The organism is Mariniflexile sp. TRM1-10, from assembly GCF_003425985.1.
Taxonomy (GTDB): domain Bacteria; phylum Bacteroidota; class Bacteroidia; order Flavobacteriales; family Flavobacteriaceae; genus Mariniflexile.
In genome coordinates this window covers 844,899-902,569 of record NZ_CP022985.1, presented here as the reverse complement: position 1 = coordinate 902,569, position 57,671 = coordinate 844,899, and the positions used below count along the sequence as shown (strand labels likewise).

Annotated in this window: 57 protein-coding genes, 1 tRNA gene and 1 pseudogene (1 of these 59 only partly in view); 23 read left to right on the top strand and 36 right to left on the bottom strand. The window is 34.2% G+C overall.

The annotated features are described in order from the left end of the window. The 3 genes from CJ739_RS04190 to CJ739_RS04180 all read right to left on the bottom strand — a co-directional run. A protein-coding gene (locus CJ739_RS04190; RefSeq protein WP_117172788.1) for an FAD-binding oxidoreductase crosses the window boundary here: on the bottom strand, positions 1-1,364 show its 5' portion. Its footprint begins 25 nt before the window's first position; the window shows 1,364 of its 1,389 coding nt (coding positions 1-1,364); it begins with the start codon at positions 1,362-1,364; the stop codon falls past the left edge of the window. A gap of 16 nt (positions 1,365-1,380) precedes the next feature. Then, the gene (locus CJ739_RS04185) at positions 1,381-1,755 is read right to left on the bottom strand and encodes a group I truncated hemoglobin (protein ID WP_117172787.1); all 375 of its coding nucleotides are present in this window, start codon (positions 1,753-1,755) and stop codon (positions 1,381-1,383) included. Positions 1,756-1,857: 102 nt separating this feature from the next. Continuing rightward, on the bottom strand, positions 1,858-2,964 hold the full coding sequence (locus tag CJ739_RS04180; RefSeq protein WP_117172786.1) for a nickel-binding protein: 1,107 nt from the start codon (positions 2,962-2,964) through the stop codon (positions 1,858-1,860). 295 nt (positions 2,965-3,259) lie between these two features. Between CJ739_RS04180 and CJ739_RS04175 the strand changes: the two genes are divergently transcribed. Both CJ739_RS04175 and CJ739_RS04170 read left to right on the top strand, forming a co-directional pair. Further along, complete coding sequence (locus tag CJ739_RS04175) at positions 3,260-4,288, top strand: M28 family peptidase (RefSeq protein WP_117172785.1); 1,029 nt, start codon at positions 3,260-3,262, stop codon at positions 4,286-4,288. Continuing rightward, positions 4,281-4,964 (top strand): SDR family NAD(P)-dependent oxidoreductase, encoded by a 684-nt coding sequence (locus CJ739_RS04170; RefSeq protein WP_117172784.1) that lies wholly within the window; start codon positions 4,281-4,283, stop codon positions 4,962-4,964. Before CJ739_RS04175 ends, CJ739_RS04170 begins: the two co-directional genes overlap by 8 nt. Positions 4,965-4,985: 21 nt before the next feature. On the opposite strand, the gene CJ739_RS04165 is transcribed toward CJ739_RS04170, so the two are convergent. Beyond that, positions 4,986-5,558, bottom strand: coding sequence for a hypothetical protein (locus tag CJ739_RS04165; RefSeq protein ID WP_117172783.1), 573 nt, complete (start codon positions 5,556-5,558; stop codon positions 4,986-4,988). Positions 5,559-5,774: 216 nt separating this feature from the next. Between CJ739_RS04165 and CJ739_RS04160 the strand changes: the two genes are divergently transcribed. Further along, positions 5,775-6,410, top strand: a complete 636-nt coding sequence (locus tag CJ739_RS04160; protein WP_117172782.1) for an HAD family hydrolase — start codon at positions 5,775-5,777, stop codon at positions 6,408-6,410. A 96-nt stretch (positions 6,411-6,506) separates the two neighbouring features. On the opposite strand, the gene CJ739_RS04155 is transcribed toward CJ739_RS04160, so the two are convergent. Continuing rightward, positions 6,507-7,307 carry a 3-keto-disaccharide hydrolase gene (locus tag CJ739_RS04155; protein WP_117172781.1) on the bottom strand — a complete coding sequence of 267 codons (801 nt, stop codon included), beginning with the start codon at positions 7,305-7,307 and terminating at the stop codon, positions 6,507-6,509. A 338-nt stretch (positions 7,308-7,645) separates the two neighbouring features. Between CJ739_RS04155 and CJ739_RS04150 the strand changes: the two genes are divergently transcribed. The 3 genes from CJ739_RS04150 to CJ739_RS04140 all read left to right on the top strand — a co-directional run bounded on the left by CJ739_RS04150 (position 7,646) and on the right by CJ739_RS04140 (position 10,983). Continuing rightward, positions 7,646-8,260 carry a SprT-like domain-containing protein gene (locus tag CJ739_RS04150; protein ID WP_117172780.1) on the top strand — a complete coding sequence of 205 codons (615 nt, stop codon included), beginning with the start codon at positions 7,646-7,648 and terminating at the stop codon, positions 8,258-8,260. 84 nt (positions 8,261-8,344) lie between these two features. After that, positions 8,345-9,427 carry a mannose-1-phosphate guanylyltransferase gene (locus CJ739_RS04145; protein ID WP_117172779.1) on the top strand — a complete coding sequence of 361 codons (1,083 nt, stop codon included), beginning with the start codon at positions 8,345-8,347 and terminating at the stop codon, positions 9,425-9,427. Positions 9,428-9,513: 86 nt separating this feature from the next. After that, the gene (locus CJ739_RS04140; RefSeq protein WP_117172778.1) at positions 9,514-10,983 is read left to right on the top strand and encodes a DUF389 domain-containing protein; all 1,470 of its coding nucleotides are present in this window, start codon (positions 9,514-9,516) and stop codon (positions 10,981-10,983) included. A gap of 5 nt (positions 10,984-10,988) precedes the next feature. Here the strand turns inward: CJ739_RS04140 and CJ739_RS04135 are convergent, their stop codons facing one another. Both CJ739_RS04135 and CJ739_RS04130 read right to left on the bottom strand, forming a co-directional pair. Next, on the bottom strand, positions 10,989-11,756 hold the full coding sequence (locus CJ739_RS04135; RefSeq protein ID WP_117172777.1) for an ABC transporter ATP-binding protein: 768 nt from the start codon (positions 11,754-11,756) through the stop codon (positions 10,989-10,991). Continuing rightward, a complete protein-coding gene (locus tag CJ739_RS04130) occupies positions 11,756-12,493 on the bottom strand; it encodes an MlaE family ABC transporter permease (protein ID WP_117172776.1) in 738 nt (245 codons plus the stop codon). Before CJ739_RS04130 ends, CJ739_RS04135 begins: the two co-directional genes overlap by 1 nt. 108 nt (positions 12,494-12,601) lie before the next feature. On the opposite strand from CJ739_RS04130, the gene pafA reads away from it, so the two are divergent. Beyond that, complete coding sequence (gene pafA, locus CJ739_RS04125; RefSeq protein ID WP_117172775.1) at positions 12,602-14,251, top strand: alkaline phosphatase PafA; 1,650 nt, start codon at positions 12,602-12,604, stop codon at positions 14,249-14,251. A gap of 1 nt (position 14,252) precedes the next feature. After that, complete coding sequence (locus CJ739_RS04120) at positions 14,253-15,062, top strand: DNA/RNA non-specific endonuclease (protein WP_117172774.1); 810 nt, start codon at positions 14,253-14,255, stop codon at positions 15,060-15,062. Between the two features lie 53 nt (positions 15,063-15,115). On the opposite strand, the gene CJ739_RS04115 is transcribed toward CJ739_RS04120, so the two are convergent. The 4 genes from CJ739_RS04115 to gcvP form a co-directional block, all read right to left on the bottom strand. Beyond that, positions 15,116-15,964, bottom strand: a complete 849-nt coding sequence (locus CJ739_RS04115; protein ID WP_117172773.1) for a glycosyltransferase family 2 protein — start codon at positions 15,962-15,964, stop codon at positions 15,116-15,118. A gap of 57 nt (positions 15,965-16,021) precedes the next feature. Next, positions 16,022-16,558 (bottom strand): methyltransferase, encoded by a 537-nt coding sequence (locus CJ739_RS04110; protein WP_117172772.1) that lies wholly within the window; start codon positions 16,556-16,558, stop codon positions 16,022-16,024. Positions 16,559-16,597: 39 nt separating this feature from the next. After that, positions 16,598-17,656, bottom strand: a complete 1,059-nt coding sequence (locus tag CJ739_RS04105; RefSeq protein WP_117178717.1) for a 3-oxoacyl-ACP synthase III family protein — start codon at positions 17,654-17,656, stop codon at positions 16,598-16,600. 102 nt (positions 17,657-17,758) lie between these two features. Next, positions 17,759-20,608 (bottom strand): aminomethyl-transferring glycine dehydrogenase, encoded by a 2,850-nt coding sequence (gene gcvP, locus CJ739_RS04100; RefSeq protein WP_117172771.1) that lies wholly within the window; start codon positions 20,606-20,608, stop codon positions 17,759-17,761. A gap of 120 nt (positions 20,609-20,728) precedes the next feature. Between gcvP and CJ739_RS04095 the strand changes: the two genes are divergently transcribed. Beyond that, on the top strand, positions 20,729-21,562 hold the full coding sequence (locus CJ739_RS04095) for a UbiA prenyltransferase family protein (protein WP_117172770.1): 834 nt from the start codon (positions 20,729-20,731) through the stop codon (positions 21,560-21,562). A 4-nt stretch (positions 21,563-21,566) separates the two neighbouring features. Here the strand turns inward: CJ739_RS04095 and CJ739_RS04090 are convergent, their stop codons facing one another. From CJ739_RS04090 to CJ739_RS04040, 11 genes and pseudogenes are all read right to left on the bottom strand, one after another. Further along, on the bottom strand, positions 21,567-21,833 hold the full coding sequence (locus CJ739_RS04090) for a hypothetical protein (protein WP_236951595.1): 267 nt from the start codon (positions 21,831-21,833) through the stop codon (positions 21,567-21,569). Between the two features lie 2 nt (positions 21,834-21,835). After that, the gene (locus tag CJ739_RS04085) at positions 21,836-22,390 is read right to left on the bottom strand and encodes a sigma-70 family RNA polymerase sigma factor (protein WP_117172768.1); all 555 of its coding nucleotides are present in this window, start codon (positions 22,388-22,390) and stop codon (positions 21,836-21,838) included. 645 nt (positions 22,391-23,035) lie between these two features. Next, positions 23,036-23,788: a class I SAM-dependent methyltransferase gene (locus CJ739_RS04075; RefSeq protein WP_117172766.1), complete on the bottom strand. Its 753-nt coding sequence runs from the start codon at positions 23,786-23,788 to the stop codon at positions 23,036-23,038. Continuing rightward, positions 23,779-24,546, bottom strand: a complete 768-nt coding sequence (locus CJ739_RS04070) for a DUF2071 domain-containing protein (RefSeq protein WP_236951655.1) — start codon at positions 24,544-24,546, stop codon at positions 23,779-23,781. The genes CJ739_RS04075 and CJ739_RS04070 overlap by 10 nt, the downstream gene beginning before the upstream one ends. 27 nt (positions 24,547-24,573) lie before the next feature. Continuing rightward, positions 24,574-24,894 (bottom strand): annotated as a pseudogene (locus tag CJ739_RS20745) (DoxX-like family protein); the annotation flags it as partial. A gap of 56 nt (positions 24,895-24,950) precedes the next feature. Beyond that, a complete protein-coding gene (locus tag CJ739_RS04065) occupies positions 24,951-25,454 on the bottom strand; it encodes a GbsR/MarR family transcriptional regulator (protein WP_117172765.1) in 504 nt (167 codons plus the stop codon). Between the two features lie 117 nt (positions 25,455-25,571). Continuing rightward, on the bottom strand, positions 25,572-27,605 hold the full coding sequence (locus CJ739_RS04060; protein WP_117172764.1) for a M3 family metallopeptidase: 2,034 nt from the start codon (positions 27,603-27,605) through the stop codon (positions 25,572-25,574). Positions 27,606-27,750: 145 nt separating this feature from the next. Continuing rightward, positions 27,751-28,233: a 5-(carboxyamino)imidazole ribonucleotide mutase gene (purE, locus tag CJ739_RS04055; protein ID WP_117172763.1), complete on the bottom strand. Its 483-nt coding sequence runs from the start codon at positions 28,231-28,233 to the stop codon at positions 27,751-27,753. Continuing rightward, a complete protein-coding gene (locus CJ739_RS04050; RefSeq protein WP_117172762.1) occupies positions 28,226-28,612 on the bottom strand; it encodes a type II toxin-antitoxin system death-on-curing family toxin in 387 nt (128 codons plus the stop codon). Before CJ739_RS04050 ends, purE begins: the two co-directional genes overlap by 8 nt. Beyond that, positions 28,609-28,788 (bottom strand): hypothetical protein, encoded by a 180-nt coding sequence (locus tag CJ739_RS04045; protein WP_117172761.1) that lies wholly within the window; start codon positions 28,786-28,788, stop codon positions 28,609-28,611. The genes CJ739_RS04050 and CJ739_RS04045 overlap by 4 nt, the downstream gene beginning before the upstream one ends. 133 nt (positions 28,789-28,921) lie before the next feature. Further along, a complete protein-coding gene (locus tag CJ739_RS04040) occupies positions 28,922-30,076 on the bottom strand; it encodes a 5-(carboxyamino)imidazole ribonucleotide synthase (RefSeq protein WP_117172760.1) in 1,155 nt (384 codons plus the stop codon). Between the two features lie 226 nt (positions 30,077-30,302). Here CJ739_RS04040 and CJ739_RS04035 point away from each other — a divergent pair, with 226 nt between their 5' ends. The 3 genes from CJ739_RS04035 to obgE all read left to right on the top strand — a co-directional run bounded on the left by CJ739_RS04035 (position 30,303) and on the right by obgE (position 32,691). After that, positions 30,303-31,412: an adenylate kinase gene (locus tag CJ739_RS04035; protein ID WP_117172759.1), complete on the top strand. Its 1,110-nt coding sequence runs from the start codon at positions 30,303-30,305 to the stop codon at positions 31,410-31,412. Between the two features lie 93 nt (positions 31,413-31,505). Next, positions 31,506-31,646: a PLDc N-terminal domain-containing protein gene (locus CJ739_RS20740; protein ID WP_117172758.1), complete on the top strand. Its 141-nt coding sequence runs from the start codon at positions 31,506-31,508 to the stop codon at positions 31,644-31,646. Between the two features lie 46 nt (positions 31,647-31,692). Continuing rightward, positions 31,693-32,691, top strand: coding sequence for a GTPase ObgE (gene obgE, locus CJ739_RS04025; protein ID WP_117172757.1), 999 nt, complete (start codon positions 31,693-31,695; stop codon positions 32,689-32,691). Between the two features lie 41 nt (positions 32,692-32,732). On the opposite strand, the gene apaG is transcribed toward obgE, so the two are convergent. Together apaG and CJ739_RS04015 are read right to left on the bottom strand one after the other, a co-directional pair. Continuing rightward, complete coding sequence (gene apaG / locus CJ739_RS04020; RefSeq protein ID WP_117172756.1) at positions 32,733-33,119, bottom strand: Co2+/Mg2+ efflux facilitator ApaG/CorD; 387 nt, start codon at positions 33,117-33,119, stop codon at positions 32,733-32,735. Positions 33,120-33,225: 106 nt separating this feature from the next. Beyond that, positions 33,226-34,485, bottom strand: a complete 1,260-nt coding sequence (locus CJ739_RS04015; protein WP_117172755.1) for a type IX secretion system plug protein — start codon at positions 34,483-34,485, stop codon at positions 33,226-33,228. A gap of 155 nt (positions 34,486-34,640) precedes the next feature. Here CJ739_RS04015 and CJ739_RS04010 point away from each other — a divergent pair, with 155 nt between their 5' ends. From CJ739_RS04010 to nqrF, 6 genes are all read left to right on the top strand, one after another. Beyond that, positions 34,641-35,996, top strand: coding sequence for a Na(+)-translocating NADH-quinone reductase subunit A (locus tag CJ739_RS04010; protein WP_117172754.1), 1,356 nt, complete (start codon positions 34,641-34,643; stop codon positions 35,994-35,996). Between the two features lie 70 nt (positions 35,997-36,066). After that, positions 36,067-37,293: an NADH:ubiquinone reductase (Na(+)-transporting) subunit B gene (locus tag CJ739_RS04005; RefSeq protein ID WP_117172753.1), complete on the top strand. Its 1,227-nt coding sequence runs from the start codon at positions 36,067-36,069 to the stop codon at positions 37,291-37,293. A 2-nt stretch (positions 37,294-37,295) separates the two neighbouring features. Then, entirely contained in the window at positions 37,296-38,045 is a 750-nt protein-coding gene (locus tag CJ739_RS04000) for a Na(+)-translocating NADH-quinone reductase subunit C (RefSeq protein ID WP_117172752.1), read from the top strand. Positions 38,046-38,048: 3 nt separating this feature from the next. Next, on the top strand, positions 38,049-38,693 hold the full coding sequence (locus CJ739_RS03995) for an NADH:ubiquinone reductase (Na(+)-transporting) subunit D (protein WP_117172751.1): 645 nt from the start codon (positions 38,049-38,051) through the stop codon (positions 38,691-38,693). Between the two features lie 101 nt (positions 38,694-38,794). After that, positions 38,795-39,511, top strand: a complete 717-nt coding sequence (gene nqrE, locus CJ739_RS03990; protein WP_117172750.1) for an NADH:ubiquinone reductase (Na(+)-transporting) subunit E — start codon at positions 38,795-38,797, stop codon at positions 39,509-39,511. A gap of 1 nt (position 39,512) precedes the next feature. Beyond that, complete coding sequence (gene nqrF / locus CJ739_RS03985; protein ID WP_117178713.1) at positions 39,513-40,820, top strand: NADH:ubiquinone reductase (Na(+)-transporting) subunit F; 1,308 nt, start codon at positions 39,513-39,515, stop codon at positions 40,818-40,820. 65 nt (positions 40,821-40,885) lie between these two features. Here nqrF and CJ739_RS03980 read toward each other — a convergent pair whose 3' ends face one another. After that, a complete protein-coding gene (locus CJ739_RS03980; RefSeq protein WP_117172749.1) occupies positions 40,886-41,335 on the bottom strand; it encodes a Na(+)-translocating NADH-quinone reductase subunit F in 450 nt (149 codons plus the stop codon). Between the two features lie 301 nt (positions 41,336-41,636). After that, positions 41,637-43,076, bottom strand: a complete 1,440-nt coding sequence (locus CJ739_RS03975; RefSeq protein ID WP_117172748.1) for an SLC13 family permease — start codon at positions 43,074-43,076, stop codon at positions 41,637-41,639. Positions 43,077-43,193: 117 nt separating this feature from the next. On the opposite strand from CJ739_RS03975, the gene CJ739_RS03970 reads away from it, so the two are divergent. Both CJ739_RS03970 and CJ739_RS03965 read left to right on the top strand, forming a co-directional pair. Beyond that, positions 43,194-43,571, top strand: coding sequence for a DUF8840 domain-containing protein (locus CJ739_RS03970; protein WP_117172747.1), 378 nt, complete (start codon positions 43,194-43,196; stop codon positions 43,569-43,571). Between the two features lie 10 nt (positions 43,572-43,581). Next, complete coding sequence (locus CJ739_RS03965; RefSeq protein ID WP_117172746.1) at positions 43,582-44,556, top strand: FAD:protein FMN transferase; 975 nt, start codon at positions 43,582-43,584, stop codon at positions 44,554-44,556. A 142-nt stretch (positions 44,557-44,698) separates the two neighbouring features. Here the strand turns inward: CJ739_RS03965 and CJ739_RS03960 are convergent, their stop codons facing one another. From CJ739_RS03960 to gpmI, 7 genes are all read right to left on the bottom strand, one after another. Next, entirely contained in the window at positions 44,699-47,158 is a 2,460-nt protein-coding gene (locus tag CJ739_RS03960; protein ID WP_117172745.1) for a TonB-dependent receptor, read from the bottom strand. 91 nt (positions 47,159-47,249) lie between these two features. Further along, on the bottom strand, positions 47,250-48,044 hold the full coding sequence (locus CJ739_RS03955) for a class I SAM-dependent methyltransferase (RefSeq protein ID WP_117172744.1): 795 nt from the start codon (positions 48,042-48,044) through the stop codon (positions 47,250-47,252). A 46-nt stretch (positions 48,045-48,090) separates the two neighbouring features. After that, positions 48,091-48,468 (bottom strand): GxxExxY protein, encoded by a 378-nt coding sequence (locus tag CJ739_RS03950; RefSeq protein WP_335645419.1) that lies wholly within the window; start codon positions 48,466-48,468, stop codon positions 48,091-48,093. Between the two features lie 151 nt (positions 48,469-48,619). Further along, positions 48,620-48,730, bottom strand: a complete 111-nt coding sequence (locus tag CJ739_RS20735; protein WP_117172742.1) for a GxxExxY protein — start codon at positions 48,728-48,730, stop codon at positions 48,620-48,622. A gap of 70 nt (positions 48,731-48,800) precedes the next feature. After that, positions 48,801-49,619, bottom strand: coding sequence for a type I methionyl aminopeptidase (gene map, locus CJ739_RS03940; protein ID WP_117172741.1), 819 nt, complete (start codon positions 49,617-49,619; stop codon positions 48,801-48,803). A gap of 77 nt (positions 49,620-49,696) precedes the next feature. Continuing rightward, positions 49,697-50,101: a BT0820 family HAD-type phosphatase gene (locus tag CJ739_RS03935; RefSeq protein WP_117172740.1), complete on the bottom strand. Its 405-nt coding sequence runs from the start codon at positions 50,099-50,101 to the stop codon at positions 49,697-49,699. A gap of 61 nt (positions 50,102-50,162) precedes the next feature. Continuing rightward, positions 50,163-51,680, bottom strand: a complete 1,518-nt coding sequence (gene gpmI, locus CJ739_RS03930) for a 2,3-bisphosphoglycerate-independent phosphoglycerate mutase (RefSeq protein ID WP_117178711.1) — start codon at positions 51,678-51,680, stop codon at positions 50,163-50,165. Between the two features lie 251 nt (positions 51,681-51,931). Between gpmI and CJ739_RS03925 the strand changes: the two genes are divergently transcribed. Then, a complete protein-coding gene (locus tag CJ739_RS03925) occupies positions 51,932-52,321 on the top strand; it encodes an ankyrin repeat domain-containing protein (protein ID WP_117172739.1) in 390 nt (129 codons plus the stop codon). A gap of 80 nt (positions 52,322-52,401) precedes the next feature. On the opposite strand, the gene CJ739_RS03920 is transcribed toward CJ739_RS03925, so the two are convergent. Beyond that, positions 52,402-53,196, bottom strand: coding sequence for a M48 family metalloprotease (locus tag CJ739_RS03920; RefSeq protein ID WP_117172738.1), 795 nt, complete (start codon positions 53,194-53,196; stop codon positions 52,402-52,404). 214 nt (positions 53,197-53,410) lie between these two features. Continuing rightward, positions 53,411-53,851 carry a GNAT family N-acetyltransferase gene (locus CJ739_RS03915; RefSeq protein ID WP_117172737.1) on the bottom strand — a complete coding sequence of 147 codons (441 nt, stop codon included), beginning with the start codon at positions 53,849-53,851 and terminating at the stop codon, positions 53,411-53,413. A 336-nt stretch (positions 53,852-54,187) separates the two neighbouring features. On the opposite strand from CJ739_RS03915, the gene CJ739_RS03910 reads away from it, so the two are divergent. Together CJ739_RS03910 and CJ739_RS03905 are read left to right on the top strand one after the other, a co-directional pair. Beyond that, positions 54,188-54,613: a GNAT family N-acetyltransferase gene (locus tag CJ739_RS03910; RefSeq protein WP_117172736.1), complete on the top strand. Its 426-nt coding sequence runs from the start codon at positions 54,188-54,190 to the stop codon at positions 54,611-54,613. A 49-nt stretch (positions 54,614-54,662) separates the two neighbouring features. Further along, positions 54,663-54,735 (top strand) — tRNA-Gly (locus tag CJ739_RS03905). Positions 54,736-55,129: 394 nt separating this feature from the next. On the opposite strand, the gene CJ739_RS03900 is transcribed toward CJ739_RS03905, so the two are convergent. Beyond that, positions 55,130-57,622: a right-handed parallel beta-helix repeat-containing protein gene (locus tag CJ739_RS03900; protein WP_117172735.1), complete on the bottom strand. Its 2,493-nt coding sequence runs from the start codon at positions 57,620-57,622 to the stop codon at positions 55,130-55,132. Between the last annotated feature and the right edge of the window lie 49 nt (positions 57,623-57,671).

Here is a 57,671-nt window from a genome sequence, read left to right as displayed (position 1 = left end):
ACATTAAACAAATTGTTAGTGTCATACTTTCTTTTAATTTTTGAAAGTCGCTCATAATTGTGTCTATAGCTAGCTTTTATACGCTCTTGCCCTTCATCCATCATAAAGTTTGAATAGGCACCGCCAGATGAGTAGGGATGCAATGCTTCCCAATACTCTTTACACCAATTAGTGATTTTATCTGCATCTTTTGGTTCTGGTGATACACCTACAATAACGCCTGCATATTTTGCATCCCGATATGCCCAAGGGGTTTCTTCTGCGCCAATACGACTTGCTGCTCCACTAATGGGGTATAAATGCATTTGTGATAGCGGTGTTGGAATGCTAGATCCAAATTTTAAATGCTGTGCACTAACTTCTGGACCTAATTCATTAAAAAAATCGGCACGCCAGTACCATTGCAACCCAGGAGGCATTAAGCCATCGAAGAGGGTTTGTATAGAAGGGTAAGGCATTTCTCCTACATGTTCAAAAACAGGATTTAAATCCATGGCAGGTTTTATTAGTTTGTTGAATGCTTCCTGACTACCAGTATAACACCATACAATACCACAATATTGATTTCCGTGTAAAAAATCGGGAAATGGAGAGCCAGGAATAATCATGGTGGCTATAAATCCATTTAACTCGTCTGGAGCGTTATTAATGAATTCATGGTACCATGCCATAATTTCTTCAGTCCGTTCTATAGGCCATAAAGTGGGACCGCCAATAACATTTTTAACTTTATGGGCTTGAAATTTAAAAGAAGTAACAATACCAAAATTTCCGCCTCCACCACGAATTGCCCAAAATAAATCGGCATTTTGGTTTTTATTAACCGTAACAAAAGAGCCATCGGCTAGAACCATATCAGCTTCTAAAAGGTTATCTATTGTTAGTCCGTATTTTCGTGATAAATGGCCAATACCACCACCAAGGGTTAATCCGCCCACACCTGTAGTGGAAATTATGCCAGCAGGAACTGCTAAGCCAAAAGGGTGTGTTGCATGATCTACTTCGCCCCAAAGGTTTCCGCCGCCAACCCTTACGGTATTGTCTGATGTGTCTATGCGAATAAATTTTATTCCCGATAAATCTATTACCAATCCATCGTCACATAAACCCAATCCGCCGCCATTATGGCCACCGCCTCTTACGGCAATTAATAGATTGTTTTCCCGACCAAAGTTTACAGAAGCCATAACGTCGGCTACATCTACGCACATCACAAACATGCCTGGGTGTTTATTTATCATGCCATTGTAAACCTTTCGTGTTTCATCATAGTTAACATCTTTGGGCATGATAATCTTTCCTCTCAATTTTGATGAAAAGGCTTCAATAAGTGAAGGGTCTAAATTCTTAACTTGATTTTTCATTTTAGGTTGGTTTATTTTATTTAGAAATTATCATGCCCTTTAAAGACCATAAAACGGAAAGAACATCTTTTTTTGAGTCTTCATCAATACCGTTTTTATCTAAAGCAGCAAAAATATCATCTACCACATGCATATATTCAGTAGGGCTAATATTCATACCTGTATGAGCGGTTACCATATCTTTCCCTTTATATGTTGCTGGTCCACCACTGCCTGCACTAAAAAAATCGATGGTGTGTTGTTTTATGATGGCTAAATGTTCGGGTCTATCTTTAAAAGGAAGAAACCGGGCATTAACTTCAGGGTTGTTCATGTGGTTTTCAACGGTATCGTCAACGATGTTGGATATTCCATTTCTACCTCCTAAGCGTTCAAAAAGTGTTTTAGTCATAATATTAAGTATTGGTTATCTACCAAAATTAAGAAGACTACAAAGCGAAGACCTCTAGATTTAATTCAAAAAATGATAATTTTGAATCAATGTGTTAAATATTTAAACCACATGTTGCTGAAGGTATTGCGAAGGTAGCATTCCAAATTTATTTTTGAAGCAAGTAGAAAAATAAGCAGGACTATTAAATCCGGTTTCAAAAGCAATTTCTGAGATGTTTCCTTGTTGATCGTGCAGTGCTTTAAGTGCTTTTTGTAGCTTATAATCCACAATAAAGTTGTTTGGTGATTTTCCTGTAAGGCTTTTTAGTTTTCTATTAAGTTGCGATTTGCTATAACCCAATGTTGTACTAAAATCGTTAACATTAAAATCTGGTTTATTCCAAATAGTTGCTACAAAATCCATCAAATCCGTTAAGAATTTTTCTTCATTTTTATTTATCGATCTTATATGTTCTTTATTAATGAATTGATTTCTATTCTCACTTTCGTAGAGTGATTTTATTTCAGAAGTAATAACTATTTGGTCATTAACAATTTCACACAACCGTGTAGCTAATGTTATGGTTTCTTCAAAAAAGGAATCTTTATTGGTAACAGGAACTCCAGAGCTAATCCCCATGTTTAGTGTTCTCATTGAAGTGTCGTATTTTGTGGTTATGTATTTGAAATTATACTGAATTTTTAAAGCACATAAAATAGCATCAGAAACCGATACAAAAGAAACCAAATAGCTGCTATTATTTTGTTTTACAATACATCCTTTAAATTGTTTAAATGACTTTGTAACGCTGTTGTGGAATTTCTGTGTGAACAAACTAAACTGATTTCCTTCTAGTCTGTGCAAATAATCGCTGGTTTCAATAAGCATAATAACCCTAAATGCAGGGTCGTTAATAATGTTTAACTCAGTGTTTTGTGATTTTTCAGGATCTTCAATACGTCCTAAAAAAGACTCTACGATCGTTTTGTTTACTTCTATAATTCTATGAGGCACTTCACCATGAGCATTATTGTGCATGTCTTCAATGGCCTTCTCATTTGGTGCTTCAATTAAACAAAATGCGGTTCTTCTATCTTCATCACACCAATATGTCATGCCTTTACATCCATATAAATGTTGCACTTTTAAATCTTCTTGATGCATTAGAGCGACATGTTCGGCGGTGATTTCTTCCGGTATGTCATGGCGATCCATGTATATTGGCATAGTGTGTGTTTTTAATACAAGTTAGTGATATTTAGGGTAATAAGCTAATTTTGATGCATTTTGCAATGAAACACCCATGAGGGTTGCATTCACATATATGAAGATAATTATTCAGGACGTTCCATCTGACCGGATTAAAACAATAAACAATATTCAATTTTTTATCCTAAGGTTTTTTATCTTTAAACTCTAGTACAATCTTATGCAACATCCATTACTACAAATTTTCTTATATAATAGAATGATTCATATATGGATGTTACATCTGACCAATTAAAACAATAAATATAAACAGATGAAAAATGTAATTTTCTTTTTAGTATTAATAATCGTTGTCGGTTGTAAATCACCAATAGTCACCGTCAACAGTGAGGATTCAAATAAAAACGTCATTCCAAAATCTTCAAAAGGAGATATTGCTATGGCACCTTCTTCAAAAGCCATAAATAATTATTTAGCAACAAGTGAAGAACTTGAGGAAATAGTCACTTATTTGGCATCCGATGACTTAAAAGGAAGAGATACAGGTTCTGAAGGCATTGAAAAAGCGGCAGTTTATATAGAGACCATTCTTCAGGAAAACAATATAAAACCCTATTTTAAAACCTATAGAGACAGCTTTAATTTAAAAGGGGCGCATGCCTATAATATTGTTGGTTTTATTGAAGGCAACGATACAGCTCTTAAAAACGAGATTGTTATTATTGGTGCGCATTACGACCACATTGGTTCAGTAAAAAAAGTGAATAATGATAGTATTGCTAATGGAGCTAACGATAATGCCGCGGGAACCAGTGGGGTTTTGGAAATTGCGGAATATTTTGCAACTACAAAAAGCAATAAACGAAGCATCATGATTGCTTTATTTTCTGCGGAAGAAAAAGGACTTAAAGGTTCGGAGCATTTGGCTGAAAAGTTGAAAGCTGAAAATATTGATTTGTACACCATGCTGAATTTTGAAATGATTGGTGTGCCATTTAAAGATAGGCCTTATGATGCTTTTGTAACAGGGTATGAGCTGTCTAATATGTCTGCTAAAATAAACGCATACACCAATTCCAATCTCACTGGGTTTTCTGAAGTATCAAAAAAGTACGATTTGTTTAAGCATTCCGATAATTATGCGTTTTATCAAGCGTTTAAATTGCCTTGTCAAACCATTTCTAGTTGTGATTTATCAAACTATGATTATTACCACCATGTAGATGACGAAGCCGATAAATTGGATTATAACCACATGGCGGGTTTAATAAATAAGATGATTCCAGCGATCGAAACCATATGCAATACACCAACCAAAGAAATAAGAATGAACAATGAGTAAAAACGTTATTATAACAGGAACAAGCAGGGGCATAGGTTTTGAGTTGGTACAACTTTTTGCAAAAGCAGGATATAACGTATTGGCGCTTTCGCGGAACAAGCAACCCATTGAAATCCTTAAATTGAAAAATGTAACATCTTTGTCGTTCGATTTAAGCAATAAAGACGCTTATAAAATAATAGAAAGCTTTGTTAAAGCGAATTGGCAACAGGTGGATGTTTTAATAAACAATGCAGGAATTCTTATCAATAAACCCTTTTCAGAATTATCTATGGATGATTTTGAAGCTGTTTATAAAACCAATGTGTTTGGGGTTGCCGAATTAACGCGCATCCTATTGCCTTTTACAAAAAAAGAAAGTCATGTAGTAACCATCAGTTCGATGGGTGGTGTACAGGGTAGTATGAAGTTTCCAGGGTTGGCTGCATACAGTTCAAGTAAAGGAGCCGTAATAACCTTAACAGAGTTATTAGCCGAAGAATATAAAGAAACGGGGCCAAGTTTTAACGTATTGGCTCTAGGTGCGGTACAAACCGAAATGCTAGAAGAAGCATTTCCAGGTTATAAAGCATCAACTTCAGCGTTAGAAATGGCACACTATATTTTTGATTTTTCGCTTAATGGGAATAAATATTATAATGGGAAGCTATTGCAGGTTTCTAATTCTACGCCTTAAGCTATTGTTATTGGTTATTTCTCAATCTAATGGAAAAGAAAACCCGATAGCAAGGGCACCAGAAAATTGTTCTACCGAGGGGTGCTCATAATAGGTTATGGCAATTTCAACGTCATGATTTTTACCTAAAGCCAATCCTAAAGCATAAGGTATGTGCATCAATAGACCCTTATCTTTTTTGTAAATACCGGGAGTGTATGTTTCAAACGACCCCATAGAAGCACCAATACCTATTTCAAGATAAGGAGCAACCCAAGGAATAGGGGCACATATACGTACTTTGCCACCTATTAGAAAAGCTTTAGATGTTACTTTGTATCCAGAAAGACTAGGTTCACTGTTATTTTCATTAGGAGATGTAGTTATAAATCCAGCATATGGTCTTACCCCAAGCCATTTTTTGAAAGCAAATATGTATTCAGCTTGAGCATAAAAACCAGTACCTATTATATTATAGTCTTCATAAGGTGCACTCATGCCGTAACCTATGGACGCTTGAATAAACTCCCCTTTTTTTGGTTGGGAATTTGTAATATTGGAAAAGAATATAGTTGTGATTGCAATGATAAATATACCACGAAAAGTAGAAGGCATAGCTGTAATTTTTAAGATGGTAATATTATGAATTTTTAGTCAATAATTGTATGTCAAATCTTTATTTGTAAATAGTTTTTTGATTTAAGTTGCTTGTCTGAATACTTTTAATATTTTTTAACTAATAATTAGTCTTTAAATGGAGTCTTTTTGGTATAATTGAAAAAAAACTATTCAATAAAAATCGTTACAAGTTTCTAATTCTATTCCCAATTTATGAGCAAATACAAGTGCATAATTTTCGATTGCGATGGCGTTTTGGTAGATAGTGAACCTATAAGCATTCAAGTATTGGTAGATATGGCAAATAGCTACGGTGCTAATATAGATTTAGCTTATGGCATAAAACACTTTAAAGGCAGTTTTTTTGATGCCTGTAAAAACAAAATAGCCCAATTAACCAACACGCCAATACCCAGTTCGTTTCAAGAAGATTACAGAAAACAAAGTTTTGAAGCTTTTAAAAAAAATATGCAACCCATTAAAGGTGTGCAATCCGTGCTGAATAATTTAAGTGTCCCTTTTTGTGTAGCCTCCAGTGGACCCGAAGACAAAATAAGGCTTAATTTAGGGTTGGCGGGTTTGTTGCCCTATTTTGAAAACAAAATTTTTAGTTGTTACGCTATTAATAAATGGAAACCAGACCCAGCCGTGTTTTTATGGGCCGCCGAAACTATGGGGTTTAAACCAAGTGACTGTTTGGTTATTGAAGACAGTTTATCTGGGGTATGGGCGGCTAAAAATGGTGGTTTTGATGTGTTTGGTTTTACAGCATACGATTATAACAATGAGTTGGAAAAAGAGGCTACCAAAACTTTTAGTAGTATGGATTTACTATTGGAGTTGATTTAGAATTTTGAGCTATAGTTGATGGTTAAACTAAAGCTAAGAAACATTTTAACACGTAAAAATTAGTCTCTTGTTTAGTTGTATGTAAATTGCTTATTGTCACTTCTCTAACACTTTAATTTTGATATTTTTAAACCATATGGGTTGTCCTTCCGCTTGTAAGGCAATGTGTCCATAGCTAACATGCTTACTGGCTCCGGCAGCAATTAATCGTTTGGCATCGTTATCTGTGTCATCAAGTTGCGGATGGGTAAATCGAATGACTTCTTCGCCATTTATTCTGTAAATTATCTCTTCATGCCCGTTAACTTCTGCTTCAAAGGTTACCCATGTATCTACTGGGAAGAGTTTTGAATTTGAATTAATAATATGTTCTTTATTGAGTTTTCCATCAATTTCAATATGCATGCCCGGTGTAACCGCGTTACCGGTTTGTGTTCCAGCAGTTGCGCCTTCTGCAAGAAATTGTCCTTCGAGGCTAACAGGAAAGGCTTGGTCAATACGCATACTTTGAGGTGATTGTGCATGGAGCATGATGCCACTATTTAAATTTGTCCACTGAGGTGCATCGGGCATTCCAGTACCAAGGATTTTGTAATCAACTCTAACTATATAATGTGAATAAGCTATGTTTGTGAAGATATGACCAAACTGCATATCAAATTTTTCATAGCCGTCATAGGAAACTTTAAGCATGCCATTCTCCACATAAAAGGTATTGTGTATGTTTTCATTTATTGGCTTACCGTTAATTTTAACAGTCCAGCCATCTAAGTTTTTACCATTGAAAAGAGGAATCCAGTCCGAGTCTTCAATAGTTTCTATTTGGGAATAAGAGGAAGAGAAAAAAAGTATAAATGAAAACAAGAAAAAGTGTTGGAATAGCGAGTTGATATGCATACGATTTAATTTTTTGCGGATTACTATGTGGAAAATAAAATTTTCAAATGTTTTCGTCTTTCCTTTAATTTTGGGTTCGTTTGAATGGCTTTAATTAAAGAGCTAACTAAGAACTCATTTAAAGTTTTTCAATTTGCTAAAAAATTGCTGATTTCAGCTCTGTTTTTGCCTTTTCTTCCTTCCGTAGCGCTGCTATGCAACTCAAAAAAGCCTTCAACAGAGCTGAAACCCCCTAATTTTCGCTTAATTTCAAAAACTTTAAATGAGTTCTAAGTTATTTATTTTTTCTCACAAAATCAATTCTTTTTACTTTAAAGAATTCCTGTATTTTTGTAGCAATGCAAAACAAACTACAAGACTATATTTCTTCCAATGCTATGCCACAAGTTTTAAAACTTTTAGAGCACGAACATTTGGTAGTAAAAATAAAGAATGAGCGTAAAACCCGCCATGGCGATTATATGCGTTTGCCCAACGGCAAGCATCAAATTACTATAAATTCAAACTTAAATGAATACCGGTTTTTAATTACCTTAATTCACGAAATAGCACATTTTGAAGCTTATAAAACCTATGGGCGTTTTATAAAACCACATGGCATAGAGTGGAAAAAAACGTTTCAACACTTAATGTTGCCGTTTTTAAATCCTGAAATTTTTCCAACAGCCTTATTGCCGCTTTTGGCGAAACATTTCAAAAACCCTAAAGCATCCAGCGATAGTGATGCTATATTAGCATTGGCACTAAAGCAATTTGACGAACCTAATAATAAAACCTTTATTTTTGAAGTACCTTTAGGGCAAACCTTTAAATTATACAATGGAAAAGTATTTAAAATGGGTGTGAAGCGAACCAAACGGTTTGAATGTATTGAGGTGAAAACAGGAAGACTATACCTTTTTAACCCCAATGCCGAAGTAGAACTAATTCCTGCGAAGGCAGGAATCTTATAAATTAAAACTGGAATTTTAAAAATTTAAAATACTAGTTGGAAAAATAAAACTAAACAGATGGTCTGTTTAAAAAAATATTAAAAAATGAAAAACAAAAATTATTACGCCATATTAATGGCAGGCGGTGTGGGCTCACGCTTTTGGCCAGTAAGCACCGAAGCATTCCCTAAGCAGTTTCACGATATGTTAGGAACGGGCGATACCTTAATTCAAAAAACGTTTTATAGGTTAGCAAATTTAATTCCGAAGGAAAATATCTTTATACTAACCAATGAGCGTTATAACGATCTGGTTTTAGAACAATTACCGGAAGTTACACAACGCCAAGTAGTGTTAGAACCCGCCATGCGAAATACCGCACCGTGTATTTTGTATGCATCATTAAAAATTCAAAAAGAAAATCCCGATGCTGTTATGATTGTGGCACCAAGTGACCATTGGATTGAAGACGAAGCTACATTTTCGAAAAATGTACAACAAGCTTTCGATTTTTGTTCAAAAAACAATGCGTTAATGACGCTTGGTATTCAACCAACTTTTCCAAATACCGGCTATGGGTATATTGAGTTTGATAAAATATCCGCGGAAGCGATAAAATCGGTCAATCAATTTAGAGAAAAACCCGATTACGAAACCGCCAAACAATTTATTGCACAAGGCAACTTTTTGTGGAATGCAGGCATTTTTATGTGGAGTGTAAAAAGTGTTATTGAGGCTTTTAAAAATAACCAACCTCAATTATATGCCCTTTTTGAAGGAGGAATGGGTACTTATAATACCGAGTTGGAAACACATTTTATAAAGGATAACTACCCAAATGCCGATAATGTTTCGGTAGATTATGCCATCATGGAAAAGTCTAATAATGTGTTTGTAATTGCTGCGGAATTTGACTGGAACGATTTAGGGACTTGGGGTAGCTTATATGATAAATTAGATAAAGATAGTGCGGGCAATGCCGTAGTGCATGCCAAAACCTTAGCAGAAGATGCTTCGGGCAACATGATTAGAACCAAAAAAGATAAAATTGTTGTGGTTGATGGGCTGCAAGATTATATAATTGTAGATAAAGATGAGGTGTTGCTTATTTATCCAAAAACCAAAGAGCAGGACATTAAACAAGTGCTTCAAAAGGTGAAAGATGAATTTGGTGAACACTATGGGTAGTGTAGTGTTTGTTTTACAATGACAGTATTCAGTTAAAACAGATAAATTTATCTATATTCGTGTAATAGTGGCTAACATTTAAAATAATGGAAGAAAACAACTCTGATAAATCAAAGAAAGTTGAGCAGACTAAAGAAGCTGTAAAACAAGACGCCATAGGTTTGTTGGCTAGCATTAAACGTTTTTTTAGTGAATTATTAGACTTTCGTGAAGATACCGACCGTGACGCTACCATACAAGCCATAAAAAATGATATTCCATTTAAAGGTGCCACAGCTTGGATTTTGGTATGCTCTATTTTTGTAGCGTCAGTTGGTCTTAATGCAAATTCTACAGCGGTTGTTATTGGTGCCATGTTAATTTCCCCATTAATGGGGCCTATTTTAGGTATTGGCTTATCAGTGTCTATTAATGATATTGATACACTAAGAAAATCATTAATCAATTTTGGTGTCATGATTTTTTTAAGTGTGTTAACAGCATTTTTATTTTTTTGGCTATTTCCGTTAAGCGAAGAATCTTCAGAATTATTAGCAAGAACAAAACCCGATATTCGAGATGTTTTAATTGCTTTTTTTGGTGGATTGGCCTTAATAATAGCACGTACAAAAAGAGGAACCATTGCCTCTGTAATTTTTGGTGTAGCTATAGCAACCGCCTTAATGCCACCTTTATGTACGGTAGGGTACGGACTTTCGGTAGCTTTAGAAGACGATTTCGCTAAAGGTATGAAGTTTGCTCTTGGCGCTTTATATTTGTTTACAATTAACACCATTTTTATTGCTTTGGCTACGTTTTTAGTAGTTAAAGTTTTAAAATTCCCCATGCTTAAATATGTTAATTCTGCCAAAAGAAGACGTACTGGTAGAATAGCAACTTTTTTAGCCATCATAGTTATGATACCTGCTTTGTGGACCTTTGTAAAGGTGTTAAGTGAAAGCAGGTTTGAAAGAGATGCTAGAAATTTTATAAACAAAGAGTTAAGTGCATTACCACATGCAGACTATATTATAAAAAACGCCTCTTATAAATATTCCGATAGTGATAAGTTAATATCTTCAATTGAACTGAATACATTTGGATTGGATGAAATACCAGAAAGCACCATAGCATTGCTTGAAGATAGGTTGAAAAAATATGATGCTCTAAAAAATGTAAATCTAATTTTCAACCAAAACAGAAACAAGAATCTTGACAATTTGAAATATATGGAGCAAATTAGATATCGAGATTCTATAGACATGCTATCACAATCACAAAAAATTGTATTTCTTGAAGGGAAACTAAAAAGTTTGGCAAAACTGGAAGCGCAACAAATTCCGTTTGATAAGTTAACAAAAGAGGTTAAAATTAACTATGAAAATGTATCTAGATTATCATATTCTACAGTTATAACCTCAAACTTTTCAAAAATAGATACATTATCTGTTTTTACGGTAAAGTGGAATGAAGGCTCTATTAAGGAAGCCAATATTTTAAAGCAACAAAATCAATTAGAACGTTGGTTAAAACAGCGGTTTGATTTGGATAGTTTGGTTATTAAACGGGAAAAATAGAGACGTTATTGCCTCTCTTCAATGTACATTTGTCTCACTTTTTTCATTAACTCAGACGAGTAAACAAAGTCGGTTACCACTTCGTTATCCGTTTTAAAAATGGTTTTTTTAGAACCTTCCCAAGCTTTTAAACCATTTTTTAAAAACACTATTTTTTCACCAATTTCCATTACCGAGTTCATGTCATGTGAGTTTATTACAGTGGTAATATCATATTCTTCGGTAATCTCTTTTATAAGATTATCTATTACAATAGCAGTTTTTGGATCTAAGCCAGAATTTGGCTCGTCACAAAACAAATATTTTGGTTTGTTAACAATAGCTCTGGCAATGGCAACACGTTTTTGCATACCGCCCGAAGCTTCACTAGGCTTCTTTTTATGAGCGTCAGCTAAATTAACGCGGTTTAAAACAAAATTAACGCGGTCTTCCATTTCACTTTTACTTTGTTTTGTAAACATACGCAGTGGAAACATCACGTTTTCGGCAATCGTCATCGAATCAAATAAGGCACTTCCTTGAAATACCATGCCAATTTCGCCTCGTAAATTACGTTTTTCATCTTCGGTTAGTTCAGAAAAAACTTTACCATCATAAGCAATACAGCCTTCTTCATAATCAAATAATCCTAACAAACATTTTAAAAATACGGTTTTACCCGAGCCACTTTGTCCAATAACAAGGTTGGTTTTTCCCTTTTCAAAAGTAGTACTAATGCCTTTTAAGACTTCAACACCACTAAATGACTTATGTAAATCTTTAACTTCTATCATTAACTTAAAAGCATTTGAGTTAGGAAATAATTTAAAAGTATGATAACAACGCTGGTCCACACAAACGATGTGGTACTTGCTTTCCCTACTTCAAGAGCGCCGCCTTTCATATAATACCCATGAAAGGCAGGAATCGTTGCCAAAACAAAAGCAAAAACAAAGGTTTTTATAAATGCATAGGTAATATGAAAAGGAATAAAATCTGTTTGAATGCCATAAATATAATCTTCTAACGAGCTAAAACCTCCATAAACACAGGCAGCCATACCACCAAGAATGCCTAAAAACATGCCAATAGCAATGGCAAAAGGGTACAGCATTAGAGCAATGGCTTTAGGGAATATTAAATAGTTTAACGAGTTTATGCCCATAACTTCAAGAGCGTCAATTTGCTCGGTAACCCGCATGGTGCCAATACTGGAAGTTATAAACGAGCCCACTTTTCCTGCCATAATAATAGAGGTAAAGGTGGGGGCAAATTCTAAAACTACCGATTGCCTAGTGGCAAACCCCACCAAATATTTAGGGATTAGCGGATTGCTTATGTTTAGTGCCGTTTGAATGGTAATAACGCCACCAACGAAAAACGATATAAAAGCAATGATGCCTAAAGAGCCAATAATTAAATCGTCAATATCTTTAAATATCAACTTTTTCATCACAGACCACTTGGTGGGTTTGCGAAACATTTCGGCAATCATTATAAAATAAGCACCAATATTATGTAGATAGGTCATAATCAATTTTAATAGTGCTAAAGTAAAAAAAAGTTACAGGTATTTAACTTTAATTTTAAATTAAGATATATTAAAATGTTTAATTTTGAATCATAATTATACAGAACCATGATAAAAAATATCGTTTCCTTTCTTTTTTTGTCCATTTTCGTTTTTTCCAGCAAAGCACAAAGTCAAGTTGTTTCGAGCAAACAAAATGATAACCCAAAGTTAGTGGTAGGTATTGTAGTAGATCAAATGCGATACGATTACTTAACACGCTTTTATAATAAATATGGTGAAGGCGGTTTTAAGCGCATGATGAATGAAGGGTATAACTGTAAGAACAATCATTTTAATTACATTCCTACTTATACGGGACCTGGGCATGCATCGGTTTATACAGGGACAACACCAAAGTATCATGGTATTATTGGGAATAATTGGTATGACAAAGAACTTAAAAAAAGCGTGTACTGTGCTGGTGATGAAACAGTGCAGTCCGTTGGAACAACAGATGAAGTGGGGCAAATGTCGCCTCATAGAATGAAAACAACCACTTTTTCAGATGAAAACAGATTGTTTACCCAAATGCGAGGAAAAACTATTGGTGTTGCTTTAAAGGATAGAGGCGCTATTTTACCGGCAGGTCATACTGCCAATGCAGCGTATTGGTTTCATGGAAAAGACGAAGGCAACTGGATTTCGAGTACATTTTATGTAAATGAATTGCCAAAGTGGGTTTTGAATTTTAACAAAAAGAAATCAGTCGCTTCGTATTTTAAAGAATGGAATACCTATTATGATATGTCTACTTATACCGAAAGTGGTTCTGATTTGAACAACTTTGAAGGTGGTTTTAAAGGCAAAGAAACAGCAACGTTTCCATATGATTTGGAAGCTTTAAAAACCCAAAATGGTAATTACGAAATCTTGAAAATTTCAGCTTATGGTAATGATATCACTACTGATTTTGCACTTGCAGCCATTGATGGTGAGCAACTTGGTAAAGATAATTATACGGATATTTTAGCATTAAGTTACTCGACTCCAGATTATGTTGGGCATAATTTTGGCGTAAATTCTAAAGAAGTACAAGATACTTACATCCGTTTAGATAAAAATTTAGAACGCTTATTTAATTATTTAGATGCCAATGTTGGAAAAAACCAATATACGGTGTTTTTAACTGCCGATCACGCAGCTGTTGATGTGCCTGCATATTTGCAAACGGTAAAGATACCTGCGGGCTACATCGATTCTAAAGCGCAAAAGAACAAATTTATTGAGTTTGTTGAAGCTGAATTTGGAACTGCCGATTTAATTGAAAACGTAAGCAACAACCAAGTGTTTTTAAACAGATCGAAACTAAAAGAGCTCGATTTAGATTTAGATGATGTTCAAAATGCTATAGTAAATGAAATTATTAATTATGAGTACATAGATAAAGCCTACACAGCAACGACAATGAGTTCAACAGAGTTTAATTCTGGTATTGAAGCCTTATTGCAAAGGGGTTTTAACCAAAAAAAATCTGGCGATGTTATTTTTGTTTACGACCCTGCATTTATTTCTTATAGTAAAACAGGTTCAACACACGGTTCGGGTTTAAATTACGACACACATGTACCACTTTTATTCTTCGGAAAAGGGATTAAGCACGGCGACACTTTTCAAAAAACCAAAATAACTGATATCGCCCCAACCATGTCGGCACTTTTAGGAATTAGTTTTCCTAATGGGGCTATCGGTCAACCCCTAGAATTTGTTTTAGAATAGTTTGAACAGTAAAACAAAATACACACTATTAGCCATAATATTTGTCTTGGGTGTTTATGGCTATGAGCATTTTTTAAAGATTGAAGAAATAGCCGAAGTCATAAATAATGGTAAAGAAGTAAAATCGAATACCAACGAATATTTTTTACCAATAAGCACAACAGGGCAAATAATACACCACGAAGGGTATTCGCTTTCTTATAGCGAACCCTACGAACAAGCTGAGTGGGTAGCTTACGAGTTAAAGAAATCTCATCTATCGAATACCAATTTCAAACGCCCTTATTTTGAAGTTGATAAAGCGGTTAAAACAGGAGCAGCCAGTTGGAAAAACTATAGAAACTCAGGGTACGACCGCGGGCATTTATGTCCAGCAGGCGATAGAAAATATAGCAAACAAGCTCATGATGAAACGTTTTTAACAAGTAATATTACACCACAAGAACATGCATTTAATTCCGGAATTTGGAATACTTTAGAACAAAAAGTACGCTATTGGGCAAGTAAATACGATGGTGTTTTTGTAGTTACAGGAGGTGTTTTGAAAGGAAATATGAAAACTATTGGAAGTGAAAAGGTAGCAGTCCCCAATCAATTTTACAAAGTGTTGATTGATGTTGGTTCTGGGAAAGTTAAAATGATAGCATTTTTAATGCCCCATGAAAATTCCAATAAACCACTGTATGATTTTGTAGTTTCGGTAGATTCTATTGAAAAACTTACTGGAATTGATTTCTTTCCACAGTTAGAAGATGCTTTGGAAGACAGACTTGAATCGTCAAGTAGTTATAAAGACTGGAGTTTTAATTAGGATTGATGGTTGTTGGTTGATGGTTGTTGGTTTGGGATATCATAACAAAAGCTTTATTTCAGTTTGTTCAACATGCCTTTCCAACGTAAATCTCGAATAAATTTTCCTTCTTCTTCAGTCACTAAAAAGTCAATCTTATGTTTTTTAGCTTTAAAATAACCAACTAAATAATCTTTAAACAGACCCAGACTACTTTTTTTATAAGCCAATTTAATAGCGGAAATTAAGGTAATTACTAATCCATAACGCATTTTGTACATGGCTTCGCCTTGCAAATATTTTGAGGCTTTGTTGTAGCTAATTCCAGTGGGTTTTAAGTGTTTTACCTGTAAAGAGGCATCGGTTAAGATGTCCCAGCCATAAAACTTAGCAAGTAATTCATCAACCGTGTCCCAGCCCATAGAAGGTTTTAACTTGCCTATTTCTAAAAAACAGTCTTTTTTATAGGATTTTAAAGCACCCCGAATGTGATCTTTGTTCGTTAAGTTTTCTAAAATCCAATCACTATTTTTTTTAATATAGCAAAACCCCGAAGCCATACCCAATTTTTCATTGTTTTTAAAATGACTAGCAAGTTGTTCTAAATAATTGTTAGGAAAAATTAAATCGGCATCAAACTTACAAATCACATCATAGTTGGCATCTAAAGTTTCAAACCCTTTATAAAATGCATTTATAATTTTGGAACCTGGTACATGTGCATCAAAAGATGTTGTATTAACTAAAGAAATCCAGGAATGTTGTTTAGCAAATTTTGACACAATTTCCTGCGTTGCATCCGACGAATGGTCATTGACGACTACCACTTTTTTGGGTAAAAGAGTTTGATTGCTAAGTGACTCCAAGGTCATGCCAATAAAATCTTGTTCGTTATGTGCCGGAATGATGATGTAGAAATTCAAAACTTAAAGTATGAAATTCAAAGTTACACTTATTTATGACTAATTGGAATTTGGAATTTAAGAATTGGGGTTTTTAATTCTTTCAGCACAAACAATGTAATATCTTGGAGTAAACCAACGTAAAACGGGGCGAATTCCAAGTTTTTTGGTTGGGTTTGTCCATTTCTGTCTATCAATAATTTTCCATCCTGTTTTTTCTAGTAACCAATCGAATTGCCAATCTTCAAATTCGTGATAATGCCTGTCTAGCATATCGGTTTTGCTTCTGTAAGCTGAAGAAAACCATAATTTTAAGGGAACACTGGCTATTAGTTTGTCGGTTTTTATAGATTGAAGTACAGTAAAAGGTGATAATAAATGTTCGAAAATTTCGAATGCTGTTATTACGGTAGCATTTGAATTTTCAATAGCTGAGGTATCAAAATCTAAATCTTCTCCTGTTGTGTTTTCAACCTTAAAACCATGTTGTTTCATAATGTTTGAAAACGGATTTTCAACACCCAAATCTAAAATAGGTTCTGAAGTTGAAATATGCTTTTTTAAAAATTGAATGGTATGCTTAAACCGTTTATTAGGAAATGTTTTTTCGTACATTAAAATTAAATTTCTTCATTTCCGCGAAAGCGAAAATCTTTAATATTTATAAACAATGGCATTAATATGCATGCCTGCACCAACGCTTGCAAATATAACAACATCACCTTCGTTAAGGTTGTGGTTTTTTAATTTATGGTTTCTTACCAAATCTAAAAGTGTGGGGATTGTTGCTACCGAACTGTTTCCTAAGGTTTGGATACTCATAGGCATGATGTTTTCCGGTATTTCGGTTTTGTAAAGTCGGTAAAAGCGTTTTAAAATAGCTTCATCCATTTTCTCATTGGCTTGGTGGATAAAAATCTTTTTAACATCTTCAATGGCTGTACCACTGCTGTCTAAACACGTTTTCATGGCTTGTGGTACATGAAGAAGTGCAAATTCATAAATTTTACGTCCGTCCATTTTTATGTAGCGGGTATCTTTACAAAGGTTTTGATTGTTGGAGTTTCCAAAGTACAAATAGTAGGCTTCATCATAAGTAAAACTTACTGTTTCATGGGCTAAAATACCACCAGCTTCTTCGGTTGCTTCAATAATAGTGGCGCCTGCTCCATCAGAAAAAATCATAGCATCTCTGTCATGTTTATCGATCACTCTTGAAAGGGTTTCGGTACCGATAACCAAACAGCGTTTCGCCATGCCTGATTGAATAAATGCTTTTGCTTGAATAACGCCTTCAATCCAACCTGGGCATCCAAAAAGGATATCGTAAGCGACACATTTAGGGTTTTTAATACGTAAATTATGTTTTATTCTTACGGCTAATGACGGAAGAATATCGCTTTGAATGGTATTATGTTTAACGTCTCCAAAATTATGGGCAACAATAATGTAGTCGATGGTTTCGGGATCTATTTTAGCATCCGTGATGGCTTTTTCGGCTGCAAAAAAACCGATGTCGGAAGAATTTAAATGGGAGTTTGCGTAACGCCTTTCAGCAATGCCTGTAATGGCTTGAAATTTTTCAATAATAACATCATTAGGATGGTTAATTACTGAACCATCGGTATTTAAAAATGCATGTTCGTGGAAAGCATCGTTTTTTTCAATGGTATCTGGGATGTAGCTTCCAGTACCGGTAATTTTAATATTCATAAAAAGAAAATTTGCCTTTTTTAGTTTACTCATACAAGGTACGAGGTTTTAATAAAAGGCAAATTTATTTTTGTGTTTTTTTACGATGTTCAACGACTACTTTTAGGCGTCGGCGTATGCTTCAATTGGTGCGCAAGAACATATTAAATTTCTGTCTCCATAAGCATCATCAACACGTCTTACGCTTGGCCAGAATTTGTTGTCTCTAACAAAGTCTAACGGAAACGCGGCTTCTTCACGTGTGTATGGAAAATACCATTCGTTTGAAGTTATCATTTCTAAAGTGTGAGGCGCATTTTTCAAAACATTATTGTCATCATCTTTAGAAGCTTGATCAATTTCCTTTTTGATGGAAATCATGGCATCACAAAAGCGGTCAATTTCAGCTTTACTTTCACTTTCAGTAGGCTCAATCATTAAGGTTCCTGCAACAGGGAACGACACGGTTGGTGCATGAAAACCATAATCCATTAAGCGTTTTGCGATATCGGTTACTTCAATGCCATTCGCTTTAAATGGGCGACAATCAACAATCATTTCATGTGCTGCACGACCACGTTCACCAGAATATAAGGTGTCGAAACTTCCTTGTAAGCGGTGTTTGATATAATTGGCATTTAAAATAGCTATTTTGGTCGATTCTGTTAAACCTTCTGCACCAAGCATTTTTATATAACCATAAGAAATTAAGCAAGCCAACGCAGAACCATAAGGCGCTGCAGAAATAGCGGTAATGGCTTTTTTACCACCAACTTTTTTAACAGGATTTCCAGGTAAAAATGGCACGAGCTGTTTGGCCACACAAATAGGTCCCACACCGGGGCCACCACCACCGTGGGGAATAGCAAATGTTTTGTGTAAGTTTAAGTGGCAAACATCAGCCCCTATATTTCCAGGATTTGTTAAGCCTACTTGAGCATTCATATTAGCACCATCCATATATACTTGTCCGCCGTTATCATGGATGATTTTGGTGATTTCCTTAATGGCCGATTCGTAAACACCGTGTGTTGATGGGTATGTAACCATTAAACACGATAAATGATCTTTGTGTAAAATGGCTTTTTCACGTAAATCTTCAACATCAATATTACCTTCGGTAGTTGATTTCGTTACAACCACTTTCATGCCTGCCATAACAGCACTTGCAGGGTTGGTACCGTGAGCAGAAGAAGGTATTAAACAAATATTCCTGTGCCCTTCATTACGGGATTCATGATACGCTTTTATAACCATTAAGCCTGCATATTCACCTTGAGCACCAGAATTTGGTTGTAAAGATGTAGCGGCAAAACCAGTAATTTCGGTTAATTGGTCTTCCAATTCTTTTAAAACGGTTAAATAGCCCAATGCTTGTTTTTTAGGAACAAACGGGTGGATATTTGCCCACTTGAAAATGCTAAGTGGCAACATTTCTGATGCCGCATTTAGTTTCATGGTACAAGAACCTAACGAAATCATGGAGTGGTTTAAAGCTAAGTCCTTCCGTTCTAACATTTTTATGTAACGCATCAATTCGGTTTCAGAATGATACTTGTTGAACACATCAAGGGTTAAAAAATCGGAGGTTCTTTTTAAGTTTTCGGAAATGTTGTTGCCTTCAGAAATAGTTGTGATAATGATGGTCGCTTTTTCCGCAGCTTCAGCAAAAACAGAAATTAAATAGTTTAAATCCCTAACCGAAGTCGTTTCGTTTATAGAGATAGTAACTGTTTCTTTATCCGGATAAAATAAGTTTACCTTTTTCTCTTTGGCAATCTTTTTTATTTTTTTTGAATCTGTTTTTATTTGAAGTGTGTCAAAAAAATCAGTATTTATTTGATTGTACCCTAATGTTTTTAAAGCTTCAGCAAGCGTAGATGCTGTATTATGTACTTTGTTGGCTATAAATTTCAAGCCTTTAGGGCCATGATATACGGCATACATACTAGCCATAACTGCTAATAAAACTTGAGCAGTACAGATGTTTGAAGTTGCTTTATCACGTTTAATATGTTGCTCGCGAGTTTGTAACGCCATACGTAAGGCTCTATTGCCGTCTGTATCTTTGGTAACGCCAATAATTCTACCGGGAATATCCCGTTTATAAGCTTCTTTTGTTGCAAAATAAGCAGCATGTGGGCCGCCATATCCCATGGGAATTCCAAAACGTTGGGTAGTACCAACCACGACATCGGCTCCAAATTTCCCAGGAGCTTCTAGCTTAACCAAGCTTAAAATATCGGCAGCTACGGCCACTTTTATTTGTGCGCCATTCGCTTTGTTAATAAATGTCTTAATATCGGTCACTTGACCGTCTTTTCCTGGGTATTGCAAAATAGCACCGAAAAATTCAGAAGAAAAACCAAATGTATCTTCATTGCCAACAACCAATTCAATACCAATAGGAGTTGCTCTGGTTTGAAGTAAAGACAAGGTTTGAGGGAGTATGTTTTCAGAAACAAAAAACTTGTTAACGTTGTTTTTCTTTTGGTCGCGTTCGCGAACGGCAAACAATAAACTCATGGCTTCTGCTGCGGCTGTACTTTCGTCAAGAAGCGATGCATTGGCAATTTCCATACCAGTAAGATCCATTACCATCGTTTGGTAATTTAAAAGCGCTTCCAAACGTCCTTGGGCAATTTCGGCTTGATAAGGTGTGTAAGCGGTATACCAACCCGGGTTTTCAAGAATATTTCTTTGAATTACGGCAGGCAAAACGGTTGGATGGTACCCTAAGCCAATATAGGTTTTGTAAGCTTTATTTAGTTTCGATAATTCGTGAATATGAAGTAAATATTCATATTCTGTCATAGGCTCATCTAAATTCAAGCCGTTTTTTAAACGAATATCGTCTGGAATGGTTTCGTAAATTAACTGATCTAAAGAGTCTACACCAATAGTTTTTAGCATAAGTTTTTGGTCGTCTTCTCTAGGTCCAATATGACGCAATGCAAAAGCGTTTGTATTCATTAAATTGAAATTGTTTATATAATTCGCAAAAATACGTAATAATATATGTGTTTTGTTGCATAAAATGGAAAGTTTTTAACCATTTGAAAGTGTTGTTAACAGTTTGCTTATTTTTGTTGTATGAAAATGCTAAAACGACTTTTTGATTTTTACATAAATAGTAGCATTCACGTGGCTTTATCGGTGTTTTCGTTAACATGGATCACACTTTTGGAATACGGTATTTCATATGATGAAGCGCTGTTGTCTTTTGTGTTTTTTGCTTCAATTTCAGGTTACAATTTTGTAAAGTATTTTGGAATAGCAAAATTTCATCATAGGAGTTTGGCAAATTGGCTGAAAACCATTCAGATATTTTCACTTTTATGCTTCATTTCCATGTGTTATTATGTATTACAATTACGTGTAAACGCCATGTTTTTTATTGTAGGTTTAGGGTTGGTGACTTTCTTTTATGCCATTCCGTTTTTACCAAAACATTTATTTTTAGACAGTAAAAATAATTTAAGAAATGTTGGAGGGCTCAAAGTATACCTGATTGCCTTGGTTTGGGCAGGTGTTACAGTGTTTCTTCCGATAATAAATAACGATTATACAATAAATGCAGATGTTGTGATTACAGGTATTCAACGTTTTGTTTTTATTATTGTCTTAATGTTGCCTTTTGAAATTAGGGATTTAATGTATGATAGTTTGAAATTGGCGACCATTCCACAGAAAATAGGGGTCAAGCAAACTAAAATTATAGGAGTTGTATTGTTAGGATTGTTTTTGTTTTTGGAGTTTTTTAAAGCTGGAACCACAACCAAAAGTTTGTTGGTTTCTATGCTAATAAGTGTTGTAATAAGTTTGTTTTTATTGTATTCTAAAAAGGAACAAGGAACATATTATAGTTCGTTTTGGGTAGAAGGTTTGCCTGTTTTGTGGCTTTTCTTGATGCTTTTGTTTAAATAAGTTCTTAGTTAATGAGTGTTTCTTTAATGGCTTTATCCAGTTCTTGCTTCATCTTTTCTTTGCACTTTTTATCTAAACATTTGATATCCGATTTTCTCACCATTTTTGTGAGTTTCGCATTATTTTTGGAGTATTTTCTGCAAGCTCTACAATAAATTAAATGGATGTTCAGTTTTATTTTTTCCCACAAAGTCGCATTTTTATATTGTGTTTTATCACACACATGATTTGCTTCATCACAAGGAATCACAATTTTAATTTTATCACTCATAATTAAAACCAGTTTTCTTTTAAACATTCTGCCATAGCGGTACGGGCTCTGTGGATAATCACCCAAAGGTTAGACGCCGTAATATTTAGTTCATTACAAATAACTTCAGTTTCATAGCCTTCAATGGTTTTCATTCTAAATACCTGGGCTTGCTTCTCGGGCAACTTGCTTAAACAGTTAAAAATAGCATCGCCAAGTTCGTTGTTTTGCATGGTGTCTTCAGCAGTTTTGTCAAACGGATCTGCTACACGTTCTTCCAACCAATCGCCTTCGGTTTCACTGTCGGCATTATATGTTATGCGTACTTCGGCTTTTCCTTTATTCGAATTTACTTTACGATAACGGTCAATGATTTTTCGCTTTAAAATAGAAATCAACCACGTACGTTCGGTGGCTTCACCTTTAAAATTTTTCATCGATTTTAAGGCTGCCAAAAAAGTATCTTGTACCAAATCTTGCGCCACCTCTCTATCACTAACACGCGAAATGGTGTAGTTGTATAGGTAATCGGAATATAAATCGATCCACTTATTGGGATTAATTTCATGGTTAGACATGGTGAAGCATTTTTTTCAATTTCAAAAATAGGGTAAAAAATTGAATAATTTTGGTTCTTTGTTAATTCATCCCATTAAGCATAAAATCGGCTAACTTTGGCGTTGCCTTTTTCGGCGTTACCACAAGGGTCGCGCTTTTCGTTACAAGTCCTCGCTCGTACCTCGCTGTGGGCTTTTCACTGCAATCGCTAACGCAAATATCCGTTTCTAATAGAATTTAGCGCAATTTGCTTGTAAGATATATAGTTAAAAATATAATACTAAAATATGCCCAAAATATTGAGAATAAAATATGTATAAATGTTTCAAACTTTTTACCTTTCCAAAGTTGTTTTGAGTATACAAAAAACTGAAAAAATAACCTAATACTCCAAAATATACCCAAACCTAAAGATATACTTTTACCAAGATTAGTTTCTACAATATCTTTTGCAGATGTTAAGCAGAGCACACCCATTAAAAACACTGTAAATGCAATAAAAAATGTATGTGTAGTCATCATTTGCCTGTTTATTAAGCTTAATGTTTTTAAACTAGTTTTCCACTTAAAATATCTTGAAAAAAACACATGAATTAGTGCTAGTATTATTAAAAGGGTTCCAATTATTTTCAAATGAATATACATGAGATAAAGTAAAATTTAGATTATGGTAAACAGTTAAATACTGACATAAATGGTGTAAATTTTGCTTCATTAAATGTCGAGAATCCAGCGCTTTTAAATGCTTTTTTCCAAGTATTTTTAGAAAAGAAATGTGTAAAGCCAATTGAGAATGCCAAAAAATTTGGAAAATCGCGTAAATGTTCTACCATGATTACTCTTCCATTGGGTTTACAAAGTCTGTGACATTCTTTTAGAAACTGTATTCTCTCTTGATTATTTCTTATTTCATGAGCTGCAGAAAGCAAAAAAATAACATCAACCGATTTATCTTTTAAAGGAATGACGTCAGACTTTATTTTTTTAGTTTCAGGGTAGACCAAGCTTACTTTTCTAGCTCTTATAATTGCAGGCTCTGTATGTCTTTCTTCATTATAAAAGTCAAATACTTTTAAATCTGATTTTATGAAATGGCTTTTAATTATAAAACTTGTTTCATCAAACCCAGCATTAATATTGATGAATTTATTTATATTTGAATCTTTAATATTTAGTTTTTTTAACCAATTAAAATTATAATACCCAGAAAAATCATATACATAAGCAGATACAATTAATGGCATTATTAAACCATAAATAAAAGCTGTAATAATTAACCAAAACAGAGTATTTGACCAATTATACATCAGGTAGCTAATAGTTATTAAGACTAAAGCGGTGATGCCATAAATATAAAAGTGTCTGTTAAAACTTAATATATTCAATACCCCTTGAAACTTTTTTCTTTTTATTTCCATAATTCTTTTTTTCCTTTTTTCCAGTAATATGGAATGTTTTTAATAATAAATGCATTTGCTAAAACTACGTTTTTTAGTTTTAAAGATTTTAAGAATGCTATATCGTAGTCTATTACTTTTACAGGCATTGGTTTCCAATTTTTCCTAACGCCTTCAATTATCAATACTTCTTTGTTTTCTTTATTATAAGTAAAGGTAAAAGGTAACGGACCAGCGAACCTTCTTGCTTCTTTCCAGTTTTCAAATGGTGAGTTTTTGGGTAAATTAATAATTTCAATTTCTGCATTATTAATTTCAATTTTAAAGTTTGAATCGATAGAAACTATTTCATTCACATCATTCTTTATAGTCTGATTTATATCGGTAGTTGTATAATCATAATGAGTAAATATGTTGCCCATAAAAGCCATTTTCCTTTTATCTGTCTCAGATTTTATAATGTATAAACCGCGTAAACGCTTTCCTTTTAAGGTTGTGTAACGAACAAAAATGCGATAACCAATTAAAAAAAAGTCATTGCCCATAAATTCAGGAAGCCCTTTTGGACGTAACTTTTTTGTTTTAACCATTGCAATCGCTAAAAAAGCATACTTGTCTTTAAAAGTATCTAACTCTAGACATTCTGGAATCAAACTTTGTAATTGTTCTTTTGGGACTGCAAACGTTAAGACTAGAGAGCTTTCAAAGAAAGCCTCAACGGCAAACGGATGGTTTTTAAGAGTAGGAAGCGCATATTGTTGTTGGTTTTTTTTTAAAATAAATTGATTATAATACACAATAAAAGCAAATAGAGATGCAAATAATAAGTTTAATCTACCCCAAAGTAATAGTTCTTGTGCCATTATAAACTCAAGAATATTCATAGAAATAACTAAGATTATTTGAGCAATTGTATTTGGTCTTTTTTTATAACCCGTTATAATCCATATTGCCATTGCGATTTCAGCTAATCCAATTAGTTTAGTTATTAAACCAGAATGCGTATTACCTAAAATCCTTGAAACAATTTCTTCGTGCCTAGGAACTAAGTTTAATACCTTGCAAAAGAGCCCATTTATAATCCAAACAGAAGTTATGAGAAAAGTTAATACTTTGTGCTTATTCATTGTTTTTTAATTTTATATACTTTCAGAAATTATTGAAAGTATAGTTTAAATTTTTTTTAGGTGAATAATTTTAATAAAGATTTTGTGATCCAATTTTGTTGTTGGTTTACAAGTTTGTTAATTATAGCATCGGCTGTTTCTGTTAAATCGTGTAATGCTTTGGTTTGCTTAATTAACTCTTTAGTTTTTTCTGTACCATCATCTTTAATAGAAGACACATCGTTTAAAACTTTAATCACGGGTTTAATTTCTCTACGACTGCGTTCCTTTGCAACGATTCTCGCCAATTCTTGCACGTCTTTTTCCGTGTAAAAATATTCTTTGCGCTCACCAGGGATAAGTTCTTTGGTAACAATACCCCAATCCATTAACTGACGTAGATTCATACTGGTATTTCCACGGGAAATTTGAAGTTCTTCCATGATTTCTTCCATGGATAATGGTTTGGTTGAGATAAAAAGCAATGCTTGGATCTGTGCCATGGCTTTGTTAATACCCCAAAGGGAACCTAAACTTCCCCAAGTGCTTATAAATTTTATTTTTGCTTCCTTGTAATCCATAGTACAAATATATGATAATTTTTAAACTTTCAATAATTATTGAAAGTTTATTTTATAAGGATAAAAATAACCGAAGCAAAAAGCTTCGGTTTCTAACTATCTAAAATTCTAACAAATCTAAATCAATCCCGCTCGTCTCAGTAACGCTTCAGGCTGTGGTTCTTTTCCGCGAAAGCGTTTGTAAAGTATCATAGGGTCTTCTGTTCCTCCTTGAGATAATACATTGCTTTTGAATTTATTGGCAACGTCTTTGTTAAAAACACCTACTTCTTTAAAGTATTCAAAAGCATCGGCATCTAAAACTTCTGCCCATTTGTAGCTATAATATCCTGATGAATACCCGCCTTGAAAAATATGGGAAAAAGACGTACTCATACAGTTTTCGGCAACTTCTGGATATAATGTGGTGTTTTTAAACGCTTCAACTTCGTGTGCTTTTATATTTGTAATGTTTGTTGGATTGTTACCATGCCAACTCATATCTAATAAACCAAAACTAATTTGACGCAAAGTTTGCATGCCTTGTTGAAAAGTGGCCGACTCTTTTATTTTTTCAACCAAATCCATGGGGATAATCTCACCGGTTTCATAATGCTTGGCGAATAACGATAAGGCATCTTTTTCATAACACCAGTTTTCCATAATCTGACTAGGCAACTCTACAAAGTCCCAAAACACACTGGTGCCAGATAGACTAGGATAGGTGGTGTTGGCAAGCATGCCGTGTAAAGCGTGCCCAAACTCGTGAAATAAAGTGGTTACTTCGTTAAAAGTTAATAGTGATGGTTTGCTTTTGGTTGGTTTTGTGAAATTGCAAACAATGGATATGTGCGGTCTGTCATTTTTTTCGTTTTTAATAGATTGTGGCTTAAAGGAAGTCATCCACGCACCATTACGTTTTCCTGCTCTAGGGAAGAAATCGGCGTAAAAAATGGATACTAAGTCACCTTTATTGTCGGTTACTTTGTAAGTTAAAACATCTTCATGATATTTATCGATGTCTTTGATTTCTTCAAAATTTAAATCGAATAATTTATTTGCAATAGTAAAAGCACCATCAATAACATTCTCAAGCTTGAAATAGGGTTTCAACAGTTCATCATCTAAATCAAAGAGCTTTTGCTTTAATTTTTCTGAATAATAAGGGCCATCCCATTTTTCAAGTTGCTCGATACCGTGTAATTCTTTGGCGAAACTTTGAAGGGTGTTAAATTCTTTTTCTGCAGCTGGTTTGGCTTTTTCAAGTAGTTCATTTAAAAAGCTCTCAACTTTTTCGGGTGTTTTTGCCATGCGTTCTTCCAAAACAAAATGTGCATGGGTTTTGTAGCCTAATAAATTGGCGCGTTCAAACCTAAGTCTTGCAATTTTTAAAACAATGTCTTGATTGTCTAAAGTATCGTTATTGAATCCTTTGCTTCCTGCAGCAAGTGTTATTTTTTTACGAAGTTCTCTGTTATCTGCATAGGTAACAAATGGAATATAACTTGGATAATCTAAAGTAAACATCCAACCTTCCTTTTCTTTGCTTTCTGCTAACTGTTTTGCGGCCTCAATAGTGCCTTCAGGTAATCCGGATAATTCAGATTCATCGGTAATTAGCATGTCGAACTTGTTGGTTTCGGCTAATACGTTTTCTCCAAACTTCAACTTTAACTTGCTCAATTCTTTGTCTATTTCGCGAAGTTTTTCTTTTTTATCTTCAGGTAAATTAGCACCATTTCTTGAAAAACTCTTGTATTTTTTGTCAAGTAATGTATGTTGTTCTGTGGTTAAATTTAAATTATCTTTAGAATCGTAAACCGATTTTATACGTTTGAAAAGAGCTTCGTTTAAGGTGATGTCATTACTGAATTCGGATAAAAGTGGCGATACGTCCAGCGCTATTTTTTGAATGGTATCGTTGGTTTCGGCGGAATTCAAATTAAAAAAGATGTTCGAAATTCTATCTAATTGTTCACCTGAAAACTCTAAAGCTTCAATAGTGTTTTTAAAGGTTGGAGTTTCTATATTATTGGCAATAGCATCAATTTCGATTTTGGCGTCTTCAATACATTGCTCAAATGCAGGAAGAAAATGATCATTTTTAATTTTTGAAAATGGTGCTGAATTATAAGGCGTTTCAAATGGTTTTAGTAAGATGTTCTTTATCATTTTAAATGTAATAAATTAAAAAACAAAATATTATTATGCATACATAATAATATTTTCATATTTTTGTGTCACAATTTGAAGAGTGACTAACTCATAAAATTATTCTTAATAGCTAGAAAACCTTGGGTTCCCCTCAAGGTTTTTTTTATTTTAAATCTTTAGCCGATTCGTAAACCTTTTGTTTCAAAGATTCTTTATAGTCTATTATTTTGTTTAAAACAGCAGGGTCGTTTGAGCCTATAATTTGAGCGGCTAATATCCCAGCGTTTTTTGCACCGTTTAATGCCACCGTTGCTACGGGAACACCACCTGGCATTTGTAGAATGGATAATACAGAATCCCACCCATCAATAGAATTGCTGCTTTTTACAGGTACTCCAATAACAGGTAGTGGCGATAAAGACGCAATCATGCCTGGTAAATGTGCTGCACCTCCAGCGCCAGCTATAATAACTGCAAAACCTTTGGTGTGCGCCTGTTTACCATAATCGAATAGTTTTTCTGGGGTGCGGTGAGCCGAAACAATGTCAACTTCAACTTCAATATTAAAATCTTTTAAAATATCAATAGCGTCTTGCATTACTGGCAAATCGCTTTTGCTTCCCATAATAACTCCTACTTTATTCATTTTCTATTGTTTTTATATGTTTTAAAATCCAGTTTTTTATGGATTCAAAATTCATGTTGCCTTTGGATGCTTCAATTACAAAATTGTATTTTTCATCTTGGGTTGCATCCAAATTAAACCCTTCTTCATTTAATAAAATTCTCATGAATGCATAAGCCATTCTTTTATTTCCGTCAATGAATGGATGATTTATTATAATACTTTCAAAAATTGCAGATGCTTTGTCTATAACTGAAGGGTATAAGTCTTTATCATCAAAAGTTTGAAACGGTCTATTTAAAGCAGATAGGAGTAGTGCCTCGTCTCTTAGTCCACTGGAACCTCCAGAAGCTTCAGAAATAATTATATTTAGCTCAATAGCTAACTTTTTGGAAATCATTGCGCTAACTTTTTAAATAAAGTTTTTTCTTCTTTTAATAAGTTTAATAAAATGCTTTTGCGCTTTTCGTCTTTAGAAGTTAATTCTTGTATTATAGAAAATATTTCATCAAGATTGTCTTCAGGTATGTTGTCAATCAAATTTTTAATTCTTTTTTTCTTTTCTATAATTGTCATAATATCAGTGTTTTATTCAAAAATACAAAAAGTTGTCGTTAAATTCATTAAAACAAATCTAAAGGAACCTGGTCGAAACCTAAATTCTAAAACTTAATATATAAAACCCCTTGACTGCACTAGGGGGATATAATTATTCACTTATTACTTTAATGGTTTTCTTAACTTCTTCGGCAATACGTCGCGCTTCGTTTAAATCTTCATTCACAATGGTTACATGTCCCATTTTTCTGAAAGGCCTGGTTTGTTTTTTGCCGTAAATATGTGGTGTAACTCCTTCTAAATTCATAATGGCTTCCATATTTTCATAAACAACATTGCCACTAAAACCTTCGGCGCCCACCAAATTTACCATGACACCGCCTACTTTGCTATCGGTTCTTCCTAAAGGCAAATTTAAAATAGCTCTTAAATGTTGTTCAAATTGAGACGTGTAGCTTGCTTCAATAGTTTGATGACCAGAATTATGTGGTCTTGGCGCCACTTCGTTTATTAAAATATCATCATTTTGCGTTTGAAACATTTCAACAGCCAATAATCCGACGTGATTGTAAGCTTTTGAAGTTTTTAAGGCGACTTCTACCGCTTTTTTTGCAACAGCCTCCGGGATTCTTGCAGGGCAAATAACGTATTCTACTTGGTTGGCTTCTGGGTGAAATTCCATTTCAACAACTGGAAATGTTTTGGTTTCCCCCGATGCGTTACGAGCTACAATAACAGCCAATTCGTTTTTAAAAGGCACTAAGTTTTCTGCAATACATTCTACATTAGGCAATCCTTCTAAATCTTGAATCGTTTTTACGATTTTAACCCCAGTACCATCGTATCCAAATTGCGCACATTTCCAAACTAAAGGAAGTGATAAACCACCATTATTAATAGCTTCTTTAATTTCAGATGTATAAGCAAATCGTGAAAACGGTGCTGTTGGTAAATTATGATCTACGTAAAATAGTTTTTGAGTTGCTTTATTTTGAATGGTACGCAATGTTTTTGAAGATGGATATACCTTTTTGCCTTCTTTTTCAAGTGCTTCTAACGCATCAACATTCACGTTTTCTATTTCAATTGTAAGCACATCAACCTGTTTTCCAAAATTATAAACCGCTTCAAAATCCATTAAATCGCCTAAATGAAATTCGTTGCTGGCAATTTTACAAGGAGCCTCATTACTCGCATCTAAAACACAGGTGTAAATATCAAATTTTCGAGTGTCGTTAAGTAACATTTTACCTAATTGACCACCACCAAGAATACCAAGTTTAAAATTTGAAGAAAAGTAATTCATGCGTTTGTTTCTATTGTTTTTTATAGGTCACATGAGTTTGCCATAAAATTATTTTAACAACTATTAAAATAATTATTATGGCTCGGTTCATGTGCTTTTAATGCTAAAATCGTTTAATGCAATGCAAAAATACACTTAAATATCAATTTGTGCCTAAATCGTAATTCAAAAAATCGTTATTACTTAATCTATTGATTATCTTTGCAGCTTCCAAAAATGACTAACTGTGATAAAGCTACACGACAAATATTTTAAACCATTTATTTCCGCTAAGGAAATAGATGCGGCTATGGAGTGTATGGCAAACGAAATAGCAAACGATGTTGGAGACGAAATTCCTGTGTTTGTTGGTATTTTAAATGGCTCGTTTATGGTGGTGAGCGATTTTGTAAAAAAGTACCCGAAACCATGTGAGGTAACGTTTATTAAATTGGCATCGTATGAAGGCGTTAAATCTACCGAAGATATTCAGCGTTTAATAGGGTTGACACAAGATTTAACAGGGCGCACAGTTGTTGTTTTAGAAGATATTATTGATACTGGAAATACGTTGGCAGAAGTGCACCGTATTTTTAAAAATGAACAGGTGAAATCGTTAAAAATAGCCACCTTGTTTTACAAGCCCGAAGCTTATAAAAAAGATTATAAACTACATTATATAGGTATAGAAATTCCAAACAAATTTATAGTAGGCTATGGCTTAGACTATGATGGGTTAGGAAGAAATATACCAGAAGTCTATCAAATAAAAGAAACACAATTCATGACAAATTTAGTACTATTTGGACCTCCAGGCGCTGGAAAAGGCACGCAAGCAGAATTTTTAAAAACAAAATATAATTTAGTGCACATCTCTACAGGCGATGTTTTTAGATTCAATATTAAAAACGAAACTGCTTTAGGTATGTTGGCTAAATCGTATATGGATAAAGGCGAGTTGGTTCCAGACCAGGTAACGATTGATATGTTAAATGCGGAAGTTGAAAAAAATGCTTCAGCTAATGGTTTTATATTTGATGGATTTCCACGTACTAATGCACAAGCTGAAGCTTTAGATAAATTATTGGAGAGCAAAGATTCTTCAATAAGCGCTATGGTTGCTTTAGAAGTTGATGATGAAATTTTAGTAGAACGCCTTATTGGTAGAGGAAAGACTAGTGGTCGAGCTGATGATGCAGACGAATCTATTATAAGAAATCGCATTAAAGAGTATTACGATAAAACAGCTATTTTAAAAGATTACTATTCGGCTCAAAATAAATATTTTGGTGTTGATGGTGTAGGTAGCATAGACGAAATTACCTTGCGTTTAAGTGATATTATTGATAATTTGTAGTTTATTCATGAACACATTAGGGGATTTTAGTTTTTCTTTAGATTATGGCAAACCATTTTAATAGCAATATTTTATTACCTATAATAAGTTTTAATTAGTGTTCTAAAGAATGATTTTAAGAATAATGATAAGTTAATTTGGGTTTCAGTTACATTGTTTTTTTTTTTTTTTGAACCAATTCTCTATTTTATTATTGGAAGACCTAAGCGCTTAAAAAATAAAGTTAAAGTGTAAGAGTAAATAACTTTTAACTTTTAACTCATAACTTTTAACTTAAATAATGACCGAAGGAAATTTTGTTGATTACGTAAAAATGTTTGTTAGCTCTGGAAACGGAGGTAAAGGATCGTCACATTTACATCGTGAAAAATTTATAGAAAAAGGAGGACCCGATGGGGGCGATGGTGGTCGTGGTGGTCATGTTATTCTTCGAGGCAATTCAAATCTATGGACGCTTCTTCATCTAAAGTTTAAAAAACACATCCGTGCAGGTCATGGTGAGCACGGTGGGAGCAGCCGTAGTTTTGGTGCTGATGGTGTAGACGAATACGTTGATGTGCCTTTAGGAACCGTGGTTCGCGATACCGAAACCAACGATATTATTTTTGAAATCACCGAACATGGTGAAGAAAAAATTATAGCCGAAGGTGGTAAAGGAGGTTTAGGTAACTGGCATTTTAGAACGGCTACTAACCAAACACCTCGTTATGCACAACCAGGTATCCCGCACGAAGAAAAGCATATTACTTTGGAGTTGAAAGTACTTGCCGATGTTGGTTTGGTAGGTTTTCCAAATGCGGGAAAATCAACTTTATTATCTGTGGTGACATCCGCAAAACCAAAAATTGCCGATTACGAGTTTACAACGCTGAAGCCCAACTTAGGAATTGTGAAATATCGTGATTTTCAAACTTTCGTGATGGCAGATATTCCCGGAATTATTGAAGGTGCTGCTGAAGGTCGCGGACTAGGGCATTACTTTTTGCGTCATATTGAGCGTAATTCCATTTTGTTGTTTTTAATTCCCGCCGATGCGCCAGATATTAAAAAGCAATATGATATCTTATTAGACGAACTGCGTCGCTACAACCCAGAAATGCTTGATAAAGATCGTCTCATTGCCATTTCAAAATGTGATATGTTGGATAATGAATTAAAAGCAGAATTGAAAGAGCTATTGGATAACGAGTTGCCAATTCCATATCTGTTTATTTCGTCGGTGGCTCAACAAGGCATCACCGAGTTAAAAGATAAGCTCTGGAAAATGTTAAATAATTAATTTTGTTATTTAATTAGTTGACTCTAATAGTAATTACAAAACTAATTGATAGCAAAAGGAGCGCTTAGCTTAAAGGTAGGTATGGTTACTTTAAAGTTTTTGGTAGTGGTAAAGTTTACCATGCTATAGTACCCTTTCATAGCACCAAATGGAGAGGTTAGTAAACAACCCGAGGTGTAGGTGTGTGAATCACCTGGTTTTAAAACAGGTTTTTTGCCAATAACGCCTTCGCCAGAAACAATTTCAACATTATTTAATGCGTCTAGAATTTCCCAATGACGTGCATTAAGTTGAACAGAGTCTTTACTTTGATTTTCAATAGTTACGATATAGCCAAAAGCATATTGTATTTTATAATTTTTATAAAATGAGCCTTCGTAGGTGGTTTCCACCGAAATTTTTATCCCTCTTGTAACTTGTTGAACCATGTTAACTATTGGTTTACAATGTGTTTATACTGCTAAAATACTAAATTTTAAGTGGTAATTATTGATTTTTACTGTGTTTGATTGAAATATTAGTTAAACGGTATGTTTAATTCGAGATATTAACCGAACTGCCTTCGCCTATGCCTATTATTTTGTCGTAACGCGCTCCTAAATCTCTGTAATATACAATCACTTTATAGTTGTTTTCGGTTTGATAAAAATTGCCACTTATCGCGCCTTCATTTAAACTGCCATTGCTGTCTACTGTTACAAATTTATAATTGTAAAACCCTTGTTTTAAAAGTATGGCGTTTCTTAAAACATTATGGCGTTCATCATATATTAATTTAGTGCTTTCGTCAATGACATAATTGTTAAAGTTTCCGTACACATGCACGTTTTTGTTTTTAAACGCTTCGGTTGGCACTAGTGAAAAATGTATCCAGACATAATCGGCTTCAATACTAGGGTTTTCAGCATCTAAAACGGTTATTACATAATTGCCGTTAATATCGGGGTTGTAAGTATAAGGCTTGCTGGCACGTTCAACATTTGTAAATAAATAGTTGTGATACAGTTCTTGTAAATCGATGGCTCTAATACCCGTGTTGGCTGCCCTAACATCTTTGTTTTCAAAAAACAAATATTCATTGCCTCCCCAAAAACTGGTTTCGGTATCGTACTTATATATAAGTTGATTTCCAAGGGTATATTGTGGCTTTAAATTACTAATGGCAGTATTTAAATTGTTGTTTTGAACAATAACTGTTTTTACAGTTTGTGAAGGATTATTTAACTGCATATTATTTGAAGTAATAATAATTTCGACTCGTTGTTTCTCTTCTATAAATTGAACATCACGAGCCCGTTTTATATTTACGCCAATAGCTGTTAAGTCTTCGTAAATCATAAATTTTCTTGAAAATACAATCTCATCATTACTGTTGAAAATGCTTAACAAATAATTTCCCGATATTTTTAAACGTCTAGTTTGCTCGTTAGGAATGGTTAATTGGTAATGCGAATATATTTGATAGGTATTAAGTGAGTTTTCGTAATTTCTAATGCGTTGGTTGTCGAAGCCATCCATATATTCCGATTTTATTAAAACCGAAGGAGTCCAATCGTAGTTGTAGTGTTCAATTTTATAGTAATAATCATCTTCATTTCCGTTAAGCGCATCAAATTCTAGAATAACATATTCACCAAGTTTTAAAATAGGTAATTGTGTTTCGGGTGTATTCCCTTTGAAATTGATGGTTTTAATATAGTTTGGTGGGTTAACTTCCTTAACTTGACAAAAGGAAGCTATGGGAACAAGTAATGGAAATAAAAGAAGGATATATTTATATGTTAATAAAGACATTTTAATAGTAGTTTTTTGTAAATATACACAAATTTTATGCCTAATAAATATATTCAATTTGAATCAAAAAAAATCTAAGTATTTATTATGTAAACTGTATTTTTAATTTGTATTTTTGCACCGATTTTTAGACAAATAATTTCAATATAAATAATATGTCAAACGACATTCGCATTAAAAAAGGTCTAGACATTAAACTTAAAGGTGAAGCTGAAAAAACCTTGGAAAAGGCTATTTTAAGCAACTTTTATACTTTAAGGCCTGAAGATTTCCATGGCGTTATCCCTAAGTTAATTTCTAAAGTTGGAACTAAAGTAAAAGCAGGTGAGCCTGTATTTTACGATAAGTCTAACGAAAATGTTAAGTTTGTTTCTCCAGTTTCTGGCGAAATTATTGAAATTGCCCGTGGTGAAAAACGCAGAATACTATCAATTAAATTACAAGCAGACAAAGAGCAGACCTATCAAGATAATGGGGTGTTTAATGTAGATGCCGCTAAGCCAAATGAGGTGAAAGCACATTTATTAGCTACTGGTTGTTGGCCTTTTGTAAAACAGCGACCGTATGATGTGATTGCAAATCCGGATAAATCGCCTAAGGCTATTTTTATTTCGGGTTATGCTAGCGCACCTTTAGCTGCCGATTTGGATTTTACACTTAAAGGAAAAGAAGCAGCATTGCAAGCAGCTATAACGGCATTGGGTAAACTTACCGAGGGGAAAGTACATGTGTCGGTTGGTGCTAAATCTACTTCACCATTAGCAGGTTTGTCTGGTATTACATTACATAAAGTATCGGGACCGCATCCTTCAGGGAATGTTGGTACATTGATTAATAGAGTGGATCCTGTAAATAAAGGCGAAGTTGTTTGGACAGTTGCTGCGCAAGATTTGGTTGTTATAGGCGAATTGCTTTTAACAGGTAGATTCAATTCAGAACGTATAGTGGCATTGGCGGGTTCTTCTATAGAAAGACCAAGATATTTTACGACCAAAATTGGTAGTGAAGTTGCAACTATGATTTATGATAAAGGGATTCCACAAAAAGCACATGTACGTGTTATTTCTGGGAATGTGTTAAGCGGAAAACATATTAAGCCAGATGGCTATTTGGATTATTACAGTAACGTCATTACGGTAATACCTGAAGGCGATGATTATGAGCTTTTTGGATGGAACAAACCTGTATTTGATAAAGTATCTACAACAAGAGCGTTTACTTTTTCATGGTTGAACCCAAATAAAAAGTACGATTTAGATACAAATACTAATGGTGAACACCGTGCGTTTGTAGTAACGGGTAGTTATGAAGAAGTATTTCCTTTAGATATTTATCCCATGCAAATTTTAAAAGCTTGTATGTATAATGATTTAGATGAAATGGAAGCTTTGGGTATGTACGAAGTGGCACCTGAAGATTTTGCGTTAACCGAATTTGTATGTGTTTCTAAACAACCACATCAAGAGATTATTAGAAAAGGACTAGATGTAATGCTTAAAGAAATTGGGTAATTATTCATTGAATGCAATGAAAAATGTATAAAATTATTCATTGAATGCAATGAAATGAAAAATATATAAGATGAATTTAAAGACACGATTACATATTTTAAAAAGAAAGTTTAGAGGGTCAAAAATGGCACCAGCGTTTAATGCGCTTCATACTTTTTTATACTTACCAAATGAGACCACACATAACGGGACTCATATAAAAGCAGCCGACGATTTAAAACGTACCATGAATACCGTTATTATGGCGATGGTACCATGTTTGATTTTCGGAATGTTTAATGCAGGATACCAACATAATTTAGCAGTCGGTGATATTCAAGCGGTCGCAGGAGGTTTTTTTAGTGCGGAATTCTGGACTTTAGATAATTTCTTAATCGGATTTTGGAAAGTGCTACCATTAGTTATAGTGTCTTATGGTGTAGGTTTAGGAATAGAATTCTTATTCGCCATCATTAAAAAACACGAAGTAGAAGAAGGTTACTTGGTAACAGGTATGTTAGTACCACTTATTGTACCTATTGATATTCCACTTTGGATGTTGGCTGTTGCCGTAGTGTTTGGTGTGGTCATAGGAAAAGAGGTTTTTGGTGGAACCGGAATGAATATTTTAAATCCAGCACTTACTATTAGGGCTTTTTTATTCTTCGCATATCCAACTTGGATGTCTGGAGATAAAGTATGGGTTGAAGGAGCTGTAGAAAGAACAAATGAAATTGCAGCAGGTGCCAACCTAGATGCTATTTCTGGAGAAACTATTTTAGGTAGTTTTGCACAAGGGAAAGAGGTTGTTTTTTCAACTTGGGATATGTTCTTAGGCTTTATTCCTGGTTCAGTAGGAGAAACATCAACATTACTAATATTATTAGGTGGGCTATTCTTAATATTCACTAAAATAGGAAGCTGGAGAATTATGTTGTCATCAGCTCTTGGCGCTATAGTAATGGGGCTTATATTCAATCAAATTGTTGATGCTGGTGTTATTACAGAAACCAGTAAGTTTTACAGTTTAATGAGCACACCATTTTGGGAGCACTTATTACTTGGAGGATTTGCATTTGGTACCGTATTTATGGCTACCGACCCTGTAACAGCGTCGCAAACCAATAAAGGAAAATGGATTTATGGGTTTTTAATAGGATTTATATCTATCCTAATTCGTGTATTTAATCCAGCCTATCCAGAAGGAGTGATGTTAGCTATCTTATTAATGAATGTATTTGCGCCAACAATCGATCATTATGTGGTTCAAGGTAATGTGAAGAAAAGAATGAAACGTTTAAAAATAAAAACGGCTTAACGATGGAAAATAGAACAGACAAAAATTCATATACCATTATATTTGCTATAGGCATGGTACTTATTGTTGGTGCTTTGTTAGCATTTACGGCAGCGTCATTAAAACCAAAAATCACTGAAAACCAACGTATAGAAAAGCAACAAAATATTCTATATGCTATGGGTGTGAATGATAATACAGAAGGAAGCGCTGTTTTTGTGTCAACAGGTGACGCCGCTGAACTATTTGAAAAATATATTAAAAAGCAATTGGTTATTGAAGGATCTAATGTTTCTGAAGATAAAGAAGCTTATTTAATAGATATTAAAAAAGAAAAAGCTAAAGCCAAATCGGGAGGTGTTAGAAGGCTGCCTTTATTTGTTGGTGAAAAAGACGGAAACACCTTTTATGTTATCCCAATTTATGGAAAAGGACTTTGGGATGCCATTTGGGGTTATGTGTCTTTAGATGAAAACATGGTTATTCAAGGAGCTTATTTTGATCACAAAGGCGAAACACCAGGTTTAGGAGCCAATATTAAAGAACGTTTTTTTATGGACGACTTTATTGGTGAACATTTGCTAACCGATGAAGGTGATTTTGCTGGGGTCGTTGTTGCAAAAGGCAATGCCGATCCAAAGAATGAAAATAAAACAGATAATGAGGTAGATGCTATTGCAGGAGCAACCATTACAGGTGATGGCGTTACAGCAATGATAAAAAGCGATTTAAAGCTTTACAAACCTTATTTTGATAATTTAAAAAACAATTAAGTTATGGCACTTTTATCAAAAAAAGATTCAAAGTTAATCACCGATCCATTAGCTGATAATAACCCAATTACTATTCAAGTATTAGGTATTTGTTCGGCATTAGCTATTACGGCGCAATTAAAAGCATCTATAGTAATGGCAGTATCGGTAATGGCTGTATTAGCTATAGGTAACGTGGTTATCTCGTTAATGCGAAACATTATTCCTTCAAAAATTAGAATTATAGTACAACTTGTTGTTGTAGCTGCTCTAGTAATTATAGTGGATCAAATTTTAAAAGCATATTCTTATGAGCTAAGCAAAACACTATCTGTGTTCGTAGGACTAATTATTACAAACTGTATCATCATGGGACGTTTTGAAGCTTTTGCATTAGCAAATGGTCCTTGGCGTTCGTTTTTAGATGGTATTGGCAATGCTGCTGGATATGGTTTAATACTTGTAATTGTTGGCTTTTTTAGAGAGTTATTGGGGTCGGGTACGTTATTAGGTTTTAAAGTTTTAGGAGATCCTATCGAGAAAACGGGCTTATATGCTATTGGATATGAAAACAATGGATTTATGCTATTGTCACCAATGGCTTTAATGGTTGTTGGAATTATTATCTGGGTACAACGTAGTAGAAATAAAGCATTAATAGAAGACTAAAATTAAAGTAGAAAGTGCCTTAAGTACTTAAAGTTAAAAGTTAAGAATACGGATAAATAACTTTAGGCATTTTTAAACTTTATGAACTTATAACTTATAAAATGGAACATTTAGAATTATTTTTAAAATCAATATTTATAGATAACATGGTGTTTGCAACATTCTTAGGGATGTGTTCTTACCTTGCTGTATCTAAAAAAGTAAATACCGCAGTAGGTTTAGGTGCAGCCGTTATTTTCGTTTTGGCCATTACAGTGCCATTAAACTGGTTGTTAGATCAATATTTGTTACAACCAGGTGCTTTAAAATGGTTAGGAGCAGAATATGCAGATTATGATTTAAGTTTCTTATCGTTTATCATGTTTATTGCTACCATTGCAACAATGGTACAATTGGTAGAGATAGTGGTAGAGAAATTTTCACCATCATTATATAACTCTCTTGGTATCTTTTTACCACTTATTGCCGTAAACTGCGCTATTTTAGGAGGGTCTTTATTTATGCAATCACGTGAAATCCCAACTTTAGGATTGGCTACTGTTTATGGTGTTGGCTCTGGTATTGGTTGGTTTTTAGCCATTCTTGCTATTGCAGCTATTCGTGAAAAAATCAGATATTCTAATGTACCACCAGCCTTAAGAGGCTTGGGTATTACATTCATCATTACAGGCTTAATGGCTATTGGTTTTATGAGTTTTGGTGGTATGTTAACAGGTGGTGATGAGGCTGTTAAACAAGAAGAAAAAACTGTGAAAGTTGATTCTAAAGTAGAAAAAGAAGATAAAGTGTTAGCTAACAATATAAAAGACAATGAGTAATATAATTTTAGCCGCAGGTACATTAGGAACAGTAATAGCAACAGTTACAGCTTTTTTAATTATTACGCTGTTATTGGTAGCATTATTATTAGTAGTAAAGCAAAAATTATCACCTTCAGGCCCCGTAAAGATTACCATTAATGGAGAAAAGGAAATTGAAGTAGCTTCTGGAGGCAGTCTATTATCAACTTTGGGTAATCAAAAAATATTTTTGCCATCCGCTTGTGGTGGTGGTGGAACTTGTATACAGTGTGAGTGTCATGTGTTATCTGGCGGTGGTGAAGCATTGCCAACTGAAACACCACATTTTACTCGTAAAGAGTTGGAACATGGTGCACGTTTGGCTTGTCAAGTTAAAGTAAAACAAGACATGAACATTACCATTCCAGAAGAGGTTTTTGGAATTAAAAAATGGGAAGCAACCGTTGTCCGTAATTATAACGTAGCATCATTTATAAAAGAATTTGTTGTAGAGATTCCTGAAGATATGGGTTACAAAGCTGGTGGATATATACAAATTGAAATTCCACCATGTGAAGTAAAATATTCAGATATGGATATTACAGCACATCCAGAGGAACACGAAACCCCCGATAAATTCCAGGCAGAATGGGATAAATTTGGTTTGTGGAGTTTAGTAATGAAAAATGCTGAAACGGTAGAGCGTGCTTATTCTATGGCTTCTTACCCGGCTGAAGGACGTGAAATTATGTTGAACGTTCGTATTGCAACGCCACCTTGGGATAGAAATAAAAATGGATGGATGGATGTTAACCCAGGGGTTGCATCGTCATATATATTTAATCAGAAAAAAGGCGACAAAGTAACGATTTCAGGACCTTACGGTGAATTCTTTATCAACGAATCAGATTCTGAAATGCTTTATGTTGGAGGTGGAGCAGGTATGGCGCCTATGCGTTCGCACTTATACCACTTATTCAAAACATTAAAAACAGGTAGAAAAGTGACTTATTGGTACGGAGGTCGTTCTAAGCGTGAGTTATTCTATTTAGATCACTTTAAACAATTAGAGAACAGTTTCCCTAACTTTAAATTCTATTTGGCATTGTCTGAGCCTTTACCAGAAGATAACTGGAAAGTAAAAGCTGATATTGATTCTCCAGGTGATGGGTTTGTTGGATTTATCCACAACTGTGTTATTGATAATTATTTAAGTAAACACGAATCTCCAGAAGATATTGAATTGTATTTCTGTGGACCACCATTAATGAACAAAGCAGTTCAAAAAATGGGTGAAGATTTTGGTATTCCAGATGAACACATCCGATTTGATGATTTTGGTGGGTAAAGCACCTCAATTGATAATATTAAAAAACCGATATTTTTTACATATCGGTTTTTTTATGCTCAAATTTATGCTATTTGAAAGCGAGGTTTTTCATTTTCAAATTCAAACAGTTTCGTGTAATCCATAATATTAGGAATAGTATCCAACTCACATAATAAGGTGACAACTTCTGTTAATCCGTTAAATAATGTGTCTTTATCTGTCGGGTTCTTTGGTTTTTTGTTTTTATGGTGAAGAGGAAGTTGGTAGCCACAGGCTTTTAAAAAAGTAGCTTCAATTTGTAGTAATTCCAAAGGGGTATAGCCATTAAATTTTCTGCCTAACGTTTGGTGAACATTTCCAATATAATTTAGTTCCATAGCACCATGATGGTCTGAAAGATGTTTCCAACTGTCTTTATTATCTAAAATATTTCCAACAGCACATTGCCTGCAGCATTCAGGGTGCAATTCGTTATTATGAAACGCAGTATAAAGTTTTTTTATAGCCAAATCTAATCTTACGGAAGTTTTCATCTGTTTATTTTTCTTTATTGGTCAGATGGTGCATCCATAATCATGCTCCTGTGTGTTAAAAGCGTTTTTAGCATGGATGTTTCATCGCTTAAAATTTTATATCTAAGAAACTGTTTAAATTTTATCTAAAAGCCATTTTTTGTTTCTTTTTGACCCATATTTCGTTGGATTTTTTTCTAATAGCTCTGCTATTAAAAAAAAATCCGCCTTATCTGATCCAAAAATAATTTAAAAAAGCATCAATAAACAAAACTTAAACAGTTTCTAAGTTATTGAAAAATCCACACTTTTCCTAAAAAAGTTAGAATACAAAACCTATAACAAATTGAAACATAAGGATTAATAAGCCGGCCGAAATTAAATTGATAAAAACACCCACTCTTGCCATTTGGCTTACTTTAATATAGCCACTGGCAAATACTATGGCATTTGGGGGTGTTGCCATTGGTAACATAAAAGCGCAACTGCTGGCTATTGTAACAGGTATTAAAAGGTAAAGGATAGGGATATTTAAGCCCAGAGCAATTCCTGCCACTACAGGTGCTAATACCGCTGTTAAAGCGACATTGCTCATTAACTCGGTCATGAATAGCATTAAGGTTATTAAAAGTGATGCCATTAGTAAAATACTTATGTTACTGCTAGAGATTTTTGCTGCAATAATATCTACAATGCCGCTTGTAGACATACCGTTTGCCAATGCTAAACCACCACCAAATAAAATTAAAATGCCCCAAGCCAATTTTTGGGTGTCATTCCACTGTAAAATAAAGTCGCCTTTTTTTAAATTAAATGGGATTACAAATAGCGCCAATGCACCAAAAATACTGATCATCGTGTCCGATAAAGCAAGATTGGGGATTAATGAGTTTATCAGGCTTCTAAAAATCCAAAGAAATACAACCACACTAAATATGGTGAGAACTTGCTTTTCTTTCGGAGAAATTTTGCCTAGTTTTTTTAGTTCCAAATCAATCACTTCTTTTGAAGCGTTAAACTTTAAACCCCTGTTAGGGAAAAATCCCTTGACCAGAATAAAGTAAATAATAGTAATTAATAGTGCTGAAAACGGTAAGCCTATAAGCATCCACTTAAAAAACGAAATTTCAATATGATATTCGTTTTCCAATAGGCCAATCAAAATAGAATTTGGCGGTGTACCAATAACAGTTGCAATACCGCCAGCATTGGCAGCAAAAGCAATGCCTAACATGACACTTATGGCAAAATTCTGGTCGTTTTTTGTAAAGCCATCAGCATCATCGATAAGCAATTGTATAACCGACATAGCAATTGGTAGCATAAAAACCGTACATGCAGTGTTGCTTATCCACATGCTCATAAACCCCGTTGCAATCATAAAACCAAGGACTACTTTATTGGGCGTGGTGCCTGTTTTTTTAATAATGCTTAATGCAATTCGTTTATGAAGATTCACTTTTTCGAGTGCCAATGCTAAAACAAAGCCTCCAAAAAACAGAAATACAATGGGGCTACCATAGTTAGCTCCAACAGCTTCAATGGGCATGACTTTAAAAAGTGGAAATAATAATAATGGTAATAGTGCAGTTACCGAAATAGAAACCGTTTCGGTAATCCACCAACAAACCATCCACAAAGCCGTTGCTATAACGGTATCTGCATGGTTGGAAATAATATCAAAAGGTAAAAATTGAACAATGGTAAATAAAACCGGACCTAAGAAAAGGCCTATTTTTTTTGAATAGGAATGATTTGTCATGAAAGTGTTCGATTAATCATATTAATCACAATTTAGTTGGATATGGTTAGTAAGCCATTTTAAAGTTAAACATTTTTTAATTTTGGCATAGGCAAAATTTTAATATATTTTTGTAGTATGAGTAAAGCACTTACAGAGCAAGAATTACACAACTTAGCTATGAACCATGTTGGTAAAGATTTGGAGCAACGTGGTTTTGAGTTTATAGCTATAAACAGTAAACTAAAAAAGCATCCGCAATTTGTTTGTATAGATAAGAATAAACAATATTATTTTGTCATTGTTAGAGCTGTGATTTTACCTGATAATCCTAATAATTATGACGTTGTTTGGATGGAAGCTTTTAAAAAACATGCCAGGGAAAAAGACGCCAAAGTGCTTTATGCCGGTGTTGGTATTGGGAATGTAGCTGGCGAAAAGGAACCTATTTATCTAAATCAGGAATATTTGCTTGAATATAATGGCATACAAGTTTTGGAAACTAATCTGAACTAGTGGTGAAAATATGAAGATAATATACAGTTTACTCTTATTTGTTTTTGTGTTTTCTTGTAAACAAGAGGCTGTAAATACAAAACTTTCAGGCCCCGTTTTTGGCACTAGTTATTCTATAATTTATGATTCTGAAATTAATTACCAATCGCAGATAGATAGTTTGTTCTATGTGATAAATAAATCGATGTCTACCTATCAAACAAATTCTGATATTTCTAAACTAAATAGAAACGAAGATAGTCTTGTAGATGCTCATTTTATTAAGGTTTTTGAAGCTTCAAAAGTCATCCATAAACAAACAAATGGTGTTTTTGACCCTACTATTGGTGCGGTTGTAAACGCATGGGATTTTGGTCCAGAAGGTAAAATTGTCAATTTGGATAGTTTAAAAATTGATAGCTTAATGGTGTCGGTTGGTTTGGATAAAGTAAAGCGATATGGTAATAAAATTATAAAACCAGTAGGAACTTTTATAGACTTTAATGCCATTGCAAAAGGTTATGGTGTTGATGTTATTGGCGAGTTTTTAGAAAACAAGAACATAAAAAACTATCTGGTTGAGATAGGTGGTGAAATACGAGCCAAAGGAGAAAACACAGAAAAACAAGCACCTTGGAAAATTGGGATTGAAATGCCTCACTTTGATGGTGAACAATCCATTCTAAAAGCTATTGGGGTGCATAATGAAGCTATGGCAACTTCCGGAACGTACAGGAAGTTTAAAGTAGACGTCGAAGGTAACCGTTACGCACATATTATAGATGCCAAAACGGGCTACCCAAGTAAAACCAATTTGTTAAGTATTTCTGTTATAGCAAACGATTGTATGACTGCCGATGCCTATGCGACAGCATTTAAAGCCATGGGTATTGAAAAAGTAAAAGCCTTTTTAAAATCGCATCCCGAACTGAAAGTATTTTTTATTTTTGAAAATGATGAAAAGGCGTTGGAAACTTTAAGTTTTAACGGTTTCCCTGAAAAATGAATGACTCCTAGACCTATCATGTCATCACTATCATAATACTTTTCAGTTGGTCTGAATGTGTCTTTTTGTAATCTGTTTTTATCAAACAACATCACCCTACTTTGAAAATCAGTAAAAAGCAGTAATACTGTTAAAAATCTTCTTATTTTCTAATAGTATAATAAGTGTTTTTAACCACAGGAGTACCACTAGAGGTTATACCTTCTAAAGCGACTTTTACTTTGGTTTCAACACCAGCATTGTAATAACTTACATTGGCAAGACCTTTTTTATCGGGATGTAGATACGGTGTCCAATAAATCGTGTTTCTAGCCTCTGTCTTTTTATCCGCTTCTAAATTGTTTTTTTCTGGGTTTGGAACATAAAAAGTTCTTGCCTCATAAAAGCCTTCTATTTCTTTTTTTACTGTAGAAATAGCATCTTTTTTAGGTTTATTTCCTAAATGCCGATTGGTATAAATAGCTATAAGCCCACTACTACTTTCTTCACCATAATAAGCCATGGCTTGAGCTCCCCGAATAGCCTCAATTTTTTCAATCTCATCGGGGTCTACATCTTCAAATTGGGTTTTGTCAACAATTGGAAAACCATCTATTAAAATTATGGGCTCGGTAGCATAACGATTAAAAAACAATATATACCTACCATATGGATACCTCGCAACAACGCCGTTTCCATCTGAAGAAAGAGTAACACCAGGTATTTTTTGTTGAATAAGTTGATAAATATCAGCATACGTTTTAGTTTCTTCATCTGCTATATAACTATTATCCACTAATCCATGGAAAACCACTATATCGTTTCTCTTTTTTCCAACAATTTCTACTTCGTCTAGTACGTTTTCTGGTTGAATTCCAAAATTAATATATTTTTTATATACATGATCTACTACCCCTTCTTCTTTAGGAAGACTTCTTGATTTGCTTTTGAAAGAAGCTTTCATTGGAGGTTGTTCTATAGAATCCAGCAAAATTTTTCCTGAAAATTTCCCTTTCTCATTTCTTGAGTTTAACTGTAAGTTGGTTTTTCCCGAAAACAACAAATCTTCAAATTTAAAACCACCTAAGGTATCGGTAGTTGTACTAAACGCATTAAAGTTTTTGCCGTTCATTAATGCCAGTGTAACATGATTATTTATTAAAGGTTTTTTGCCGAAAACCTGCTTTGTCCGACCCGATATGGTAAAACCTTTTTCGACTTTATATATCATACTATCTTTTGGTTTTTGCAGCGTTTTCCATATAAAATCACGCCAACCTTGGGTTAAGAGTAAATTATCTAAATGCTCTAACCGTTTTGAGTTTTCAGGGGTAAAATAATAGGAAGGATGATGTACTTGTCCACGAATGTCCGACTCCATCAAAAAATACGAACTTATGGTCGTTCCATAGTCTATATTGTTTTCAACCCCATTCATATCCGTTACACTTAATGAATAACTAGCCGATTTAGTCGCTCCCGATTTTGATTTTGAGGTCACGTTTATGTTAACTTTTTCGTTGGGTTTGTAACTTGTCTTATCTGTTTCTAAGCTGACTTCCAAATCATGTTCTTTTTCAACATACACTAAACGTTCACTTTGTGGTCTGTTTTTGCTGTCGTATAAAGTAATCTGGTTTATACCTTCAGGTATTTTAGCCTTTGACAGTTCAAAAGACAATGTAGTTTCCCTTAGGTTTAATTGGCTTTCTAAATACGTAACGCCCTTTGATTTACAAACAAGTGTTAACTCATGATTAGAGACCTGCTTCAAGGTTTCTTGGTTGGTATTTATAGAGATTATGTTTCTACCTTTAAATATCTTAAAGCTCAACAAATAGCCCTGATCAAGTGCTTTGGGGAGTGTTTTACGTAATTCTATCCCCGATTGTGTTCTAATTTTTACGTAATACTGTTTCCCGCTAATCGGTATCATTTGAAATTGCCCCATACCATCATGGACACTCGTAAATGAGGTCACCAATTCGTTATCGGAATCATAAACCTCTCCCTCAACATTTATAGGGTTACCATTACTGCCAACAGCCTTAAACCCAACAACACTGGCCACGTTTTTCAATAAAGAACCACCCTCAGGGAAGAAATCAATTTTAAATATGTTTTGTTTATGGGTTTCAGATATTACACCATTGGTAGGAGTCACCTGTAGTTTATTAGGATTAAAATGCGCATCAAAAATATCAATGATCTCTACGTTCTTTTTAAATACGAAATCTTCTCCAAAATTTCTATTCCAATTGGTATAGGCCCGTATTTGGTAAACCCCAGGCTTTACGCCAACAGAATCTGTCAATTTAAAATCGCCATGCCCAAGACCCATTTCTAAATTGGTCTTATTTCTCGCTATAATATTAGAATCAGGAGAAATCAATTCCACATACAGTACATTGCTGTGATTTGAAAGTAAATTGTTGTATACATCTACATTATAGGCTTTGTACCATAGGTCTTCGCCCATAAAATACCTTGACCTGTCCGTGTGAAGATATATTTTTTCTATATCGTAAGCCGTTTTTTTGTCCTGTGCATGTAAAGAAACAAATGTTAAAAGAGTCAATAAAAAATAAAGGGAACGGTAATTTCTATTAAAAGATTCAAACATTAAAATCTAAATTTTGCTAAAAAGTTTCAATAAAAATAAAGATATGCAAAAATCTTATTGTATATCCATTTAATGTCCATTAGCTATTAATTCAGAGTTGTTTTCGTACCACAGGAATAATCTCCCCTTTTGCTAAACAATAGGTTTCTATCGCTTCCGCGGAAAGTGTTGCTGTATAATCTACTTCTTCAACCTTAAAGCCGATGCCTCTTAACTTGTCAAAATAATCACGCCCATAAATCCGTACATGGTCGTATTGTCCAAATATTTTAGCACGTTCTTTCTTATCGGTTATCGAGTTGTCCTCAAAAGTTTTTTCTCTATTTAAATCTTGAGGAATTTGAAAAACACCCATACCACCAACTTTCATCACTCTATACAATTCTTGCATTGCCTTTGTGTCATCTGAAATGTGTTCTAAAACATGATTACAAAGAATCACATCATAGGTATTGTCTTGAAACGGTAGATTGCAAATATCGGCTTTAACATCGGCAATTGGTGACAGTAAGTCTGTTGTAGTATAGTCTAAATTTTTTAGCTTTCTAAAGCGTTTTAAAAAGCATTGTTCCGGTGCAAAATGAAGTACCTTTTTTCTCTGTGCTGAACTTGTTTCAGTATCTGCCGAAAAAAAGTCGGTTTCGTTTTTTAAATACAACCATAATAACCTGTGACGTTCTAAACTTAAAGTTGAAGGCGATAAGACATTATTGCGTTGTTTGCCGTAGCCGTAAGGTAAAAAGGTTTTAAAACGCTTGCCATCTATAGGGTCTGTAAAGGTATTTCCTTTTAAGAAAAAAGCTAAAACAGGACGTGCTATGTAACTTAACCTAATTAATATAGGTCTTGGAACTAGATTTAAAATGAATTTGAAGAGTTTTTTCATAAGTTGTTACACAAAGATTCACAAAGAAAAGGAGTTTCACAGAGAACTAATCGGTATCGTTTATAAATCTTTTTATTCCGTTTTTTAACAGTTTAGTGTGAAAGTTCAGTAACAAGCCTATAGGATAATTGCCTAATTTCAAATAGGTTAAAATTTGGGCAGTATGTACATCGGTAAAATTTTCAACAGTCTTTAATTCAATAACAATTAAATTCTCTACAAGCAAATCAATCCTATAACCATGGTCTAATTTAATGTTTTTATAAATGATAGGTTGTGTTACTTCTTTTTTAACGAAATAACCCATTTCAGTCAATTCATAATGCAAACAATCTTGATAAGCGGATTCTAACAAGCCAGGACCTAAAGTTTTGTGAACTTCAATTGCTGCCCCTATAATGTTTTCTGTTATTTTATTATACAAAATAGTCCAATGGATATTAATAACTCTCTGTGTATCTCTGTGAAAACTCTGTGTATCTCTGTGAAATCAATTCTTTAACCATGATCTAATTTTATGTCTTTATAAATAATTGGAAGAGAGACTTCTTTTAACACGTTAAGCCCCATAGACTTCAATTCAAAAACAAATATTCTTGGTAAACAGATTCCAATAATCCAGGTCCTAAGGTTTTATGTATCTCAATTGCTGCACCTATGATTTTCCTAGTTAATTTATCTTCCATATTTCTCTGCGAAACTCTGCGAATTCTCTGCGAATTCTCTGCGAATTCTCTGTGAAACTCTGTGTAATAGCTAGAGTACTAAAGCCTTCTGTCTAAATTCATTTTCTTCATCACTTTCAATACCTAAAGCTTCATAAATATAAGAAAAGGTTGAAAGCAGTTCTGGTCTTCCATCAACTATGGCAACATCATGTTCAAAATGTGCGCTTGGTTTATTGTCTAAAGTAGTGATGGTCCAACCGTCGTTATGTTGTTTAATACGGTGCGTTCCCATATTAATCATGGGTTCAATGGCAACCACCATACCTTCAACAAACTTTTTACCTCGACCGCGTTTGCCGTAATTTGGCATTTCGGGGTCTTCATGCATTTTTTTACCCAAACCATGGCCAACCAATTCCCTAACAACACCATAACCGTGGTCTTCGCAATATTTTTGTATGGCATAGCCAACATCACCTACACGATTGTTTACTTTAAATTCGCGAATACCAACATATAAGGATTCTTTGGTAACTTGAAGTAGCTTTTCGGTTTCGGGGTCTATGGCTCCAACAGCAAATGTATAAGCATGATCACCATAAAAACCATTTTTTAAAGCACCACAATCTATAGAAATAATATCACCTTCTACCAAAGGTGTGTTATTCGGAATACCGTGTACCACTTGGGTGTTCGGACTCATGCAAAGGGTGTTTGGAAAATCGTACAATCCTAAAAAACCAGGGATGGCACCGTGGTCTCTAATACAGGTTTCTGCAATTTTATCGAGCTGTAAAGTAGTAACACCTGGTTTGATGGCTTTTGCAACTTCACCTAAAGTTTTCGATACGATTAAAGCACTTTCGCGCATTAATTCTATTTCTTCTTTTGTTTTTACTATAATCATACTTAAAAAATAATGGCAAAGATACTTAAAATGCTGATATTGGCTTTTTATTAGTGGTAGTGATTTTTTTGATATGTTTATTTGAAGAAACTAAAAAGGCTTTTCTTCTTTTCAGGTAGTGGTGGATTGGTATTGGTTAGCATTTGATAAATTTCGCCCCAGCCTAAAAAACCACCAATATTTCTATCATCTATAAATAAGTCAGCATGAATTTTTCTGCTCATGTTGCCATTGAATGTTTCTTCAGGGAAACTTTTATTTACGGCATAAAAATGCACGCCGTTTTCTTCGCAAAAACGTACGGCTTCGTCTAATCTTGAACCATTTCTGTAAGTCCATAAAATTAGACGATGCCCTTGTTCTTGAAGTTTTTTCAGCGTTTCAAAAGCAAACATCATTGGTTTTCCTATTTTAGGGTAGGCGTCTTCAACAATGGTGCCATCAAAATCAACGGCAATAATTAAGTGTTCAGAAAATTTCATTATAAATTATAATACATTTGGGTTTAACGCAAAAGTACAATAATTTATTATCTAAATACCTCTATACTAAAGCGTGTCGCGTCATAGCCTCAGGTTGCTCTACACCAATTAGTTTTAAAATAGTAGGAGCTACATCTCCCAAAACGCCATCTTCAATAGATTTTAAATCATTATCAATTAAAATGACAGGAACAGGGTTTGTTGTGTGTGCTGTATTTGGTGTGCCATCTGGGTTTATCATGGTTTCACAGTTTCCGTGGTCGGCAATAAGTAGCGTAGTGTAACCATTTTCAAGAGCTGTGGTCACTACGTCTTTTACGCATACATCTACGGCTTCACAAGCTTTAATAGCAGCTTCCATAACACCGGTATGTCCAACCATATCACCATTTGCAAAATTTAAGCATACAAAATCTACCTCGCCTTTTTGAAGTTCGGGTATTAAGGCATCTCGTAGTTCGTAGGCGCTCATTTCAGGTTTTAAATCGTAGGTAGCCACTTTTGGAGAGTTTCGTAAAATGCGGGTTTCGCCTTTAAAAGGTTCTTCGCGTCCGCCAGAGAAAAAGAACGTAACGTGTGGGTATTTTTCGGTTTCTGCTATACGGATTTGTTTTTTGTTGTATTTTTCTAAAACTTCACCTAAGGTTTCAGTTAAATTATCTTTATTGAAAATGACGTTTACATTTTTATAGGTATCGTCGTAATTTGTAAGCGTTACATAGTGCAAGTTCAATTTATGCATGTTTTGTTCATGAAAATCTTGTTGTGATAAGGCTTCGGTTAGCTCTCTACCACGGTCTGTTCTAAAGTTGAAAAAGATAACAACATCACCATCTTTAATTTTAGCAACGGGTTCACCATCTTTATCAACCATAATGATAGGCTTGATAAACTCATCGGTAACATCATTTTCGTAATTATTTTGAACTGTTTTTGTAACGTTAGTCGATTTTTCGCCGATACTATTCACTAAAGCATCATAGGCGAGTTTTACACGTTCCCAACGTTTATCTCTATCCATAGCATAATAACGTCCTGTTACGGTTGCCAATTTCGTATTGGTGTTTTCTAAATGACTTTCTAATGCCGTTAAAAAACCAAATCCAGATTTTGGATCAACATCACGACCATCTGTAAAAGCATGAATGTAGGTGTTTTTAAGTCCGAAATCGTTGGCAGCATCAATCAATCCAAATAAATGCTTAATGTGTGAGTGTACGCCGCCATCACTTAATAAGCCTAAAAAATGAACATCTTTATTATTGTTTTTTGCATAATTAAAGGCATCCACCAATACTTTTTCGGTATTTAAAGTTTTGTTTTTAACAGCTAAATTAACTTTAACCAAATCTTGATACACAATTCTACCAGCGCCTAAATTCATGTGGCCGACTTCGCTATTTCCCATTTGTCCTTCTGGTAAACCAACATGTAAACCATCGGTTCTCAAGGTAGCGAAAGGGTATTTTTTATATAAAGAATCTATGAAAGGTGTATTTGCATGATCGATAGCTGAAACTTTAGGATCTGGAGAGTTTCCCCAACCGTCAAGTATCATTAAGATGACTTTTTTATTCATTGTTTTTAACATTTTTAACAGAATTCAAAGATACTGAAGTTTGGTAGAATACGATTAAAAAACGAATTGAAAAACACTGGGAATCTTCATTTTTAAAAGAAACTTAAAAAATATGAAATCCGTTAAAAATATGTGAATTAAACGTTAAAAATCTGTTATAAACTATTTTTTGTGTAACAGAATAGAATTTTAGTCGTCTCTTAAATATATCAAAAAACGAATCATTAATCAAAATCAAAAAATCTTTCATCATGAAAAAAACAATCCTTTTTTCTGCAATCGCATTATGTTTCTCTATGGGAACTGTTCATGCAAAAACAGCCAATTTAAACGTTGAAAATTATAGCGTATTACCCGTTTTCAAAGTGAATTCATTTTGTGTTTCTATTGCTAAAGGCGATATAGAAACTGTTAAAAAACTATTGTCGCTAGGCGAAGATGTGAATCAAAAATCTAATGGCATGACCCCAGTTATGTATGCTGCTAAATACAACAGAACTGAAATTTTAGAACTTTTAATTGCCAAAGGAGCCAATTTAAAAGCAAAATCTGATAAAAAAATGACGGCAGCTGACTATGCGAAATTACATGGAGCTACCGATGCTTATGCTATTATTGAGCAAGCATTATCAAAAAAATAATTAGAATCTTTTTATGAACTCATCTTGACTTTTTTAGAAAATAGGAAAAGTCAAGATGAGTTCTATATGATTATTTTGAGTTAGTCACTCTTAAAACCCTGTATTTCAGGGTTTTTTTTGTATTTAGAAATAGCTTCTCTAATTTTTTCTATTCTATTGTTTGGGTCTGGGTGGGTGCTTTGAAATTCAGGAATTCTATTAGGACCTGCGGCGGCTTTTAAAATTTCCATAACACCGATCATTTCTTCTGGGTTATAGCCAGCTTTAATCATAAAGAGCACACCTAAATCATCACTTTCCAATTCGTCATCCCTACCGTTTGTAAGTAGGGTGTTTTGCCCAATACCGGCTACCATTTCGCCCATATCGGCACCAACAGAGCCAGCAGTTGCTAAGCCTTGCCAATAGTCGCTTTCTGCTATGCGTTCGGCACTATGCCTGCCTAAAACATGCCCAATTTCATGCCCCAAAACGCCTGCGAGCTGGTCTTCGTTTTCCAATTTTGAAAATAAAGCATACGTGATAAAAACTTGCCCTCCAGGAAGCGCAAAAGCATTTATGGTATTAGGGTCTGCCAATAAATGAAATTCATATTTGTAAGGTGTTTGTTTTGCAATGCTGTTATTAATTAATTTGTTGCCAACATTATCAACAAAAGCCTGATATTCGTTATTAGGATATAAACCACCGTGTTGTTGTGCCATTTGCGGAGCGCTTTCTAACCCAATAGCAATTTCTTCGTCTGAACTCATTGAAATGGTTTGGGTTCTCCCGGTATAGGGATTTACTTCTTGTTGGCTATATCTTTTAAATACGAAAAAGAGCGCAATGGCAGCACCAATTAATAGTCTAATCTTCAGGTTTTTGCTTCTCATTTTTTTTGCTTCTTAAAAAAAATAAAATTACTAAGAAACTGTTTAAATTTTATCTAAAAGCCATTTTTTGTTTCTTTTTGACCCATATTTCGTTGAATTTTTTTCTAATAGCTCTGCTATTAAAAAAAAATCCGCCTCATCTGATCCAAAAATAATTCAAAAAAGCATCAATAAACAAAACTTAAACAGTTTCTAAAATAGTTTGTGGTTTTATCTATAATTTTTTCCACATCACGTAATGCAAACCAATATCTTTAATATTAAAAGGTTCCCCAATGATTTTATATCCCATTTTTTTGTAAAAGTTCAAGGCTTTTTCTCTGGCATTGCACCAAATAACGTTCATATTTTTTTCCTTTAATAAAGTTTCCCCATAATTTAAAATCACGTTGCCTAATCCTTTGTTTTGATAGGTATTTAAAACAGCCATTCCTCTAAGTTGGTATTGAAATTCTTCGGTAAGTAATTGGTGGTTACATTTAAAAAAAGAACAAACACCTACTAATTTATTGTCTATAAAAACACCTAAATGAAAAGTCGAGCTTAAATTATCACCATCGAAAATGCAAGAATCAATAGGTTTGCCATTTCGTAAAACAGGATGTCTAACGGTGTAAGCTTCTGTTGCAGATATGTCCTTTATAGTATAATTCAAGTTTTGGTACGAATAAGGTTATATCAAACATAAACAAAATTATGTTTTTGATGTAGAACTCGTTTAAACTTTTCACAATTGGCTAAAAAATTGTCCTTTTTTGTCCATGCGCCTCCTGGCCCATTGGCTACGCCGAATCTTCGATTTCACTAAAACAGTCCACAGGACTATTTCTTAACGCTCTGTCCTGTCTTTTCTTCCTTCCTTAGCCCTGCTATGCAACTCAAAAAAGCCTTCAACCGAGCAAAAAATGACTAATTTTCGCGTCAATCAAAAAAGTTTAAATGAGTTCGAATTACACATTCTAAATTATTTATATTCACATAAAAAATAACGATGTCTTTTGCATTTAAAATTATTGAAAAAAATGAGATTTACACTATAATTCCGTTGGTTGAAAAACTGAACGATTATAAAGTGCCTTCAAGTGTTTTAATAGATCGGTTTTCGGAAATGGTAAATCAAAATTATGAATGTGCGGGTATTTATGATGAAAACAAAATAATTGGCATTTGCGGGTTATGGTTTTGCACAAGACATTATTCAGGAAAAAGTGTAGAAGTAGACCATGTGTATATAGAAGATGCTTATAGAGGAAAAGGTTTAGGTAAAGCATTTTTTAAATGGATTTATAATTATGCTAAAGTAAATGGCTGTGAATCAATCGAATTGAATACTTACATAAGTAACCATGCTTCACATAAATTTTATTACAATGAAGGCTTTAATATTTTAGGCTATCATTTTTTAAAAAAGCTATAACTTTTTCTTGTTACTTAAGAAACTGTTTTTATATATTTGCGTTAGAATTGCGGGAGTAGCTCAGTTGGTAGAGCGTCAGCCTTCCAAGCTGAATGTCGCCGGTTCGAACCCGGTCTCCCGCTCTAAAAGCTTCACTTAAACGGTGAGGCTTTTTTTATGCTGAATTTCGTCGTTATTAAAAAGAGTAGGGTGAGAAGTTTATCCTGAGCGTAGACGAAGGGAACCCGGTCTCCCGCTCTAAAAGCTTCACTTAAACGGAGAGGCTTTTTTTATGCTGAATTTCGTCGTTATTAAAAGTGTAGGGTGAGAAGTTTATCCTGAGCGCAGACGAAGGGAACCCGGTCTAAAAGTTTCAGAAATCTAGTCAGACAGGTTTTGTTCAAAAGTATGTAGTTGCTGTCTTTTTGTTGCAAGCCCGTTTGTTTTTGTTTTAGACAGTCTCTGATATTAAAAAAATCGGTTATTAGCTATACAGCTAATAACCGAGGTAGTATCACAATAAACTGTGTGAAATAATTATTTTTTAATAATCTTTTTCAAAATTTCTTTTTCTCCATGATGAATCATTATAAAATAAAGGCCTTTATGAAAATTTCTCATATCTATATCTTGTCTTTCTTCTTTTGACTCTTTTGAGTAAATCAATTGTCCAATAGAATTAAAAACATAGATGCTACTTCTTTGGATTGAAGGTAATCTTACAGTAATAAAATCACTAGTTGGATTAGGATAAACCAATAATGTTGCATCTTGTAATGTAGGGATTTCTTCTACAACGGTTTCCCCAGCTGTATTGGTGTTTTTTCCTGAATTACGCGAACTTGATCCTCCTGTAATTTCAATCCAATCAATATCAGCACTTTCACCACCAGCATTTGTTCTAAGGATAATCTCATTATTACCACTATTTAAGCTTGCTGATACTGTAGAAGTTGTAAATCCAGAGCTTGTTGTTTCAGATAAAGATAAAGTTTGGGAAGAACCGTTAACAATAATAGTTACAGAACTGTTCATGGTTGCTTTTCTGGTATACCTAAACGTTAATTGATAAGTTCCTGAAGAAGAAGCGTTATAATTCCAAACGATTTCTTCACCCATATTATTTGAAAGGTTAATAGCTGTACCATTATCTGCTGACGTATATGATTTTAATGATCCGTCGTAGGAAATTGTTCCTGGATCTGTATCTTCAATACGAGTAGTAGAACTACCTCCTGAACTTCCACCTGATGGTGTTGCTGATGCTGCGTTTGAATTGTAATCAATACCATCAGTACCTCTAACTTTTATCCAATAATAATATGTGGTGCCATTAATTGCTGTATCATCGGTATAACTTCTGGCAGATAAGTCTAGGTTGGTTCCTATTCTAACTCGTCCACTAGGATCGGAATCGATATCCCGATAAACATCTATTCGTGTAACAGAAAGATTACTTATTGTCCAATCAAGACTTACAGAAGCGTCTCCTGCACTTGCTGTAAGATCAATAGAAGGAGATGCTCCCCCTGATGGTGTTGCTGATGCTGCATTAGAGTTAACGGAACCATTCACTTTTACCCAATAATAATAGGTGGTTCCATTACTTGCTGTATTATCAGTATAACTGGTTATACTGGGATCCGCTATGTTTGCTAACTTTAATCTTCCACTTGGATCAGGATCTATATCACGATATACCTCATAAGTAGAAGCCGTTAAGTTACTTACACTCCAGCTTAAACTTACTGAAGCATCTCCAGCGGTAGCAGTAAGAATAACTTCAGGGTCTGGTGCTGTAGTAGTTTCCCCGAATTCAATAGCACCTAAATCAGGATTGGATCCATTATAGCTAATGCCAGATGTTGTTACTCCAGAATCAATTAAATCACTTCCCGATTTTAAGTTAAGAAATCCATTTGAAGTAGGGGCTGCATCAGAACCTGGTGTTAAGGTTTCAAAATCAGAGCTATCGACAGTAAATCCTCCTGTTGCCCCTATGAAAGAGTTTGGAGCTGAGGCATCTCCCCGAATACGATCGTTTGTTGAATTATTAAAAGAAAGATTATTTTTAAATACATGGCTGGCATTATCTCTGGTATGGAAATTATAACTGGCATTATTATATGAAGTATTGTTAGAAAATTCTATAGCACCAATGTTCCCATTATCTGTAAATCCATGTTTCCCATTATTATAAGCAATACTACGTCGTACAATATGATTTACTGTATTGGACGTAGATCCAAGTTTAAATCCGTTTTTATCTCCGCCTCCGGAAGTCCCGCCTGTAGTTAATATTCCATTACTATGAGCAATACAATCTTCAAATAATATTGGGCCTATTGGTCCGGTTTCACTTTTAGTATATAAATCCCATCCATCATCAATATTATGGTGTGCTACACAGCCACGGAAGATGTTTCCTGTGCCACACGTCAGTTTCGCTGCAAATCCATCTGCGTTTTCATTGCCAGAATCACGATTGTCATAAGCTTCACAATTTAATATTAGATTATTTGAAGGCCATTCACTAATTGAATTGGCAGAACTACTATAACGGCTTAATTGAAGTCCTGTATCGTGGTTTTTACGAAAAATACATTCTTCAATTATATTATTGTTCCCAGATAATAGCATGCCATTATCGCCTGCTTCTTCAATGATTATGCCTTTAAAATGCCAGTAGTCACCATCTAAAACAAGACCTCTGTTGGATGAACTTTCTGATAAAGATGAGAAATTAATAACAGGTGTTCCGTTATAAGCAAAAACGTTGTTTAATGATTCAGAAGATCCATTTGAAGATATTACAATTGTTGATGTATAATTGTAAAGACCGCCTTCCATATAGATAGTTCCACCAGAAGATAAATTACTAATAGCATTCTCTAGAGTCGTTGGGGAGGATTGTGTTCCTGAGTTGCTCGATGACCCATTGGGTGATACGTAAATTGTTGATTGTGAAAAAAGAAATAAAGGCAGAAATAATAAAACTGCAAGCATTCCCGAAAGTGCATTTGTTTTCATAAATAATTAGTTTTTAAAATTAGTTAATGTAATCGATTGCTAAAACTAA

Coding starts and splice junctions, on each gene's coding strand:
- CJ739_RS04090 (WP_236951595.1), bottom strand. CDS start 21,833: ATGAGTGATAAAATTAAAATTGTGATTCCTTGTGATGAAGCAAATCAT.
- CJ739_RS04050 (WP_117172762.1), bottom strand. CDS start 28,612: ATGATTTCCAAAAAGTTAGCTATTGAGCTAAATATAATTATTTCTGAA.
- map (WP_117172741.1), bottom strand. CDS start 49,619: ATGATTATAGTAAAAACAAAAGAAGAAATAGAATTAATGCGCGAAAGT.
- CJ739_RS04015 (WP_117172755.1), bottom strand. CDS start 34,485: ATGTCTTTATTAACATATAAATATATCCTTCTTTTATTTCCATTACTT.
- CJ739_RS04005 (WP_117172753.1), top strand. CDS start 36,067: ATGAATTTAAAGACACGATTACATATTTTAAAAAGAAAGTTTAGAGGG.
- apaG (WP_117172756.1), bottom strand. CDS start 33,119: ATGGTTCAACAAGTTACAAGAGGGATAAAAATTTCGGTGGAAACCACC.
- CJ739_RS04140 (WP_117172778.1), top strand. CDS start 9,514: ATGGAAGAAAACAACTCTGATAAATCAAAGAAAGTTGAGCAGACTAAA.
- CJ739_RS04150 (WP_117172780.1), top strand. CDS start 7,646: ATGCAAAACAAACTACAAGACTATATTTCTTCCAATGCTATGCCACAA.
- pafA (WP_117172775.1), top strand. CDS start 12,602: ATGATAAAAAATATCGTTTCCTTTCTTTTTTTGTCCATTTTCGTTTTT.
- CJ739_RS04010 (WP_117172754.1), top strand. CDS start 34,641: ATGTCAAACGACATTCGCATTAAAAAAGGTCTAGACATTAAACTTAAA.
- CJ739_RS03910 (WP_117172736.1), top strand. CDS start 54,188: ATGTCTTTTGCATTTAAAATTATTGAAAAAAATGAGATTTACACTATA.
- CJ739_RS03995 (WP_117172751.1), top strand. CDS start 38,049: ATGGCACTTTTATCAAAAAAAGATTCAAAGTTAATCACCGATCCATTA.
- CJ739_RS04105 (WP_117178717.1), bottom strand. CDS start 17,656: ATGAATATTAAAATTACCGGTACTGGAAGCTACATCCCAGATACCATT.
- CJ739_RS03920 (WP_117172738.1), bottom strand. CDS start 53,196: ATGAGAAGCAAAAACCTGAAGATTAGACTATTAATTGGTGCTGCCATT.
- CJ739_RS04075 (WP_117172766.1), bottom strand. CDS start 23,788: ATGGAAATAAAAAGAAAAAAGTTTCAAGGGGTATTGAATATATTAAGT.
- CJ739_RS03925 (WP_117172739.1), top strand. CDS start 51,932: ATGAAAAAAACAATCCTTTTTTCTGCAATCGCATTATGTTTCTCTATG.
- CJ739_RS04165 (WP_117172783.1), bottom strand. CDS start 5,558: ATGCCTTCTACTTTTCGTGGTATATTTATCATTGCAATCACAACTATA.
- CJ739_RS04135 (WP_117172777.1), bottom strand. CDS start 11,756: ATGATAGAAGTTAAAGATTTACATAAGTCATTTAGTGGTGTTGAAGTC.
- CJ739_RS20735 (WP_117172742.1), bottom strand. CDS start 48,730: ATGGAAGATAAATTAACTAGGAAAATCATAGGTGCAGCAATTGAGATA.
- CJ739_RS04160 (WP_117172782.1), top strand. CDS start 5,775: ATGAGCAAATACAAGTGCATAATTTTCGATTGCGATGGCGTTTTGGTA.
- CJ739_RS04145 (WP_117172779.1), top strand. CDS start 8,345: ATGAAAAACAAAAATTATTACGCCATATTAATGGCAGGCGGTGTGGGC.
- CJ739_RS04045 (WP_117172761.1), bottom strand. CDS start 28,788: ATGACAATTATAGAAAAGAAAAAAAGAATTAAAAATTTGATTGACAAC.
- CJ739_RS04175 (WP_117172785.1), top strand. CDS start 3,260: ATGAAAAATGTAATTTTCTTTTTAGTATTAATAATCGTTGTCGGTTGT.
- CJ739_RS03900 (WP_117172735.1), bottom strand. CDS start 57,622: ATGAAAACAAATGCACTTTCGGGAATGCTTGCAGTTTTATTATTTCTG.
- CJ739_RS04065 (WP_117172765.1), bottom strand. CDS start 25,454: ATGGATTACAAGGAAGCAAAAATAAAATTTATAAGCACTTGGGGAAGT.
- CJ739_RS03980 (WP_117172749.1), bottom strand. CDS start 41,335: ATGAAAACTTCCGTAAGATTAGATTTGGCTATAAAAAAACTTTATACT.
- nqrE (WP_117172750.1), top strand. CDS start 38,795: ATGGAACATTTAGAATTATTTTTAAAATCAATATTTATAGATAACATG.
- CJ739_RS03975 (WP_117172748.1), bottom strand. CDS start 43,076: ATGACAAATCATTCCTATTCAAAAAAAATAGGCCTTTTCTTAGGTCCG.
- CJ739_RS04155 (WP_117172781.1), bottom strand. CDS start 7,307: ATGCATATCAACTCGCTATTCCAACACTTTTTCTTGTTTTCATTTATA.
- CJ739_RS03960 (WP_117172745.1), bottom strand. CDS start 47,158: ATGTTTGAATCTTTTAATAGAAATTACCGTTCCCTTTATTTTTTATTG.
- CJ739_RS03970 (WP_117172747.1), top strand. CDS start 43,194: ATGAGTAAAGCACTTACAGAGCAAGAATTACACAACTTAGCTATGAAC.
- gcvP (WP_117172771.1), bottom strand. CDS start 20,608: ATGAATACAAACGCTTTTGCATTGCGTCATATTGGACCTAGAGAAGAC.
- CJ739_RS03935 (WP_117172740.1), bottom strand. CDS start 50,101: ATGAAATTTTCTGAACACTTAATTATTGCCGTTGATTTTGATGGCACC.
- CJ739_RS04085 (WP_117172768.1), bottom strand. CDS start 22,390: ATGTCTAACCATGAAATTAATCCCAATAAGTGGATCGATTTATATTCC.
- CJ739_RS04170 (WP_117172784.1), top strand. CDS start 4,281: ATGAGTAAAAACGTTATTATAACAGGAACAAGCAGGGGCATAGGTTTT.
- CJ739_RS03965 (WP_117172746.1), top strand. CDS start 43,582: ATGAAGATAATATACAGTTTACTCTTATTTGTTTTTGTGTTTTCTTGT.
- CJ739_RS04060 (WP_117172764.1), bottom strand. CDS start 27,605: ATGATAAAGAACATCTTACTAAAACCATTTGAAACGCCTTATAATTCA.
- CJ739_RS04185 (WP_117172787.1), bottom strand. CDS start 1,755: ATGACTAAAACACTTTTTGAACGCTTAGGAGGTAGAAATGGAATATCC.
- CJ739_RS04180 (WP_117172786.1), bottom strand. CDS start 2,964: ATGCCAATATACATGGATCGCCATGACATACCGGAAGAAATCACCGCC.
- purE (WP_117172763.1), bottom strand. CDS start 28,233: ATGAATAAAGTAGGAGTTATTATGGGAAGCAAAAGCGATTTGCCAGTA.
- CJ739_RS03955 (WP_117172744.1), bottom strand. CDS start 48,044: ATGAAAAAACTCTTCAAATTCATTTTAAATCTAGTTCCAAGACCTATA.
- CJ739_RS04000 (WP_117172752.1), top strand. CDS start 37,296: ATGGAAAATAGAACAGACAAAAATTCATATACCATTATATTTGCTATA.
- CJ739_RS04040 (WP_117172760.1), bottom strand. CDS start 30,076: ATGAATTACTTTTCTTCAAATTTTAAACTTGGTATTCTTGGTGGTGGT.
- CJ739_RS04130 (WP_117172776.1), bottom strand. CDS start 12,493: ATGACCTATCTACATAATATTGGTGCTTATTTTATAATGATTGCCGAA.
- obgE (WP_117172757.1), top strand. CDS start 31,693: ATGACCGAAGGAAATTTTGTTGATTACGTAAAAATGTTTGTTAGCTCT.
- CJ739_RS04110 (WP_117172772.1), bottom strand. CDS start 16,558: ATGTACGAAAAAACATTTCCTAATAAACGGTTTAAGCATACCATTCAA.
- CJ739_RS04095 (WP_117172770.1), top strand. CDS start 20,729: ATGAAAATGCTAAAACGACTTTTTGATTTTTACATAAATAGTAGCATT.
- gpmI (WP_117178711.1), bottom strand. CDS start 51,680: ATGAATAAAAAAGTCATCTTAATGATACTTGACGGTTGGGGAAACTCT.